Below are 57,671 nucleotides of genomic sequence, written 5' to 3' on the forward strand. Positions count from 1 at the left end.
GGTGACAACGTAGAAATGTCAGTAGAGTTAATCCACCCGATCGCAATGGACCCAGGTCTACGTTTTGCGATCCGTGAAGGTGGTCGTACTGTAGGTGCTGGTGTTGTTGCTAAAGTAACTGCATAAGCCCAATACTGTGTTACACTCAAATCGGAAGCTTCGGCTTTCGATTTGCATAATAGGCTAGTAGTTCAATTGGTAGAGCGTCGGTCTCCAAAACCGAATGTTGGGGGTTCGAGTCCCTCCTGGCCTGCCACTTTTTTTTTATAAAAAAGCTTAATTCTGGCTGAGTTGTCATATAATAAGTCGCGAATTCTACGACGAGTAAAAAAATGTCGAATGATAAATCGCGTGACGCATTAAGCGACGCGCCAATCCCTCAAAGAAATAATGCTGCAGAAGTTGTAAGCGCTGGTACTCCACTTGATGTTGTCTTGTGGTTGATTGCTATCGTTTTATTGATCGGTTCAGCATTGGTAAATCAACATTTACCTGCCTATTGGGCGCCAGCAAATGATGTTTGGGTGCGCGTTGGGGTAATTTTGGCTTGTATCGTCGTCGCTTTAGGTTTATTATACGCCACCCATCAAGGCAAAGGCTTTGTGCGTTTGTTGCAAGATGCGCGAATTGAACTGCGTCGAGTGACCTGGCCAACAAAACAAGAGACGATCACGACTTCGTGGCAGGTGCTTTTGGTTGTAGTGGTTGCATCATTGGTTTTATGGTGTTTCGATTACGGGTTAGGTTGGTTTATTAAGTTAATTATCGGGTAAGAGTGCGATGAAACGTTGGTATATTATTCATGCCTATTCAGGTTTTGAAAAACAAGTGATGCGTTCACTTAATGACCGAATCCAGCGCAGCACTGTTGCTGATAGCTTTGGTGAAGTCCTTGTCCCTACTGAAGAAGTGGTGGAAATGAAGGATGGTAAGAAGCGTAAGTCTGAACGTAAATTCTTTCCAGGCTATGTATTAGTCGAAATGGAAATGAATGATGATACTTGGCACATCGTTAAAGAGTGTCCAAAGGTCCTTGGTTTTATTGGTGGTACACCAGAAAAACCGGCACCTATTTCACAACGTGAAGCTGATGCGATTCTTGCGCGTGTACGTAATACTGGTGAAGCACCACGTCCTAAGACGATGTTTGAACCAGGTGAAGAATTGCTCGTTGTTGACGGTCCGTTCACTGACTTTAAAGGAGTCGTGGAGGAAGTTCAATACGATAAGTCACGTTTGACGTTGACGATTAATGTATTTAATCGACCAACTCAGGTTGAACTCGAGTTTCGCCAAGTCGAAAAAACGATTTAACCTGTCTAGGTTGATAAGCGCCCGATCTGATCGGGCATTGTTGTTCAAACACTTCGGTGTTGTTTAATTTTTTGGGGAGCCTAGCGGCGTCTGTACCCAGAGGTAATTTTCAATGGCTAAGAAGATTGACGGCTATATCAAGCTGCAAGTTCCAGCTGGTAAAGCGAATCCATCTCCACCAATTGGTCCTGCTTTAGGTCAACGTGGTGTAAACATCATGGCATTCTGTAAAGAATTCAATGCTGCTACACAAAAACTTGAAGTTGGTTTGCCAATTCCTGTCGTGATCACTGTGTACAACGATAAGTCGTTCACTTTCATCATGAAAACTCCACCTGCATCTATTCTTCTTAAGAAAGCTGCTGGTATTCAAAAGGGTTCTTCTGTACCGAACAAAACTAAAGTTGGTAAGTTGACTCGTGCTCAGTTAGAAGAAATCGCGACTACTAAAGAACCAGACTTAACTGGTGCTGATTTAGACGCTCGTGTTCGTACCATCGCTGGTTCTGCACGTTCTATGGGCTTGGAAGTGGAGCTATAAGACATGGCAAAGTTAACTAAACGTCAAAAAGCCATTGCTGCTGCTGTAGAAGCAAACAAAGTTTACACTTTGGAAGAAGCAGTACAAGTTCTTAACAGCCTTCCAGCTGCGAAGTTCAAAGAATCTTTAGATATCGCTGTAAACCTTGGCGTAGATCCACGTAAATCTGATCAGGTTGTTCGTGGCGCGACGACTTTACCTGCAGGTACTGGTAAAACTGTACGTGTAGCTGTATTTGCTCAAGGTGCTGCTGCAGAAGCTGCGAAAGCTGCTGGTGCTGATATCGTTGGTTTTGATGACCTTGCTGAAAGCATTCAAGGTGGAAACCTTGATTTCGACGTAGTGATTGCTGCTCCTGATGCAATGCGCGTTGTTGGTAAGTTGGGTACAATTCTTGGTCCACGTGGCTTAATGCCAAACCCGAAAGTGGGTACAGTAACTCCTGATGTTGCTGGTGCGGTTAAGAATGCTAAATCTGGTCAAGCACGTTACCGTGTAGACAAAGCGGGTATCATCCACGCTGCGATCGGCCAACTTGGCTTTAGCGAAGAAGCTGTACGTCAAAACGTTGAAACTTTAATTGCAGACTTGAAAAAGTTAAAACCTGCAACGTCTAAAGGTGTATACGTTAAAAAGATCACTTTGAGCTCAACTATGGGTCCTGGTTTGATCGTTGACGTAAGCAACGTATCTAAGTAATTAGAAAGAATTTTAAAGCCTTAGGTTTTCTCTTTGAGAAAATCTAAGCAAACTTTGAATTGATAAATGAATATTTATCAGCGTCAAAGACCTCAGGCGAGAAATATTTTCGAATGTTTTTCTTAATCTATCAGCCTGAGTAGACGCGGTGGTGTGATTTGTTCCTCCTCCGCGTGTGAGTCTGAATAAGGCTTGCGAATTGGGAGTGTGCTCGCAAGAGTACATAAATCACCGTTAGGAGGTTTTACGATGGCTCTTCTTATCGAAGACAAAAAACAGATCGTTGCTGAAGTAACTGAAGTTGCTTCTACTGCGTTCGCTGCCGTTGTTGCTGACTACCAAGGTTTAACAGTTGAGCAATTAACTGCTCTTCGTGTTGAAGCTCGTAAACTAGGTGTTGCTACACGTGTTGTACGTAATACTTTGGCTAAACGTGCACTTCAAGATACGCCATTCGCGATCTTGAATGATGACCTTGTTGGTCCAACAATCTTAGCATTCTCAACTTCTGAAGATGACATGGGTGCAGCTGCACGCTTGTTCGAAGAATTTGCTAAAACTAACAAAGCATTTGAATTAAAGGCTGCTGCATTTGAAGGCAAACTTTATCAAGGTGCAGAAGTTAGCGTTATCGCAAACCTTCCGAACCAAGAAAAAGCGCTTACTATGCTTGCCTCTGTTCTTCAAGCTCCGATTTCGAAATTGGGTCGCTTACTTACAGCGCTTCAAGAGAAAAACGGATCAGAAGCTGCTTAAGCTTAAATCTACATTCACACCATTCAATATCCATTTGGAGTTACTCTCATGGCTTTAACTAACGAAGAAATCTTAAATGCAGTTGCTGAAAAAACAGTTCTTGAACTTGTTGAATTAATCTCTGCTTTCGAAGAGAAATTTAACGTATCTGCTGCTGCTGTAGCTGTTGCTGCTGCTCCAGGCGCTGGCGCTGCTGCTGAAGAACAAACTGAATTCAACGTTGAGTTGACTTCTTTCGGTGCTAACAAAGTTGCTGTAATTAAAGCAGTTCGTGAAGCTACTGGTCTTGGTCTTAAAGAAGCTAAAGATATGGTTGAAGGCGCTCCAGCTGTTCTTAAGGAAGGCGTTTCTAAAGAAGAAGGCGAAGAACTTAAGAAGAAGCTTGAAGAAGCTGGTGCTACAGTTACACTTAAGTAATTCTGTAGGGAGTCGGTTTTTTGATAATCGGCTCCAAAAATTGGCTGATGGCTCTTGGGTCATCAGCCTTTTTGCGTTACAATAATCGGCTCGTTTTTTGTTAGTTTTGCGTATAATCCGCGTATTATTTGAGCAAAATCAATAAAATCAAACGCTTACCAATATTTTTTTGCTTATAAAAATATTGTTAAGCGTTTTAATACCACTAAAAATTGCAGCATTTGTAAACAGTGGTGGCCATATCGGCCTGCGTAATTCCTTCTAAGCCCGTTCTGCAGGCGGGTTTAGTTTACTTTCCGAGGACTCCAGATGGCATACTCATATACCGAAAAGAAACGGATCCGTAAGAATTTTGGTAAATTGCCCCACGTAATGGAAGCACCGTACTTACTTTCGATTCAGGTCGATTCGTACCGTACATTCTTACAAGGCGGTAAAACACCAAAAAATCGCGAAGATATCGGTCTCCAAGCCGCATTTCGTTCAGTTTTTCCTATTGAAAGTTATTCTGGCAATGCTGCTTTAGAATTTGTTGAGTATAGTCTTGGTAAGCCTGAGTTTGACGTACGTGAATGTATTTTACGTGGTTCAACTTATGCAGCACCAATGCGCGTAAAAATTCGTTTGATCATTAAAGATCGTGAAACGAAATCAATTAAAGACGTTCGTGAACAAGAAGTTTACATGGGTGAAATGCCACTCATGACCGATAACGGTACATTCGTTATTAACGGTACTGAGCGTGTAATCGTATCTCAATTACACCGTTCACCTGGCGTATTCTTTGACCATGACAAGGGTAAAACCCACTCAAGCGGTAAAGTGTTGTATTCAGCACGTATTATTCCTTACCGTGGTTCATGGTTAGACTTTGAATTTGATGCAAAAGATTTAGTATTCGTACGTATTGACCGTCGTCGTAAGTTGCTTGCAACGGTGATTCTACGTGCCTTGAATTATACCAATGAACAAATTCTGAATTTGTTCTACGAAAAAGTACCTGTCTATCTTGACATGGGTAGCTATCAAATTGACCTCGTTCCAGATCGTTTACGCGGTGAAATGGCGCAATTTGATATCTTGGACAATGATGGTAAAACCATTGTTGAACAGGGTAAACGTATTAATGCACGTCACGTACGTCAAATGGAAGCTGCGAACTTAGCCAAGCTTTCTGTACCTGATGAATATTTATATGAGCGTATTACTGCTGAAGATATCACCCTGAAAAGTGGTGATGTAATTCCTGCGAATACCGTGCTTAGCCATGAAGTAATGGTGAAGTTGGCTGAAGGTGGTGTTAAACAATTTAACATCCTGTTCACCAATGACATCGATCGTGGTCCTTTCGTTGCAGATACATTACGTGCAGATACCACAACTGGCCGTGAAGAAGCGCTGGTTGAAATCTATAAAGTCATGCGTCCAGGCGAGCCGCCAACGAAAGAAGCTGCTGAAAACTTATTCAACAACCTGTTCTTCTCTTCTGAGCGTTATGACCTTTCTCCAGTGGGTCGTATGAAGTTCAACCGTCGTTTGGGTCGTCCTTACGAAGTGGGTACTGATCAGAAGTCACGTGAAGTTGAAGGTATTTTATCGCACGAAGATATCATTGATGTACTGCGTACATTGGTAGAAATCCGTAACGGTAAAGGTGAAGTCGACGATATCGACCACTTGGGTAACCGTCGTGTACGTTCTGTTGGTGAAATGACTGAAAACCAATTCCGTGTTGGTCTAGTTCGTGTTGAACGTGCTGTTAAAGAGCGTTTAAGCCAGGCAGAAACAGATAACTTGTCTCCACAAGATTTAATCAACGCGAAACCAGTTGCTGCTGCAATCAAAGAATTCTTTGGTTCAAGCCAGTTATCTCAGTTCATGGACCAAAACAACCCATTGTCTGAGATTACACACAAACGTCGTGTATCTGCGCTTGGTCCTGGTGGTTTGACACGTGAACGCGCGGGCTTCGAAGTACGTGACGTACATCAAACTCACTATGGCCGTGTATGTCCAATTGAAACGCCTGAAGGTCCAAACATTGGTTTGATCAACTCGCTTTCTGTTTATGCAAAAGCGAATGACTTCGGTTTCTTGGAAACACCATACCGTAAAGTTGTAGATGGTCGTGTAACTGATGATGTTGAATATTTATCTGCAATTGAAGAAGTGGGTACTGTCATTGCACAGGCCGATTCTGCAGTAGATAAAGATGGCAACTTGACTGAAGAAATGGTTTCTGTACGTCATCAAGGTGAATTCGTACGTATGTCGCCTGAGCGCGTCACACATATGGACGTTTCTGCACAGCAGGTTGTTTCTGTTGCAGCATCATTGATTCCATTCCTTGAACACGATGATGCGAACCGTGCATTAATGGGTTCGAACATGCAACGTCAGGCTGTTCCTACATTGCGTGCTGACAAGCCGCTTGTTGGTACCGGTATGGAAGCAAACGTAGCACGTGACTCAGGTGTGTGTGTGATCGCAAACCGTGGTGGTGCGATTGAATATGTTGATGCATCTCGTATCGTTATTCGTGTCAACGAAGATGAAATGATCGCGGGTGAAGCAGGTGTAGATATCTATAACCTGATCAAATACACACGTTCAAACCAGAACACCTGTATTAACCAGAATGTCATCGTGAATCTGGGCGACAAAGTTGCTCGTGGTGATATCTTGGCTGATGGTCCATCGACTGACATGGGTGAACTTGCGCTGGGTCAAAACATGCGCGTCGCGTTCATGACGTGGAACGGTTATAACTATGAAGACTCGATCTTACTTTCTGAGCGTGTACTTCAAGAAGACCGTTTAACCTCGATTCACATTCAGGAATTGTCATGTGTAGCACGTGATACCAAGTTAGGTGCAGAAGAAATTACTGCCGATATTCCTAACGTCGGTGAAGCTGCACTGTCTAAACTGGATGAGTCAGGTATTGTTTATATCGGTGCTGAAGTCACTGCGGGTGACATCCTTGTTGGTAAGGTAACGCCTAAAGGTGAGACTCAGTTAACACCTGAAGAAAAATTACTTCGCGCAATCTTTGGTGAAAAAGCAGCTGACGTTAAAGACTCTTCTTTACGCGTTCCATCTGGCACTAAAGGTACGGTGATTGACGTTCAAGTCTTCACTCGTGATGGTTTGGAAAAAGATGAACGTGCTCAAGCAATTGAGAAAGCTCAGCTTGATGCATACCGTAAAGACTTGAAAGAAGAATACAAAATCTTCGAAGAAGCAGCACGTGAACGTATTGTTCGTTTGTTGAAAGGTCAAGAATCTAACGGTGGTGGTTCAACTAAACGTGGCGATAAACTGACTGAAGACATATTGTCTGGTTTAGAGCTAGTTGATTTACTTGAAATCCAGCCAAATGATGAAGCAATCGCTGAACGTTTAACTCAGATTCAAGTGTTCTTGAAAGAGAAGAGCTACGAGATTGACGAGAAGTTTGCCGAGAAGAAGCGTAAACTTTCTACAGGTGATGAATTAACAACGGGTGTATTGAAAGTTGTTAAGGTTTACCTTGCGGTTAAACGTCGTATCCAGCCTGGTGATAAGATGGCGGGTCGTCACGGTAACAAGGGTGTTGTATCAAACATCTTGCCGGTTGAAGACATGCCACATGATGCCAATGGTGTACCAGTCGACATCGTATTGAACCCACTGGGTGTACCGTCACGTATGAACGTGGGTCAGATTCTCGAGACTCACTTGGGTATGGCGGCGAAAGGTCTTGGCGATAAGATCGAAAAAATGTTGAAAGAACAACGTACAGTGATTGAACTGCGTGAATTCTTAGACAAGATTTATAACAAGGTTGGTGGTGAGCAGGAAGAGCTGGATAGCTTGACTGACGCAGAAATCTTGGCGCTTTCAGGCAACTTACGCGCTGGTGTTCCATTGGCAACTCCAGTATTCGATGGTGCTGAAGAAAGCCAGATCAAAGACTTACTTGAATTGGCAGACATTTCACGTACCGGTCAAACAGTATTGTTTGATGGTCGTACCGGTGAACAGTTTGACCGTCCTGTAACTGTAGGTTACATGTACATGCTCAAATTGAACCACTTGGTTGATGACAAGATGCATGCGCGTTCAACTGGTTCTTACTCACTTGTAACGCAACAGCCGCTTGGTGGTAAAGCACAATTCGGTGGTCAGCGTTTCGGTGAGATGGAAGTATGGGCACTTGAAGCATACGGTGCAGCATATACCCTCCAAGAAATGCTTACCGTGAAGTCGGATGACGTCGAAGGCCGTACACGCATCTATAAGAATATTGTAGATGGTAACCATTATATGGATCCGGGTATGCCTGAATCGTTCAACGTATTGACCAAAGAGATCCGTTCTTTAGGTATCAACATTGAACTGAAAAATGGTGACTAAATCCCCCTCGATTCCCCTTTATTAAAGGGGGAAGTTCCCCTCTTTCTTAAAGAGGGGATAGGGAAGATTCCAAATTTCAGTAAAAACAATATTTGTGACCCAGTCGGGAGAGCCTAGCTCCCCGACACACGGAGAAAAAAATTGAAAGACTTGCTCGATATCATGCGTAAGAAAACGGATTCAGAAGGTCATGCACCTATTGAATTTGACCGTATCCGTATTGGTCTTGCGTCACCAGAGATGATTAAGTCATGGTCTCACGGTGAAGTTAAAAAGCCTGAAACCATTAACTACCGTACGTTTAAACCGGAACGTGACGGTTTGTTCTGTGCCAAAATCTTTGGTCCAGTAAAAGATTACGAATGCTTGTGTGGTAAATACAAGCGTATGAAATACAAAGGCGTCATTTGTGAAAAATGTGGCGTTGAAGTAACAACTGCTAAAGTTCGTCGTGAACGTATGGGTCACATCGAGCTTGCTTCTCCAGTTGCACACATCTGGTTCTTGAAATCATTACCGAGCCGTATCGGTTTACTTCTTGATATGACATTACGTGATATCGAGCGCGTATTGTATTTCGAATCTTATGTGGTTACTGATCCTGGTATGACTCCGTTTGAAAAGTATCAACTTTTAACAGACGAAGAATACTACAATGCCCTTGAAGAACACGGTGATGAATTCACTGCGAAAATGGGTGCAGAAGCAGTTCAGGACTTATTAAAAGATATCGATCTTGAAGCCGAGATTGCACGTTTACGTGAAGAAATTCCACAAACAACCTCTGAGACGAAACTTAAAAAAGCGTCTAAGCGTTTGAAATTGATGGAAGCTTTCAAAGATTCGAACAACAAGCCTGAATGGATGGTGATGAATGTACTCCCTGTACTTCCACCAGACTTACGTCCGCTTGTACCACTTGAAGGTGGTCGTTTCGCGACTTCAGACTTGAACGATTTATATCGTCGTGTGATCAACCGTAACAACCGTTTGAAGCGTCTTCTTGACCTTGCTGCGCCAGACATCATCGTACGTAACGAAAAACGTATGTTACAAGAGTCTGTTGATGCGTTGCTTGATAACGGTCGTCGTGGTCGTGCAATTACAGGTTCGAACAAACGTCCATTGAAATCTTTGGCAGACATGATCAAAGGTAAACAAGGTCGTTTCCGTCAAAACTTGCTCGGTAAGCGTGTTGACTATTCTGGCCGTTCGGTAATTACCGTAGGTCCTACTTTACGTCTTCACCAATGTGGTCTTCCGAAGAAGATGGCACTTGAATTGTTCAAGCCATTCATTTTCGCGAAACTACAAGCCTCTGGCCAAGCAACAACCATTAAAGCTGCGAAGAAAATGGTTGAGCGCGAGACGCCGGAAGTTTGGGACGTTCTAGCTTCTGTAATTCGTCAACATCCAGTGATGTTGAACCGTGCGCCAACTCTTCACCGTCTAGGTCTTCAAGCATTTGAACCTATCCTGATCGAAGGTAAGGCAATCCGTCTTCACCCACTCGTCTGTGCTGCGTTTAACGCCGACTTCGATGGTGACCAAATGGCGGTACACGTTCCATTGACCTTGGAAGCACAGCTTGAAGCACGTGCGTTGATGATGTCTACCAACAACATCTTGTCACCTGCAAACGGTGAGCCAATCATCGTTCCTTCTCAGGACGTTGTCTTGGGTCTTTACTACATCACACGTGATGCGGTAAATGCCAAAGGTGAAGGCATGGTGTTTGCGGATACTCACGAAGTTAACCGTGCGTTAGCAACGGGTAAAGTTGCGATCCATGCGCGTGTAAAAGTACGTGTACACCAAACTGTGATTGATGAAAACGGTAACCGTGAAAAGCAAACCATCATTGTTGATACAACACCTGGTCGTTGCTTGTTATGGGAAGTTGTTCCACAAGGTTTAAGCTTCGAATCGATCAACCTTGAGATGACCAAGAAAAACATCTCGAAGTTAATCAACTCTTGCTACCGTAAACTTGGTTTGAAAGATACTGTTATCTTCGCTGACCAATTGATGTATTTGGGCTTCCGTCAAGCGACGCGTTCAGGTGTATCTGTTGGTATGGAAGACATGTTGATTCCACCAACCAAGCATACGATTATCGATAAAGCGGAAACTGAAGTTCGTGAAATCGAACAACAGTTTGAGCAAGGTTTCGTAACTGCAGGTGAGCGTTATAACAAGGTTGTCGATATCTGGGCACGTACAAACGATCAGGTTGCGAAAGCGATGATGGATAACTTGTCTTATACCCTTGTGAAAAACAAACAAGGTGAAGACGAGAAACAGAAATCATTCAACTCGATCTATATGATGTCTGACTCGGGTGCCCGTGGTAGTGCGGCGCAGATCCGTCAGCTTGCTGGTATGCGTGGTTTGATGGCGAAGCCGGATGGCTCGATCATTGAGACCCCGATTAAAGCAAACTTCCGTGAAGGTTTGACGGTACTTCAGTACTTCATCTCGACACACGGTGCGCGTAAAGGTTTGGCCGATACCGCATTGAAAACTGCGAACTCTGGTTACTTGACACGTCGTCTTGTAGACGTAGCACAAGATTTGGTAATTACTGAATCTGACTGTGGTACAGCTGGCGGCCTAGTGATGACACCATTCATTCAAGGTGGAGACGTTATTGAACCATTACGCGATCGCGTATTGGGTCGTGTAACTGCTGAAGATGTACGTCGTGCATCTGATGATGAAGTGGTTCTTCCACGTGGTACCTTGATTGACGAGAAAATTGCTGCTCAGCTTGAAGAAGCGGGTGTCGATGAAGTTAAGGTACGTTCAGTTATCGCTTGTGAATCTACCTTCGGTGTATGTGCGCGTTGTTATGGTCGTGACCTTGCACGCGGTCACTTGGTGAACCCAGGTGAATCAGTGGGTGTAATGGCTGCACAGTCAATTGGTGAGCCAGGTACACAGTTAACGATGCGTACCTTCCACGTGGGTGGTGCTGCGAGCCGAACTTCTGCTGCAAACAGTGTTCAAGTACGTAACAAAGGTACTGTACGTTTCCACAACGTGAAAACTGTACAACATGCCAAAGGTCACCAAGTATCTGTTTCACGTTCAGGTGAAATTGGTATTGCGGATGATTTAGGTCGTGAGCGCGAGCGTTATAAGCTTCCTTACGGTGCAAGCATCTTGTTGAAAGATGGCGAAGCTGTAGAAGCTGGCGGTATCGTCGCGACTTGGGATCCACATACACATCCATTGGTCACAGAAGTTGCTGGTAAAGCGCGTTTCAGCCAGATTGCTGATGGCGTAACTGCAACATCGAAAACTGATGATGCAACGGGTATGACTACTGTTGAAATCTTGCCTGTAACAGCTCGTCCTGCTTCTGGTAAAGATTTACGTCCTGCAATCGTGTTGGATACAACCGATGGCGGCGAACAGTTCTACTTCTTGCCACAAAACACAATTGTAACTGTCCGTGATGGCGAAACGATTGGTGTGGGTGATGTCATTGGTCGTGTACCACAAGAAACTTCACGTACTCGTGATATTACCGGTGGTCTGCCGCGTGTAGCTGACTTGTTCGAAGCACGTAAGCCGAAAGAACATGCGATCCTTGCAGAAGTATCAGGTGTTGTCAGCTTCGGTAAAGAGACTAAAGGTAAGAACCGTTTAGTGATTACTCCGGATGATGGTTCTGAGATTTACGAAGAATTGATTCCAAAATGGCGTACTATTAACGTGTTCGAAGGTGAGCATGTCAACCGTGGTGAAACCATTTCTGATGGTCCACAAAACCCACATGACATCTTACGTTTGAAAGGCGAAGTGGCATTAACCAACTACATCGTGAACGAAGTTCAAGACGTTTACCGTCTCCAAGGTGTAAAAATCAACGATAAGCACATTGAAGTAGTTGTACGTCAAATGTTGCGTAAAGTTGATATCACTGATGGCGGTGATACAAGCTTCATCAAAGGTGAACAAGTGGATTACATCCGCGTTGTTCAAGAGAACCAAGCTGTCTTGGCTCAGAACAAGTTCCCTGCGAAGTTTGAACGTCAATTGATGGGTATTACCAAAGCGTCGCTTTCTACTGACTCGTTCATCTCTGCTGCATCGTTCCAGGAAACCACACGTGTGTTAACTGAAGCGGCTGTAACAGGTAAAGAAGATGATTTACGTGGCTTGAAAGAAAACGTTGTTGTGGGTCGCTTGATCCCAGCGGGTACAGGTCTTGCGTATCACCTAGAGCGTCGTCGTCAAGAAGCAGAAGCTGCTGAATTTGAACTTCACAATGACTTTAGTGAAGTTGACCAAGCATTTAGTCAAGCGTTGAACTCAGACCAGTTCTAAGTCTTAACCAATCAAAAAGGCACCTTCGGGTGCCTTTTTTTGTGGAAAAATGAAGCAGTTGTTACAAAAACGCATTACAGCATCAGTATTTGATTACTTAATCAAAGTAAACAGTTCATTAAACAATACTATCCTATGCACATCTGAGAGAGGAGATGTTCGAATGAAAAAAATGATGATGATTGCTGGTGTAGGTTTGATGTCAACCACCTTGTTTGTCGGTTGCCAAAATGCCAGCCCAGAAAGCAAACGTATCGGTTCTGCTGCGATTGGTGGTGGTGCAGGTGGTGCGGTAGGTAAGCACGTTGGTGGTAACCTTGGTGCTGGTCTTGGTGCTGCAATTGGTGCAGGTGTTGCTGCCAATGCTAAAGGTTCAAATAGTAAAAATACACGTAATAGCGCAATCGGTGCTGGATTAGGTGCTGTGATTGGTGGCGCGGTATTGGGTGGTGACTCAGGCGCTGCAGTCGGTGGCGCATTAGGTGGTAGTGCCGGCTCTGCTTATGGCGAGAAAAAAGGCAAGTACTAAGCCCGCGCCTAAATTTGTAGATGACTTGGGAGATGATCTGAATAATTCAATCAGATCATCTCTCTAACTATTATTTTATAAATGTTTCTTTCAGTGATAAAGTTTGATTGCTGCGCGCGCTTCAAGAAAAATTATAATGTCTTTAGTCGGCTTCATAACAAATGAATTCTGTTGAATAAATACCAAGTTTTTGATCAGGTGTATCAAGATTATTTCTATCCTTAATTATTTCAAAATCCTTTAGCCACCCGAGCTACCTGCCCCAAACACTGTCTTTACAAAATACTAATCGATTGGGACAGAGTGATAACACAATGTGATCAAATTCCCCATAAAAGAGGATTATGCTTTTGGGTAGAGCATAAGAGAAGTGAGTATAGGCATGAAAAAAACAATCGGTTTAGTTTCAACTTTGGTGTTATCGGCGGTAATGTTCACAGGCTGTCAAAATATGAGTGCCTCTGACCAGCGTATTGGTACCGCAGCGCTTGGTGGTGCTGTCGGTGGTGGTTTAGGTAACCACGTGGGCGGTGGTCTTGGTGCGGGCGTTGGTGCAGCTGCGGGTGCAGGTGTTGGTGCCAATGCAAAAGGCGCGAATAGCAGTTCTACAACCAGTAGCGCGATTGGTGCGGGTATCGGTTCTGTGGTAGGTAAAGCCATCTTTGGCGGTGACTCAGGCGCTGCGATTGGTGGTGCAATCGGCGGTGGTGCTGGTGCAGCCATTCAAGAGAAGAAAAGATAATGTCTGCGCAACAGATTTAAAAAATGCCTGCACGTGTTGCAGGCATTTTTATTGCTATGGTTTTAATGAGGCTTTGGGTTTTTTACGCCGGATATAAAGCACCTTTTCGACTTCGGCAATACGCGTGCCAGCATCATCCACAATATTTAAGCTGTAATGCCGTAAAACCGGTTGGTGATTTTCTGCCAGCTGCTTAATTTCGGTGATTTCATTGGCATTCAGCTGGATCTCGGCATAAACGGTATTGCGGCCTGGCGCAATAAAATTAATTGTGGCACTTTTATCCCAGACAATATATTTATTGCCCAGATGATGGATCAGAATCAACATATAAAAAGGATCGACCATCGAATATAAACTACCGCCAAAATGCGTTCCGACCAGATTGCGATTGCGTCTGGTGAGTGGCATTTTGACCCGAATGTAGTAGTCATCCAGATCAATGGTTTCAATCTCGATTCCCGCCCCACGATAAGGGGAGTAGTGATTCAGCAGAAATCTGGAAATTGCCGGAATGGTTCGAATTTTTCTGAAAAAGTCTTTCATGGTCAATTTTTTTTCTTGCAACTCTATTCATACTCCATAAGTATCATTTTTAGTGTATCGCTGGCAATGGCTGTTTTATCACCAGGCCGATAGAAAACAAAATGGGAAAGAATTATGCAAACACAAGTAAAAACAGTAACCACATCGGATCAGCAAACACTCTGTGTCAAAACATGGGGCGATGAGAAAAACACGGCTTTGGTGCTGGTACATGGCTATCCAGATAATCAGGAAGTCTGGGAGCCGATCATTGAGCAACTGGTCAATGACTATTATGTGGTGACCTATGATGTACGTGGTGCCGGCTTATCGTCTATTCCGAAACGGATTAAGGACTACCGTTTGCCACGCTTGTCACTGGATTTACAGGAAGTTGTTGATCAGGTGTTACCAAATCGTAATTTTCATATGGCAGCGCACGATTGGGGATCTTTACAGTCTTGGGAATCTGCAACTGAACCAAAACTCAAAGGCCGCTTGTTGTCCTATACCACGATTTCAGGCCCTTGTCTGGATCATGCCTCATTTTATCTACGGGAAAAATTTAAAGCTGCACCAAGCAATGTATTAAAAATGCTGACGAAATCCTGGTATATCGGGGCTTTTCATTTACCCCTGATTGCACCGACGGTATGGACCTTTTTTAGTCCTGAAAAATGGGGCAAGATTTTAAGTGGTTTAGAGAGAAAGCAAGATTTGCCATTAAATGCCAACATCGCCTCCGATGGCAAATACGGGATTAACCTGTATCGCGCCAACTTTATTCCGTCTTTAACCCGGCCACGCCAGCGTTATGCCCAGTGTCCCGTTCAGGCCATCGTGTTAAAGCGCGATGCTTTCGTTAGTCCCGAGTACATTACCGAGTCGATGCCAAAATGGGTTGAAAAGTTTGAATATACCGAACTGGATGCCAATCACTGGGCAGTGTTGAGTCAGCCCGAAAAAATTGCTGAACTGATCCGTCAGTTTGTCCAGCGTCAGGCGGCTTAAGGCTTTAGTGGAATTATTAAGCTAAAAATCACTTAAGATTAGCGATAATCAGGCGATATTTTCAGCTAGGTTTTTATGAATCTGCTAGAATGTCGCCTTTTCTTTGCTCCTAAATTTGTTCATGAATGCTGTCGTAATTGCGATTGCCGTGATGTTTATCCTGTCACTGGCACGAGTTTCTGTTGTTCTCACATTAGTGATTTCAGCCATTATTGGCGGCTTGGTCGCTGGTCTAAGCCTTTCTCAAACCGTCGAAGCATTTAATGCCGGCTTAGGTGATGGAGCTGAAGTTGCATTGGCTTATGCGGTGTTGGGTGCATTTGCATTGGCACTGTCCAAATCAGGATTGCCCGATTTGCTGGCGCATAAACTGATTGGGTTATTGGGGATGGAAGCAGGTAAAAATCAGCAGACCAAAGTGAAATATCTTTTGCTGACGATTTTACTGATTGCTGCGATTTTTTCTCAAAACCTGATTCCTGTCCACATTGCCTTTATTCCAGTCTTGGTTCCGCCTTTATTGAAAGTGATGAATCACTTGAAGCTGGATCGACGTGCGGCAGCATGTGTCATGACACTGGGTCTGGTCGGTACCTATATTTTCCTGCCTGTGGGCTTTGGTGCGATCTTCCTTGAACAGATTCTGATGGGCAATATCAACAAGATTGGCGCCGCTTATGGCTTGCATGTCGAGCGAGGCATGATGCCAATCGGTATGGCGATTCCAGTATTAGGCATGGTGATTGGTACGCTGGTTGCGGTATTTATCAGCTATCGTAAGCCACGCATCTATGTTGACCGTTCAATTACGCCAGTTAAAACGATTGATCTGGATAAACCGTTAAAAGTTACCACCCAAGCAGAATATGATCTCAAAGCCGATGCTGAAGAGCTGAAACATGAAGCAGAGAATGTGCCTTATATTTCCAAGAAAACCATGTTTATGGCGCTGCTCGCGATTGGTTTAACCTTGGTTGCACAGCTCTATTCAGGCTCGATGATTCTGGGTGGTCTGGTCGGTTTTGCCGTGCTGTCTGCTTCGGGCATTTTTAAATGGCAAGATGCCGATGATGTGTTTGTGCAGGGCATGCGCATGATGGCGCTGGTCGGCTTTATCATGATTTCTGCGGCAGGTTTTGCTTCAGTGATGACGCATACAGGCGACATTACGCATCTGGTCAATGGTGTAGTGCATATCATTGGGGATAATCATGCGCTTGCGGCATTGCTGATGCTCTTTATCGGTCTGTTTGTCACCATCGGGATTGGTTCATCGTTTTCAAGCGTACCTGTACTGGCGGTGATCTACGTGCCATTGTGCGTACAGTTTGGTTTTTCTCCTTTGGCAACCATTGCCCTGATTGGCACAGCCGCTGCTTTAGGTGATGCTGGTTCACCAGCCTCTGATTCAACCTTGGGGCCAACAGCAGGTCTGGGGGTTGATGGTCAACATGATCACATTTGGGATACGGTTGTGCCTACATTTATACATTTTAATATCCCGCTCCTTATTTTTGGCTGGATTGCAGCAATGGTTTTATAATCAGAAATGGCTCAGAAATGAGCCATTTTTTTGCTTTATAAAGTATGGCTTAAAACTAGAAATAATCATTAAATGACATTTTTTGTCTCTTTTTAAATCTGGTTTTATAATGGGTTTTTAATATTAAGTTATATATGATTATATTTTTAAATTTGGCTTAATTTATTTTTAAATCTGATAAAAATACTAGGTTTTATAGTCATTTAAGTTGATTAAAATAGTCTGAATTACTAATTATTACATATTTTAACAATTATATTTTATTAAGATTCAATGCATTATAAAGTAAATTAAAATAGTTGGAATTAATCTCTATTGCATAATGTAAATATGCGTGTTTATTATGTTGAACAAGAACATAAATTGTTAAAGAGGTTGTTTAAATGTTAAAGAAAGTTTTAGTTGTTGCTTTATTGGGGTTATCTTCAACTGCATTTGCAGGGGGTTTTCAGGTTAAATTTGGTGGAAGTGTAATTTCACCAACAGACGATACTGTGGTTGCGGGTGTTGGCACATTAAAAGCAGATCATGAATTTGCATTTACGCCATCGGTTGAATATTTCTTCGGTGATACGCCTTTTTCTGCTGAATTATTATTGGCGACACCGATTTCACATGACGTGTTATTAAATGGTGAAAAAGTAGCGAAGCTTAAACAATTGCCACCTACTGTGACTTTTAAATATAACTTTAAAAACTCAACCCGTTTCACACCCTATATTGGTGTGGGTGGCACAGCTTTTGTAACTTGGGATGAAGAAACAACAGGTGCTTTAGAAGGCGCAAAATTAAAAGTGAAAGAAGACTTTGGTTTTGCCGGCCAGGTCGGTTTTAACTTCCAGCCTGCTGATGCAAAAAACTGGGGGGTATTCTTTGATGCGCGTTATGCACAAATCAATCCTGAAGTAAAATTAAATGGTCAGAAGCTGACTGATCTAGATATTAATCCGATGGTATACACATTGGGTTATAGCTATAAGTTCTAAGCCGAACTTGCTCTTGAAAAGCCTCACCTTGTGGGGCTTTTTTATTTTTGCAATTCCAATATAAAACCGATACAGGCCTTACACAGAGAGTTTTGTATGCTGAAAAAATAATCTTAATAAAAGTGAGACCATCATCATGAAAAAACTAATGACTTCGATTTTATTGTTGATCCCCATGTTATTTTTATCCCAAGCGCATGCGGCCAGTTACTCCTGTAAGGCAGCTAAGTTGAAAGTCGAGCAGCAAATCTGTAATGAACGCAGTTTGAATGATGCGGATGTGAGAATGGCAACGACCTATCAGATTATTTTACATGCCTTGCCAATGGGCGGACGTGATGCTGAAAAAGACAGACAATTTCAGTGGTTAAAACAACGTAACTCATGTGGTGCCATTACGCCGTGTATCAAACGTGCTTATGCGCAACGTCAACAGCAGCTTGATCAGCTGTTACAGGAGCGAGTATTGAGTCGAGGTCCGTTCTAATTACCGTTTTGTATATTTTTTGCCTGAAAAATACGCTTCAAGGATTGAAAAATTCAAGATATACACCATTCATAAATCATTCCAAATAGATAAGCCTCACAGAAAGGAGTGATTTATGAGTGAACAAGTCGCACAAAATTATAGTTTCCAAGCTGAAGTTGCTCAGTTATTACATTTAGTGACGCATTCTCTGTATTCCAACCCTGAAATTTTCTTGCGTGAATTGATTTCAAATGCGTCTGATGCGTGCGATAAGTTACGTTTCGAAGGGATTAATCATCCTGAATATTATGAAAATGATCCAGACCTGCATGTTCGTGTCACTTTAGATAAAGACAATAAAACCCTCACCATTTCGGATAACGGGATTGGCTTAAGCCAGCAAGAAGCGATTGATAATCTGGGAACCATTGCCAAGTCGGGCACCAAAGACTTTATGTCTAAACTGACCGGTGATCAAAAAGCCGATGCGCAGTTGATCGGTCAGTTTGGTGTTGGTTTCTATTCAGGCTTTATTGTTGCGGACAAGATTACGGTGGAATCACGCCGTGCCGGTCTAGATGCAGCAGAAGGTGTGCGCTGGATTAGCGGCGGCACAGGTGAATTTGAAGTTCAAAGCATTGATAAAGCCACACGTGGTACAGACATCATCTTGCATTTACGTGATGATGCGCTTGAGTATCTAGAGTCGTGGAAAGTTAAACAAATTATCAATAAATATTCTGACCACATCAGCTTGCCTATCGAAATGCAAAAAGAAGTTTGGCAAGAGGACGAAGTCGCTGAAGGTGAAGAGGCTAAGGCTACAAGCGGCGGTAAGATGGTCAAGACCGATGAATGGGAAGCGATTAACTCGGCAAGCGCGCTATGGACGCGGAATAAGAGCGAAATCACCGATGAACAATACATCGAATTTTATAAAAACCTGAGCCACGATTTTGCTGAACCGTTGGCATGGGCACATAACCGCGTGGAAGGTAGTACCGAATATACGCAATTATTATATATCCCAAGTCAGGCCAAACAGGATTTATTCACCCGTGAAGCCAAGGCGGGCATCAAGCTCTATGTAAAACGTGTATTTATTCTGGATGAAGCGGATAACCTGATTCCGAATTACTTACGTTTCGTTCAAGGCGTGGTCGATAGCGCTGACTTACCGCTCAATGTCAGCCGTGAACTGTTACAAGAAAGCCGTGATGTGAAAACCATTCGTGAAGGCAATGCACGTCGTGTACTGACTTTACTCGATGGTTTGGCAAAATCTGAAGATGAAAAAGACCAAGAGAAATTCAAGACTTTCTATACCGAGTTTGGTTCAGTATTGAAAGAAGGTTTGGGTGAGGATACCGGTAACCGCGAACGGATCTTAAAGCTATTACGTTATGCGACTTCGACCAATGATGACATTTCAACCTCTTTTGCTGACTATAAAGCACGGATGAAAGAAGGTCAGAAGGCGATTTACTACGTCACCGCAGAAAACCTGACTGCAGCTAAGAATTCGCCACAGCTTGAAGTGTTCAAGAAGAAAGGCATTGAAGTTTTACTCATGGCGGACCGTGTCGATGAGTGGGCCATGAACTTCGTATTTGAGTTTGATGGTACGCCGCTTCAAAACGTATCGAAAGGTGCAGTTGACTTGGGCGACCTGCAAGATGCTGAAGAGAAAAAAGCCTTAGAGCAGGCAGCAGAGCAGTTTAAGCCGGTGGTCGAGCGTTTAAGTACGTCATTAAAAGACAAGACCAAAGAAGTGCGTGTCACGACACGTCTGGTTGATTCACCAGCCTGTCTGGTGACCAGTGAAGGGGAGCTGTCTCCACAATTGATTCGTATGTTGAAACAGGCGGGTCAAGCGGTTCCTGAGATTAAACCAACATTGGAAATTAACCCTGAGCATCCATTGGTGAAAAAACTGGAAAGTTCAGCGCAATTTGATGATCTCGCCAATGTGATCTTTGATCAGGCGGTGATTGCAGAAGGTGGTTTACCAGAAGATCCGGCAGCCTATGTCAAACGCATCAATAGCTTGTTATTAAAATAAGGCATTTGATCAAGAAACCTCTGCTTCGGCAGAGGTTTTTTTATTGCTATGGATAACCTTAAAGTTATCCACAACTGTGGCGATGTTTTCATCAGAAATGTGCTTCAAAGCTCATCTGGTAACTAAAATGATCCGCCTGTCTGGTGGCAGGGACATTTAAATAATTCAGATCATTTTGCATAAAAATCCAGTTGCGCCAGATGGGACGGCGCCAGGAAAAGTAGGGCCCCCATTCGTTAACGCGCAGTTCTCTATTTTCATATTCTCCTGTGCTGAAAATGCCATAACTCAGCTTATCCTGCGACAAGAAATGTAGTTGCTGGAAGGTGCGATTACTCCAGCTATAGTCGGTATCCTGAGTTTTGGAAACATTGAACTGGCTTGACAGTTGGTTTTGATGCTGAAGTTTTTGGGTCAGATCAAGATTGGTTTCGGCATAGTTTTTACTGCTGGAGCCATAACGGAAAATTTGCGCCGTATTGAGCTGTAATCCTAAAGGCAAAGCCCAATTCTTTTTGGCGAGAAACTGGATATAGATATCGGTATCTGAATTTGCACCCAGATCAAGATCGTTACTAAAAGGTAATAGGCTTGAAATGGTTGACCAGCTTGCACTGAGCGGATTTGCTGTCGCAAGCTTTTGCTGGCTGTGATGTTTGTTGTTTTTACCTAATTTTTTGACTGGTTGAGGCTGTTGAGCCCGTTGCCACAGGGTATCGGTGCCGAAAACCGCCATTAAGTCGTGTGCAAGTTGTGAATCATCTGCAGCAAGCTTATTTTCTTCTGTACAACTGAAGCTGGTTGTTGGTGAGTGGTAGGCTTGAACAAATGCTGTATCTCCTGAAACAGAAGGACGATTAAACGATCTGCTGACAGGTAAAAGCAGTGGAAATAAAGGCATCAGCAGATCCCCCAGACACAGGTTTCCTACAATCAAAAAATACACAACCACAGCGTATTGATGACGCATGCCATAAACAAGAACAATAAAAAAAGATGACGGTAACAAGCAAAGCTTAAGGATTTATTGAAAGAAATATTATTTTTTCAATAAAAAAAGCCCAAACAACGGAGCATTTGGGCTTTTCGAGGCTGGCCTGAAATTTAGAATAAGGTTTCCAGACGCACAAAGGTACTCACGTAATGGTTACGATCTTCACGGTGATCATTGAAATAGTTGAGATCACCTTGTACGTAGAACCATTCGCGCCACAGCGGTTGACGCCATGATACGAACGGTCCCCAGTTATTTAAACGCAAGTCACTGTTGTTGTAGTAACCGCCCGTGTAAATGCCGTAATTGAAGGTATTGTGGGCAAAGAACTGGTGTTGACGGAAAATACGGTTATCCCACCATAGATCATCATCCTGCTTATCGGCATAAGTTAAGCTGAACTGATTGGATAAGAAAGGCTGGTTTGGCCGCGCATGGATCAGTTCAAGATTGGTGCGTAAATAGTTTTCACTTTTACTGCCATAACGATAGATCTGTTCGGCATTAAAACGGAAATCATTGCGTAAATCCCAGTGTTTTTCGGCTCTTAAACGCGCATAAATATCCGTGCCTGAGCGCACACCAAGATCGGCATCGGTCTCAAAAGGTAATTTTTTGGAGAAATTTGACCAACGCAAGGCCAGCGAGCCATTACTATCACGGGTCTGCTTGGAGTCAAATTTTTTATCTGGGTCCTGATTGGGCTGATTATTGGTATTGCCGACATTATTCTTGAATTCATCATCCAAGGTGTCATCACCGAACACCACGCTGACCTTTTTCTCTAAGGTCGGTAATTTAATCTTACCGCGAATACGGGGCTTGACCTCATAATTATCATATTCATTCCAGTAATTATCCAGCATGACACGGATGGTTGCTGAGGCGGGTTTATCAGGATCGACTTCGCCAAACCAGTCATCAATTTTCACTGAAGTATTATCGGCCCATTCCCGAATACGACGCTGTTTTTTATCAAACCAGGTTTTATCTTCTGTTTCCGCGGTGGGAGGAACATTCACTTGGTCGGACTGCTCGGGGAAAATCGTCGGAGTGGCATCGACCAAACGGGGAATATAGTCCAGCGCATTTTCCGAATTGCTTTGCGAAGTTGTATTCGGCTGCTGATTTTGCTGTGAGGGAGTGGTTTCTGCTTGCGCTACATTGAACGTACCCATCGTCAATGCGAGCAAAGCAAAAACGATACGCGATGGTACCATTTGCTGTAAATTATTCATAATAAAGGCTTATATGTTGTTCTTGGTTTAACTTTTGATGATTTAATGCATAAAATCAAGCGGCTGTCACAAAAAGCAGCAATTTAACTGTACAAAAATGCTAAAGATCATAAGGATTTAGCGTAATAAACAGCCACCCTTCCAAGCTTCAGTCGATTTTGAATAGCTTGAAATGATGGATGAAATGAATGAGCGATTGAAAGGCGTTTAAGAGGATTCGACCGGCATGCTGTTTTCCAGTGCCTGATATAAATCGTGCACCGAAATCGGTTGCGGTAATCGGCTAATCACCTGACGAATCAACTGCCAGGTATAACCATCGCTGCGGTCTAATAATAAATAGGGATAGGCCTGATCTTCACTGGAAAGTTTTACCCGTTCCAAGCCATGAATGACCCGGATTTTCTGACGTTCCCGTAATAAAATCACAGGAGTAAAAAAGGTCGCAGAGGTTTCTTCAAATGGAATGAATTTTTGTGTATTGATAAATGACGCCGGGATATACGGATAAACGCGCTGATCACGTTGCCACACCAAGGTACCATTCATAATGCATTCATTGAACAGGCTTTCGTGCTGATGATAATGCTGTTTGAAATGGGACCAGCTGGTTTGATGAATCGAGCTGGTGCGGGTATGGCGCTGATCAGTATAGGCTTGCAGAATAGTAATGGCATATTCCACGTTATGGGTTCCCACCAGCACCACATAATGGGAAAACTGCCCTTGCGCATAGAGCTGTTCCGCGACAAAAACCTGCGCAGATTCCCAGATGGGTTGTGCTTCGTTTTCGGCTTTTAAATAGAGCCAGTCAATCTTAATATTCTGGTCAATCTCATTATGCAAATCGGCCCGATACAACGAGGGAAAGGTCCGTGCATCAATACGTTCCAGACGGCAGATCAGGCCATCCAGATTAAAATCATTCAAGGCTAAAGGCTGTGCTTTATTCAGGTGCGGTGAAGGCTTGGCACTGTGTCTAAAACCCGGTTTGATCCGGTTCTCGATAGGTACTGGCGCAGCTACGCTTTCTGGCACTGTTCTGATTTTATCTTGAATGATCGCATCGAGCTGGGATTGAAAGTTGGCGCTTTCTTGTTTGAGTCTTGCCAGTGCATCGTTTGAAGCCTGCTGGTCTTGATCCGATAGATGTTGATCCAGCGGTTGCAGAACCGGAATTAGATGCTGGAGTTCATGATCGGTTTTGATATATTCATGAGCATGATTTTGCAGCCACTGCAGGGCATCTGTTGATGAGTTTAGCCAAGGGCTTTTGAGAAAGGATAAGGCCGGCCGGATCACCCAGACTTGCCAGAGTTGTGCCTGACGTAACGCTGCCCAGCCCATATCTGCCGAAGCAAATAAGGCATTTTCTACCCGTCCCATGAAGTTATAGGTCCCGCGATAGGTCATGCTAAAACCATAGCTGGCTAAATCGTCAGCCGAAAATTCTTCATTCAGAATAAATTGCTTGAATGGTGTTACTTGTTGCTGAAATGCAGGATCGTCGCAAGATGCGCAAATATCTTTAATCCGTTGTTTGGCTTTTGCAATTTCAAAAAGTGATGTTTTCTCATTTTTGAGCCCATCGATGAGATGTTTGAGCTCATCCACCAAAAGTGCTTTCTCTAATACGTCCATCTGCTGTTTCCTTAGAGATAGGCTTGAGCCTGTTTTTTTAAATACTGAATTAGTGCAAATTTGACCGCTGTTTTAGACCGGCTTTATCAATTATTGTTGCTCAAGTATATGTTTGCCCCTATGACAAGCTGTGAGCTATCTGTCTATTCGACTGGCATTAAAAGCTCGATTAACGCGCGTAACGCTTGAATATACATCACAAAAGATTGTCACTTTATGACGATTATAGAAGAAAACCAGACAAAATCTATAGCTTAAAAAAGAGTAGAAAATCACATTCAGAGATTTTAAATCGAGATATAGATCATGGTTTGTCTTTGAAAGTAAAAACATTTTAAAAGAATGAATCGGATATCCAGATGATAAAGTAAAAAGACATCTATAAATTTATGGACGAGTTGTGACCAGCCTCACAGAAGCAGTGGTGAAAAGCACATTAAATAAAAAGCAGAAAAGTCATTCACATGAATGGGACGAATGAAGTCGGTTATAAATAATGAAAGGGGGAGATATAAATACTGATTTTTATTATTTGAGTTATCAGAAAGCTGCCTTAATCTTTTGATTAAAGCAGCTGAGTCTTATGATTAAGGCTTGATTTCACATTGCTCATCATTACATTGAGCTGCATCGTCCTGCTCAATCTGTTCAGAGGATGTAGATTGCGCCTGTTGCAAGGCTTGCAAGAAAATCTCACGTGGCTGTGCGCCAGACAGCGCCAGTTTTTGATCAAACACAAAGAATGGTACGCCAGTAACATTCAACTGTTCACGCGCAATTTTCTCATCGTGGCGAACGAAATCTGCCAGCTCATCGGAATCCAGTACATATTCGACTTCGGCATTATCCAGACCGATACGTGATGCAATTTCTTCCACCACTTCACGTTCGCCAATGGCCAGACCTTCGGTCATATAGGCATGGAAGAATGCCTCTTCCGCTTCATTGCCCAAGCCTTTACTTTGGGCAAGATGAATAATTCGATGTGCGTTGAAGCTGTTGCCCGAGTTGGCTTTTTGCCATTGGAAGTCGATGCCTTCAGCTGCTGCCATCGCTGCAACATTGCGCTCCATGTCTTCCATTTCCGCATAACTACGACCATATTTTTTGGCTAAACGTTCGGTATTCGATGTGTCATGCTTGGCTGGTGCATCTGGGTCCAGCTCAAAGCTATGCCAGTGAATTTCAAGCTCAATGCCTGCTTCTTCTGCGACATGTTCAAGACGTTTTTTACCGATATAACAAAAAGGGCAGACCACATCTGACCAAATATCTACACGCATGGCGTATCTCTTCAATTCTCGTTAAACAGATAATAGGGGCGGAGCCGATGAATTTAAAGCGATGAATATGTAATGCTGCGTTACGAGAACTGAAATAAAAATCATATAAAGGTTTGTCTTTTATCGATTAAACTAAGATTCAGAACATAAAAAAATATAATGAATTTGGAGGCAATATGCGCCGTTTTTTATTATTTTTCCTTGTGGTGGTCCTTGGCATCGGTTCTTTTTTTCTCTATCAACATCAATTACAGCAACGTGCTGCCAACAATAAACAGATGTTTGAAGTGGTGATGGCTGAGAAAATGCGTACACTTTATGATCAGGCACAAGACTGGACTACACCTGTACAACTGGATATTCATGACGATCGCTTATCTGGCGATTACAAGTTGATGTCAGAATTCCTGCTCAACTACTGGATGCAGAATGTTGAAGCGCGCAATCGTTATCTACGTGAACTTAAAGCTGCGAACTGGGATACTTTTCTAGATGTAGAACGACTAGATCAGGATCGAAAACAGGATTATAAAGAAACTGAACAGATGCTGGCGGATGTGCGTAAAGCATCCACTGAATATGAACATGCACGACAACAGATTCAGTCCAGTTCTATGGAACAGGCAAAAAGTCTGGCCATTCATAATGAAATGCGACAGTCCTTACAGGCAAAATTGGAAAGTAACCTGAAAGCGGATAAAGCGCATGATATTTTCCCGATCGAACAGCAGATTATTGAAAAAGCACAAGCCATGTTTGACATGCTGAAAAAACACCAATGGCAAAGAAAGGACAAAATGATTCTTTTCCGTGAAACAGCGCAGGTGAAAAAATTTAATACGCTGTATCAGGATGTGCTGAAGTTGAATAGCAAAATGGAGAAGATCAAGAAAAATAATGCAGAGGTATTGGAAGAAGAACTGTAATTAATATCGCTGACTCATACACATTGCACGCATAAAAGGCAGACGTTGAATATATGAATTTATGGCAGCTATTTCATAAAGTAAAACCTTTTGTTCTTCCCTATAAGTGGCTGGTTGCCGTGACCTTGCTGCTGACTTTGATTGGTGCTCTAACCGCACAGGTCAATGCGTTGACCTTGCAATATGCGGTTGATCAGATCAATGCGGTGGTTGAATCAGGACAGGGCTTGAGTGCAGGCTGGCATATTCTGGTCACCATTAGTGTGATTTTGTTGAGTAAAGAGATCATCAATATCTTTATTCAGTTTGGACAAAAGTTCTTTGGTGAGAGACTCCGCATCTTGATCTCACAAGATGTGGCGCAGTCGATTATCGTGAAATTTTTGCAATATCGGCTGGCTTTCTTTACCCAGGATGATAATCAGGCCGGAAAATTACAGACCCGTATTGATCGGGGGATTGGTTCGATCACCCGACTGGTACAGATTTTCTTTATCGAGATTTTCCCGCTGTTTAGTAGTGCCTTGATCGCCTTGGGTTTGATGTTCTATGCCAATGTCTGGATCGGTCTGGTGGCACTGTGTATTGTCCCGATTTATTTTTGGGTCACCTTTAAACAGGCGCAGAAACTCAGTGGCACGCGCCGTAATTTACGTGATGGGCGCGAGCGTAAAAGTCAGGGTATTTTGAGTATTATCAACTCGATCACTGTAATCAAATCCTTTAACCGTGAACAGATCGAAGCAGAAAAACAGCTGACGCTACAAAAACAGTTAACCGATCACCAGATGCGGACACGGCAACTTAGTTTTCTGTTCGAGGGCTTAAAAACCTTTATTGAACAGATCGGTGTGGTGTTTATTATCATCCTCACCGCCTATTTTGTGCTGGTCGGTGATATGAGCATCGGCATGATCATGTTTCATATTCTGCTATTTAACAATGTCTCTGCGCCGATCCGGTCCTTGCACCGGATCTATGATGAAGTCAATGACGCGATGATTTATGCAGAAAGCTTTTTCAAGATACTGGAAGCGGATGATGAGGTGGAGACGTCGGGCCAGTTAAAACCCTCGCCACTCACCGGCAAATTTGAGCTGAAACAGGTGAATTTTTCCTATCCCAATGGTTTTCATGCTTTGAAGGATATTAACCTGACCATCCAGCCCAACAAGATTACCGCTTTGGTTGGCTTATCGGGAGCGGGGAAATCTACCCTGATCAGTCTACTTGATAAGTTTTATCTGCCGCAATCGGGTGAAATTCTACTGAATGGCACCTCGTTAAATGATATCGATACCCAATATTTACGGGATCATATTGGTCTGGTATTGCAAAAAAATCATATTTTTCAGGGAACCATTGAGGAAAATATCCGTTATGGCAAGATGAATGCAACACAGGATGAAATTATTGCTGCCGCGAAGAAAGCCTCGATTCATGAGCAGATTCTGAAATTACCGCAGGCCTATCAGTCCGACGCCTTATTGCTTTCAGGTGGACAGCAGCAACGGATTGCGATTGCCCGTATGTTCCTGAAAAATCCCCCGATTATTTTTCTGGATGAGCCGACCGCAAGTCTGGACGCAATCGCAACTGAACAGATCAAACATAGTCTGGATGAGATTAAGCAAGGACGGACGGTTATTATTATTTCCCATAGTCTGTCACAGATTATTGATGCGGATTATACCTATGTCATGCAGGATGGCATGATCGTGGAGCATGGTGAGCATCATCAGCTGTACCAGCAACAAGGCGTGTATAAAAACATCTTTGATGCGATGGCCAAGAGCCTGAATATTGAAAAAATTTCCAAGACTTTTGAGGGGGATGATGAAGAGGAAACCCATAGTTAGTGGATTTTCATTCAGTTCAACATATTCTCGGCTAAATATCCTTGCGACGATTTGCAACAGAGCTAAAGAAATCCTCACAGTTGATGAGGATTTCTTTTAAAATTTTATTTACTTGCGACTTCGAAGAGTGGATTCAAGATTGCTTTCGCTTCAACAGAGTGATTTTTCTTGGAGTAAGGTTTGCCCATCAGTAACCCCGCTTTTGTCCACATAATGGTTTTATTGTTTAAATCAACAATGTGTACCACATACTGTTGCCCTTCCTGTGGAATATAGGCTGTTACCAGACCGCTACCAGCACCGACGGTTGCAAGGGTAACGCCTACACTTAAAGCGCCGGCGGCAAATTTCTTACCAAAAGACGCATCCGTACCTGTCACTGATGCAATAAATGCGTAATTGGATTGGGTTAAATCTTTAATTACCGCAACGTCTTGATCGCTTAGTTCAAGCAGATTACTCACCGGTTTTTTTTCTTTGGCATTTTTAAGAGCCAATGCCACCTGTTTATTAAAGCTTTGATTAAGATTGAGCAAAGCTTGCTGCTGTTGCTCTGACAAGGTTTTGTTTTCTAAAGAAACAAGTGGATAATTTTTAATTTCAGCACGTTTAGTTTCACTATCTAGGCGATAGTCATATTTCTTCAGTTGCTCTTCAGGCATAAGACCACACACAAAAGGCATGAAAGTATGACTGACTGTTACACCTTGTTCATTGAGCTGGCTGGAGAGCAGGGCAGCAAATTTCTGGGCAGTTAAGCGAGACTGTTCACCTTCAATCAGACTGGTGCCTAACTCACTTCGAATTAAACATCCATCCGAGATAACGGCAACCTGATTTGTTTTGATCAGCGTTTGGGTTTGATTGAGTTTATTTCGCTCTTCTGGAGAGATTTTAGTGGTTGCGCAGCCTGTGACAGAAAGACCAATTGCCAAACAACAGAGTAATTTTTTCATGTGTACTTTAGGAGGTTGAGTAAATTTTTGTAAAATTATGGATAAATAATGTATTTAAGTAAATAGTTATCATTATTATTTTTTAATAATTTAAATAGGTTTTTATTTTGGATGAAGCAGGGCGGATTTAAATTGAAATTTACCGTTTATCTGACCCTTACTGAATCCATTCTGACTTTGCTGTAGCCTATTTATATCTGCTTTTATTTAACTCACTATTTTCTTATGGATGAGGGATATTTGGAGCAAACGATGAATTTTCAAAAACAAGCAGCTTTGATCTCCCTGTTGATTGTTACAGGTACGCCAATCGCTTACGCGCAAGAGGGTGAGGTGACGGCATTACCGACAATTCGGGTCATGGCTGAATCCGAGCTGCGTGAAGAAGTTGGTTTCGTGCCTTATCAAGAAGATAAGCAAACTCGCCAAGCACTGCAGCATCGTGTCTATAAAATTCACAATGACATACAGAATGCAGGTGTGACTGCAAGTCCGACTACTGTGAATTATCAGCCTACGACAGCACAGCCGGATCTGTCCCAATATTCTCCGATTTTGCAGCAGTACATATTGGCTGTGGCATCAGGTTTTCAGTCTTCAGATCCGACCAATGGTCTTTTTAAAATGCTGGAGCCTTTGAATATTAACCGCGGTAATATTGACGGCATCCGCAATGGCACGATTAAAATCGATCTAGGTGATATTTTGAAATTGCAGCAACAGATTCGAGATGGATTAAATCCGCCATCGAACCCTTTACTGCCACGTTAAAAATTTGATCTTAGCAATAAAAAATCCCCGCATAGTGCGGGTTTTTTTTATTGGCATTATTCTAATCATAATAATGGAATTTAATGTATGATAATAATTATTAATAGTTTTTAAAAACAATGATATGAGCACTAGATTAATTGCACACTTAAAGAAGAAATGTGAAGCTGATGATAATGTAAAAATTTTACTTTCGCAGTGGGAATTTGATCAAAAGTTAGTAGGTAAAGCTTTAGAAAATATTGGGGGCTTTTACCCACATTTTAGCAATCATAATGCATCACATTCACAGCAAATTTTAGTGAACATTGAGCGTATTTTAGGTGATGATATTGATTTACTTAGTGCTACTGATACATGGTTAATTCTTGAAGCTGCGTATTGGCATGATGTTGGAATGTTAGTTGATGCAAAAAATGCCAAGGAAGTACATTCAAATCCTGATTTCAACTTTATGATTCAAACCATCGCAAATGAAAAAGGGCATGATCTTCAAAAATTTTGCCAAGCTTATGTGGAGAAAAACTGGTTATCAGCAATAGGTACTGTCGATCATCCCTTTGATGGTATAGAACAATACCGTCAATTAGTTGCTGAGTGGTTTAGACGTGGGCATGACAAGCGTGTTGGTAAAATTGTAGAAGATCCTTTTAAAGATTTAGGAATTACCTCACCAAGAACTGAACTTTTACCTAATCGGATTTATCGTTATTTAGGGCAAATTTGTGTTTCTCATGGGATGAATTTCGATACCTTGATGGATACAATTCCTTATAAACAAACTGGATTGGGTACAGAAGATTGTCATCCAAGATTTATAGGGTGTTTACTTCGCTTAGGTGATCTATTTGACCTTGATGATAATCGTTTTTGTCCTGTCATGGCTAAGCACGTCAGTAATATGCCCTCTGTAAGTAAACATCATCATGATAAGCATTTATCATTACGTGAGTTTCAGCTCGATAAGCGAACGGTAAAACTTGTCGCTGAGTGTCCCGATGAAATGTCTTATGTCGAAACTCAAAACTGGTTTGGCTGGATACGTGAAGAATTTCAAAATCAGATGTCCCAGTGGAATTTAATTGTACCAAGTTTAAAATTTGGTTCGCTTCCTACAATTGAGCAACTTGAAGTTAAAATGGAAGTCAAATATGAAAAAGGAGTAAGAAAAGAAAAAATTTTGTTAAATAACAAGCCAATGAAATTTACTATAGATGAAAAAAATGGAATGGAACTATTACAAGGAGCAAATTTATATAATAGTGATCTAAGTATTTATCGTGAACTAATGCAAAATGCTATTGATGCAACTATGCTGAGAATTTGGTTAGAAGAAGATCAAGAACTTTTAACTACATTACACCCTTATCATGAAGAATTTTTTAAATTATTAAAAAAATATCCAATTTCAGTAAGATTAGAAAAAAAATATCAGATAGAGAATACTTTAAATAGTATTTGGGAATTGTCAATTAATGATAATGGAATAGGTATATCTTTACATGATTTGAATTACATGAAGAGTATGGCAGGTTCAAATAAAAATGAAATAAAGAAAAAAATAATTAAGGAAATGCCATATTGGATGAGACCATCAGGTGAATTTGGTATAGGATTACATAGTGCATTTCTATTATTGAAAAATTTGCCTGATAATGATAATAAAATATCGTTTTCTACCAATAGTTATATAAGTAATGAAACTTTAAATATAGATATGTATTCTCCATTAGGAGAAAAGAAAGGATATTGTTTTATAACAAAAATTTCCTATGATCTTATGAGAAAGGATACAGGCACATCTTTAAAAATAAATTATAAATATGATTTTTTTAAAAATATAAAAGTACATGGATTTAAGGATGTAACAGATTATTGGAATTTAAGTTATTTAGAGAATAAATGGAAAAATATTTTGTTAGGAGAAATAATAAAAAAAATATCTGATACCCCATTTGTAAATTCTGAAAAAATTTACGAAGAAAATAATTATTTGTGGGATAGAAAGAAAGATATTTCTTTTAGGTTTAAGTTTTCCTTAGATCAATCTAATTCAGTTAACGCAAAATTCAAAAGACAATTAGCTAAATTTGATTATAGGTATGGAATTCATAGATTATTAAGGAGCTTACTTGTTGGTATACAATATGATTTAGATTGTTATGGGTATCAAGCAAAAGAAGTTTTGCAAGTAAATAGAGACTATTGGAAAAATGATTTTCTAGCTGTGATTAGAGAAAATATATTTAACCATTTGAATTTATATCTTTGTGAATTTGATAGCCCCGAAATTTCTATTATAAAAGTTTTAGTAAAAAATAAAAAATACAATTGGAGTTTTAGTATTGGATGTAGAAAATGGTTAGACTATGTAATAGATTTTAAAAAAGATAGAATGAGTTTTAATCAAATGATTCAGTTGGGTGAGGTTTATTTTTATGATGATTATTTTTTAGAGAGTAAAACTGTTGAAGATTTAAGGTTAAATGAGAAAAGAGTTGTTGGTGTAGATAGCATATCTAGCATAGTAGAAGTTTTTAAGATGATGTCTAGAGATTTGAAGGATTGTGGGTTATCTGTTTACGAATATTCGAATAGTAGAGTACGTTTAATTGCTTTAACTAATAAAAAAAGTAGTAAGTTGTTTAATGATAATAAAAAATGGAAAGAAATTTGTGATTTAAATAAAGTTGAAAATAATATGGAGGTGAAAATTGAAATAAATAAAAATTTAAATAATTTTTTTGAAAATTTTATTAATGATAAGATTGAAGGATTTGCTTTTTCTCGAAAATTTGGTTATGGATTCCCATGTGAAATAATTCACGAAAAATATAAGAATTTGTTTGTTGAAGATATTCTTATTAGCCCTTATCAACCATTAGGTGAGGAATATAGACTTACTGATTTAGAAAGCTTATCAAAAATTATTTATTATTATAAAATAAATGAAACAGATAAAAATTTTGAATGGTACTTTAAGAAATATCATGAATTTTTAAATGAAATAGATATTTTAATAGATGCAAATAATTTGCGAAACAAATTTATGAGATAAAGAAATCCCCACAAAGTGTGGGGATTTTATTTTATCTTAGTGTCGATTAAACACGTTCGATAATGGTCGCGATACCTTGACCAAGACCGATACACATGGTCGCCAGACCGATTTGTGTATCTTGTTGTTCCATCACGTTCAACAAGGTTGTAGTGATACGCGCACCAGAACAGCCCAATGGGTGACCCAATGCAATCGCACCACCATTCAAGTTGATGATGTCTTGTTTGTCATAAACACCTAGGCCTTTCATGACTGATAAGCCTTGAGCAGCAAATGCTTCGTTTAACTCGATGGTTTGGATATCCGCCATGGTTAAACCAGCACGCTTAAGCGCTTTTTGCGTTGCTGGTACTGGACCATAACCCATGATCGCAGCGTCACAACCTGCAATTGCCATTGAACGAATCACGGCACGTGGTTTTAAACCCAATGCTTGAGCACGTTCAGCAGACATAAGCAACATTGCAGATGCGCCGTCAGAAAGAGCAGAAGAAGTTGCTGCTGTTACTGAACCACCTTTAGGATCAAACACTGGTTTCAATGCTTGGAATGCTTCAAGATTCGCATCAGGACGAATCACTTCATCGATGTCGCAAAGGATTTTGAAGCCATTTGCATCATGACCTTCAACACCGACGATTTCGTTTTTGAAGCGACCTTCTTGAGTTGCAGCCCATGCACGACGGTGAGATTCAACACCAAACGTATCTTGCTCTTCACGAGAGATACCGTTCATACGACCTAACATTTCAGCGGTTAAGCCCATCATGTTCGATGCTTTGGCATAGTGTTTAGATGCTTCTGGGTTAAGGTCGATGCCGTGCATCATACCGACGTGGCCCATGTGCTCTACACCACCGATGATGAACACATCACCTTGGTTGGTTGCAATTTGAGCTGCAGCCGTGTGGATTGCTTGCATAGAAGAACCACAAAGACGGTTTACTGTTTGACCGCCAGCAGTTTTTGGAATATCAGCCAACAAACCAATATTACGAGCAATGTTCATACCTTGCTCTAAAGTCTGGTTTACACAGCCCCAGATTACATCTTCAACTTCGTTGGTATCAAACTGGTTACGAGCAACAAGTGCACGTACTAATTCAGCAGATAAACTGTCGGCACGTACATTGCGGAACATACCGTTACGTGATTTGCCCATGGCAGAACGAACGCCATCAACAATCACAACGTCACGTGGATTTAAAGTAGCCATTCACGTCGCTCCTTAACCGTAGAATTTTGTGTTGTTAGCAGCCATGTCACGCAACATTTGTGGCGCTTCATAAGCTTTACCTAAGTGTGCATATTTGTCGCAAAGCGCAACGTATTCAGCAACACCTGTTTGGTCGATGTAACGACATGGACCACCGCGGAATGGAGGGAAACCAACACCCATAATCATTGCCATGTCTGCTTCAGAAGCAGTTGCAACGATCTTGTCTTCTAGGCAACGAACAGTTTCGTTACAGAAAGCAAGCATCATACGGTCAATGATTTCCTGGTTATCAAACTCACGTTTTTCACCAGTCACGAATGGTGCAATGATGTCGTATGCTGTTGGATCAACAGTTTTCGCTTTCTTGCCTTTCTTATCTAACACGTATTTGTAGAAACCAACGTCGTTCTTTTGACCAAGACGTTTTGCTTCGTACATTGCTTCGATTGAACCTTTGTAGTCTGGCTTCATACGGTCAGGGAAACCTTCTGCCATCACTTCTGCGCCATGAACACCTGTATCGATACCGACAACGTCGATCAGGTATGCAGGGCCCATCGGCCAGCCGAATTTCGCCATCACATTGTCCACTTGCTGGAAATCCGCACCGTCTTTTACAAGCAGGTCAAATGCACCAAAGTAAGGGAACAATACACGGTTAACCAAGAAACCTGGGCAGTCGTTAACAACGATTGGTGTTTTACCCATTTTCTGAGCAAGAACAACGGTGGTTGCAATCGCTTCATCAGATGTTTTCTCACCACGAATGACTTCTACCAGTGGCATCATGTGTACCGGGTTGAAGAAGTGCATACCCACAAAGTTTTCAGGACGTTGTAATGCTTTCGCCAAACGTGTGATTGAAATCGTTGAGGTGTTAGACGCGATAATCGTGTTTTCACGAACATGCTTTTCAGTATCAGCAAGCACGATTTCTTTAACTTTAGGATTTTCAGTCACCGCTTCGATCACGATATCCACTTCTTTAAACTCGTCATAGCTTAAAGTTGGACGGATGCGAGCCAGTGTTTCACCCATTTGCGCAGGTTTCATTTTCTTGCGCTCAACTTGCTTGGTCAGCAAGCCATTCGCTTCTTTCATACCCAATGCAAGTTGTGGGTTACCAATGTCTTTCATGATGATTGGTGTGCTTTTGCTTGCCGCTTGGTAAGCAATACCACCACCCATGATACCAGCGCCTAGAACAGCGGCTTGGTTCACTGGATGAGCACCTTTTTCATATTTTTTCGCAGTTTTCTTCACCACTTGGTCATTGATGAATAAACCGATCAATGCGCCTGCCTGTGGCGTAATTGCTGCTTTTGCAAAACCTTGTGCTTCTGCTTTTAATGCATCATCACGGGTTGAGCTTGCGCCTGCTTGTAAAGAATCAAGCAATAATTTTGGCGCAGGGTATTGAGCCGGGTTTGCTTTCGCAAGTACCGCACCTTTCGCCGTATTGAACGCCATCATTTGTTCAAGTGGGTTCAATTTGATTGCGTCTAATTTTTCTTGACGCTTTGCTTTCCAGTTTAAACGGCCCGCAATGGCTTGTTTAACTAAATCAACCGCAGCTTCTTGTAATTTGTCAGCAGCAACAACCGCGTCTACAGCACCGTCTTTCAATGCAGCAGCTGGTTTTTTCGGGTTCGCCATTGCCATCCATTCAACGGCATTGTCGATACCGATTAAACGGCTTAAACGTACGCTACCACCGAAACCAGGATAAATACCCAATTTGATTTCTGGTAAGCCGACTTGCGCTTGTTCTGACATCACACGGTAGTCACACACCAAGCACATTTCAAAACCGCCACCTAGCGCTGTACCATTGATTGCAGCAACTTTAGGTAGATCTAAGTCTTCAAAGCTATTGAAGATTTCATGTACAGGCATAAGCCAATCAACAATCGCTTGCTCACCAGCAGCGAAGTTATCGCCAAACTCAGTAATGTCAGCACCAACGATGAAGGTTGATTTGCCAGAAGTTACGACTAAGCCTTTAATATCGTTATTGGCTTTCACTGCAGCAATTGCTGCTTGGAAGTCTTCGATGGTTGCACGGTTAAACTTATTAACCGACTCACCTTGTAAGTCAAAGCGGAATTCTGCAATTCCGTCCGCAAGCATTTGGACGGTAATGGCATTGCCAGCGTGGATCATGCCTGATCTCCCTTGTTGTGGAGGATTCTAAGTGGATGTCATAAAGCATATGTGCAGTTTGAGCACATAAAAAAGCTTCGCTAATCTTACGATAACTATATCCAAAAAGGACATAACAAGTTGTATCAAGCCGTGACGCTAGGGTCACCATTTGTTTTTGTTGCTCTATGTTTGAATTTATCTATTTGAAAAAAAATAATTTTTAAGTATTCTTGTTGGTATCTACTATGGCTTTTATGAGGCTTTATTTATCGTGTCGAAATGCCTGCGTTCTTTAAATATTCAACTGTTTTTAATGCTATGAATCAGTCCTATGGATGGGGAACTAACTCTATAAATTTTGACTTTAATCTAAAGATTGGAAATATCAAACAAGCATTTTTATTAAACAAAATAGGACATTTTATAAACACTGGACAGAAAGACTTGTCTATTTTTTTATCTTTAGATAAGCTTCATGTGATAAAAATGTTTAAGAACGTAAAATTATGTTAAAAATTAAAATTGTTGTATTGGCAATGCTTCCATTGATGTTGAGCGCATGTGGAGGAGGTGGTAGTTCAGGAAATGATTCCGGTCCAAAGAGTGACAATAATACAACTGTACCCATTCAGGAAAAAGTTACAGTAGATTTGTATCATGTAGATCCTGAAACTTTATCTGCGCAAAAATATGCGTATGTTGATAATGTGATTAAAGGAACAACCTACTATACACCGTTAAGTGAAGATGAGTTTTTGTTGACGGCAGATCAACTTTTTACAAACACTTGGGTTGACTCAGATACGAAAGCAATTACACCCTTAAAATTTTATTTTAGTGATGCTCCTAAAACAGGCTATTACCATACGTTTAAGAAGATAAATATCTCTGGTGAAAATGTTTTTGATCGCTTTTACCCTGGTTATAAAGTTATTTTTGATCAATGGGGGGCTAGTGGGTTTGAGGCGCAAACAGTCGGTCAAGCTTATCAAAGAACAGTACCCTTATATTTTCCTCAGGGATCTTATTGTTATCAAGTCCAAGATGAGATTGTTGATAAGCCATATATTACTTTTTCTAAAGAAGGTATGACTGGTGATAATTATGATGAGGTCTTGTCCTTGGTCGAAGCAGATTTCAAAGCAGCTGTGAAAGAAGCAGGGCATACTTATAAGATTTCGACAGGAAAATGGAATGACTATACCTGGCGTTATTATCGTGAATATGATGCTTATGGAGTCGTTTTTGGGGCAGTCCTCATTAATTTTAAAGGTGAACTTGTTATAGGTAAAATGAATCATTTTGAAGATACTCATCTGAGTAATATGATTACTGAGCAGCAAAAACGTTTGGCCACCCTCAATAAAGAAACAGACTCATATAACTATTATAATCAAAAAGCTTATGTTTCTGAGTTGGAAAAAGGTTGTTCGTGGTATAACGATATTGCAGCACAAACAATAGCGAAACTATAATTTTCAAATGTTTTAATAAAAAGCAAGGCACCTCCCTTGCTTTTTATATTTCTCTATTTCAGTAGCTTTTGTTAATATTGCTAAAATTTTTCCAGACACTCCCAAGCTTTGAAGCTAGCTTAGTTAAACCGAGAAGGGGTAACTATATGATTAAGTGGATCATATTAGCGATTTTTATCATTTCTGCATTGTATATCCAGCGTCGTGGGAAAGTGAAACATTCGTTTTATCGTCAGTTTTTTGACCATTCGACGATTCTTGCGCCGATTAACTTTTTAATGTACATGTTTTCCAAAGTGCCGAATCAGCCGTATATCGACACCCAGCATTTTAAGGATCTAAAAATCCTTGATGAAAACTGGGAAATGATTCGTGATGAAGCCAAAGCCTTGTATGACAAAGGCGGGATTAAAGCATCAAGTACTTACGATGACTTGGGCTTTAACTCGTTCTTTAAAACCGGCTGGAAACGTTTTTATTTGAAATGGTATGACTCTGCACATCCATCAGCAGCCGAGCTTTGCCCAAAAACAACCGCTTTATTAAAAACATTACCAACCATTAAAGCGGCGATGTTTACTGAACTTGCGCCAGATAGCCGTCTGGTACGTCACCGTGATCCATATGCAGGTTCATTGCGTTACCATTTGGGTTTGATCACACCAAATGATGACCGTTGCTTTATTGATGTAGATGGTGAACGTTATTCTTGGCGTGATGGTGAAAGTGTGGTGTTTGATGAAACCTATATCCACTATGCTGAAAATACCACGGATCAAAACCGTATCATTTTCTTTGCTGATGTTGAACGTCCATTAAAAACACGTTTTATGGAAAAGTTTAATCACTGGTTTGGGAAAAAGGTGATGACGGCGGCGAGTTCACCCAATGAAGCAGGTGACCAGACAGGTGGTTTAAATAAGGCATTTGGTTATATTTACCAGATCCGTATTAAAGCCAAAGCCTTGAAGAAGTCGAATCGTTCACTGTACTACTTCTTGAAATGGTTCATTATGCTAGGTTTGTTCTTCCTGATTTTTATTCGTCCTTATGTCTTTTAAGTTCGAATTAAATCAACGCCCGTAAGGGCGTTTTTTTATGGGGGATTGCGATAAGATATTTTGAATCCATCAATATTATTTGGAAGCTCATATGCAAGTATTCCGTTCCAAAATCGACTGGTGATTTTGGGGTATCGTGATCGCAACCTCAGGCTTATTGCTGCAATTTTTGTGGACCATGTATATCAAGAGAACGATGCAGGAATATCCTGAACATGCAGTAATTTATTTTTTTACTATTGCATTGTTGTGGTGGCCGATTCTAAATACGCGCTATATCGTGACAGAACAGCACTTAGTGATTCATTCAATGTTATTTAAGTGGCAGATCAACAGGTCAGACATTACCAAAATCTCAGAAAGTCATAACATCATTTCATCTGCTGCCTTATCTTTGGATCGTTTACGCATTGATTATCAGAAAATGGTGTGATAAGTCATATTCTGATTTCACCTAAAGATAAAGATGTTTTCTGCAAGCTATTACAGCAAGGACATGATAATGCATAGTTTAATAATTTTTTGCTTCAGATGAGCTAGATAAACTTGTTTTTTGAATGGAAATAATTTTTTAGTTGTACGGAATAGTATGACTTGGATAAAATTCAATATTTAAAACCATGAGAAAATATAATGAAAAAACAATTGTTGATTGGGTTAAGTTTTTTAAGCCTAGTGGCTTGTAGTGAAGAAAATGATGATCATTATGGAACTGTTGATCCAAAGAATAACGCTTTTTACAGTTATGATCTTGCAGCCGCAAATCAATCAAACAAACTGATAAAAAAAAGCTATCAGATCGATAAAAATAATGATCTTTTAATTGCTTACAATGAAAAACCTGTATTACAAACGGAAGCTCTTCGAAACTTTATAACAAGCAATGGTATCTCAACAATATTTCCGCCACAAAATACAGCGGGAGCTTATATGGTGGGTCGTAAAGCAATATTTAATGATCGTGTTTTAGAATATGAACCTTATAATTTAGAACAGAGAACAACATTTAAGCTCACTTATCAGCTTAAGAAGATTGACTTATCTGGCTTACAAGTTTCGGACGCCGTGCGATACTTTTTAAGCCAAGCGACAGCATCAACTCTGATAAATGATGCAACACTGGAAATTCTTCAAGCTTTATTATTTGCTAGTCAAGATAAATTCCCCTCAGGTGCAACATGTTGGCAGAAACAAGTTCAGTTGAGTACGCAAGATTATATTGAATCTTATCCGACACAAAATCTTGCGCACGTCAGCACGAGTAGTAATGTCCAAAATCAGGGAATCTGGCAAAATGCAGCATGGACAGCATTTCAACCCAGCACAGAGTTTAATTTAGCGAATACACGGATCCGTCATCAGGCTCGTGAATATTGGGGTTTTTACCATACTACAAGAGAAGTTCAAGTAGTTCCTTCCACAAATGAACTGGCCTGTGATTTATTTAACGAGTCTGCATTTAAGAGCGTGGACAAAGTATTAGGCAAGGTTCTTTAATCATCAATGTAATTTGAGTTATTCAATTGATAGATTTCAGCTCAATTGACTTGAAATTGATTTAGGCAGGCTACATCATCAAGATAATACTGATGATTAAAGCTGACTAGTGAATTCAAACGCTCGAGAACACATTGAAAAAATATTGGCGCATATGACCCAATTACCCGGTGTTTATAAAATGCTGGGTAAGGACGGCGAACTGCTATATGTGGGCAAAGCCAAAAACCTGAAAAACCGTGTCTCGAGCTATTTTGTAAAAACTATTGATCATCCGAAAACACAGGCTTTGGTGGCCCGTATTTATGATATTGAGTCGCTGGTGGTGCGCTCGGAAACGGAAGCATTATTACTCGAACAAAACCTGATTAAACTGCATCGTCCGCCCTACAATATTATGCTGCGGGATGATAAGTCTTATGTCTATATCTTTGTGTCTGCGGATAAACCTTATCCTCGGATTGCCAGTGGGCGAGGCAAGGGCAAGCACCAGATTGGCAAGTTCTTTGGGCCTTATCCCAGTGCCTATAGTGCCAGAGATACCTTACTGGTTTTACAAAAATTATTTAATGTACGTCAGTGTGAAAACAGCTATTTTTCACAACGCAAACGCCCGTGTCTGCAATACCAGATTAAACGATGTACTGCGCCGTGTGTGGGTCTGATTAGCCCCGAAGATTATAAAGAAGATGTCGATAACTCGATCCGCTTCTTGCAAGGCGATACCAAAGAACTGAATCAGGAACTGATCAGCAAAATGGAGCAGGCGGCAGAAGCGCTGGAATTTGAGAAAGCCGTGTTCTATCGCGATCGTTTGGGCTTATTGCGTGAAGTTCAGGCCCAGCAAGCAGTATTTAAAATTAAGGGCGAGGCCGATATTCTGGCGATTGCCTATCAGGCAGGGGTGACTTGTGTCCAGATCATGCATGTACGTAATGGACGGATGCTGGGCGGTAAAAGTTATTTCCCGGATATGCTGAGTGATGATCTGGGGCAGATGCTCAGTGATTTTATAGCGAATTTTTATTTTCAGGTGGCTGATGAAGTGCCGTCTGAACTGATTGTGAATATCGACATTCCTGACAAGGTTCAACTGGAAGAGGCGTTACAGCAAAGCTTTCATAAAAAGGTCCAGATCAAGCATAAAGTACGTGAAACCCGGGCGGAATGGCTTGAGCTGGCGCAAATGAATGTCCAGCATGCGATTAAAGGTAAGTTGAGTAGTCATCTGGAACTGAATGAGCGTTTTCATCAGCTAGAACAGGTGGTTGGCCGCCCGATTGACCGGATTGAATGTTTTGATATCAGTCATACCATGGGCGAAGCACCGATTGCTTCTTGTGTGGTGTTCGATCAGGGCGGTGCCAGAAAACGTGATTATCGCCAGTTTGCCATTCAGGATATTACCGGTGGTGATGATTATGCCGCCATGCGTCAAGCGCTGATCCGTCGTTATAAAAAGAATATGCTGCCAGACTTGCTATTGATTGACGGCGGTAAAGGGCAGTTGCATATGGCGATGGAGGTGATGCAGGAGCTGCAGCTGGATGCCTTTATGATTGGGGTGTCTAAAGGGGAAGGACGTAAACCTGGACTGGAAACGCTACATTTTACTGATGGCACCAAGATTCAATTGCCCGAAGATCATAAAGCCTTGCATCTGATTCAGCAGGTCCGCGATGAAGCCCATCGTTTTGCCATTACTAAACATCGTGCCAAGCGCGATAAACGTCGCAGCAGTTCAGTTCTGGAAGCAATTCCTGGCTTGGGGCCAAAACGTAGACGCGATCTGCTCACCCATTTTGGTGGTATTCAAGGGGTATTAAAAGCTTCCGAAAAAGACTTGATGCTTGTTCCTGGTTTGGGTGAAGTGCTGGCGCGAACAATTTATAAAATCTTGCATGAATAAAAGGGCCAATTGACTTAATCGTCCTGTTCAGACTGTGTCAATGATCATTCACAAATCACGAAAAACGTTCAAAGATAGGACGTTTTGAACATGAAGGAAAAATGATGTCATTGCTTCCGCTCTATCAGCAGGTTGAACAACAACAGTGGATTGATATCCCGTCAGGCTGGCTGCAAGGCCGTACCGTGTTTGGAGGACTGGTCGCAGGCATTCTGATCCAGAAAGCTTTAAGTATTGTACAAGATGCAGCAAAACAACTGCTGAGCTGTAATATCACGTTTGTGGGCCCGGTACAGCAAGGACAAGCCAATATTACCGCGGAAGTCTTACGTGAAGGCAAGTCGGTGACTACGCTGGAAGTGAGGTTATGGCAGAACGAGGCTGTACAAACGATCTTGATCGCCAGCTTTGGTTCAGCGCGCGAGTCCCGGATTCATGTTGAAAACTTGCCACAGGTGCCTGATTATCCAACGCCAGAGCAACTCGATAAAACCTTTTATATTGAAGGCTTAATGCCTGAATGTTTACAGCATTTTGAACTGTGCTGGGCTGAAGGCAGTTATCCAATGGCTGGCAGTAAAGTGCCTGATTTTGGTGGATGGAGCCGTTTTTCACCCGATTTGCACCAGAACCGTGCCATGCAGCTCCCTGATCTGTTTACCTTGATGGACGTGTGGCCGCCGGGGGTGTTGCCGATGTTTAAAATACCTGCACCGGCAAGTTCTTTATCTTGGCAGATTACCTATTTACATCCGGTGGCGGAGCAGGTGCAAGACTGGTTTAAGTATAAAGTTGTGACCGAGTATGCAGAACATGGTTATTCCACCGAATATGCTTATCTGTGGAACCGTGAAAACCGTTTAATTGCGGTGCTTAGACAAACAGTTGCGGTTTTTGCCTAGTCGACACTGCGGTGCATTTCGTATAAAGTTGCCTACACATGAATACAATCTCAGCACATCCTTTGTGCAAACTGCATTTGATGCGAACAACATGGCGGTGTTTATGAGCACAGGGCAAATCCTGAACATTCCTAATATCTTAACCTTGGCACGTATTGCCCTGATTCCCGTGTTTCTGGTGATTGCTTACTGGCCACCAGCAATTGGAATTGCTGAGCATCATGGGGGCATGGTGCGTCATATGGTACTGACGGCGATCTTTGTTCTGGCAGCTATAACCGACTGGTTTGATGGCTATCTGGCACGAACCCTGAATCAGACCTCGGCCTTTGGACGCTTTCTGGATCCGGTTGCTGACAAGTTAATGGTTGCAGCGGCTCTGATCGTTCTGGTGCAATGGCAACCGACCATTTCCATGGCCTTTGCTGCGATCGTGATTATTTCTCGGGAGATTACCGTATCTGCCTTACGTGAATGGATGGCGGAACTTGGTGCGCGTACCAGTGTTGCGGTTTCAACGGTCGGAAAATACAAAACCGCCTTTCAAATGATTGCGATCAGCGTATTCCTGTTGAACTGGAAACCTTTGGAGATCTGGGCCTATGCCTTGCTCTATGCTGCTGTCATCTTAACCTTATGGTCGATGTTTATTTACATGAAAGCTGCGTGGCCGTATTTAAAACAGCCTTAGAAGCTAAGTCCACCTAGCCGGCGCAAATTTAAAAAAAAATTAGAGAATAACTGCACTCACGATGCTTGATTGGACAAGCGTGAGTGCTTAAAACGATAAGTTGGGAATACATCAATGTCATCAGTATTATATTTATCTGACCAATTCTTACATCAATTGCAAGGCCAAAAATCCCACACGATTGATTGTCATGCGGTCAGTCAGTACAAGAAAAATTTGCAAGAAATCAGGCAGCGCAAGCAATGGAAAACCTCGGGAACGGGGGCACAATTCATGGGTGTCGCGAATTATAGCGAGCAAGAAGAGTTGGCGCATGTTTATCCTGTTGATGCGGTTTTAATAGATGAGCAGCATTTAATTTATGCAGCACAATTGCAGGATGGCTGTGCGATTTACATCAAATCACTCTTGGATCTACAGCAACCCGAAGCATTAATATTAAGGAATAATGAATTTATTATTCATCACATGGATTACGATGCGCAGAATAAAAGGCTAGTTTTATCAGCTAGTCCAGAGCATGCCTATGAACGTCATCTTTGTATTTTAGGTTTAGATTCTAATCGGATTCAATATGTTACAGAAGGTGATTGTCAGGATCAGCACCCATGTTTTGATCCACAAAATCCAGACATTATTTATTACGATAGTTGTGGTTTTGCCTATGATCAGCAAGGAAGTGTCAGTATCGGGCCTCGGGAAGTGTGTCGTTTGAATCTGCAAACAGGTGATCTGGAAACAATTATTGCCGACCCTCGTTATGATTGCTACAAACCAAAAATAGATGCGAAGGGACAGCTACATTTTTTAAAGCGACCTTATAAGAATCAACACTATCGTGGCAATTCTTTAAAAGATATTGTATCTGCGCCATTTAAAATTATTCGGGCAGTATTTGGCTGGTTGGATTTCTTTACCCAGCGCTATACAGGTGAATCCTTGAAATCAACCTCAGGTAGTAACCCTGCGAAATCGAGACAGAAATCAGAAGAAGAACTGTTTGTGGAAGGAAATTTGATTAAGGCACAAAAGGCAGTGCAGCAAAATCAAAATGCTGGAGAGAAATTTGCTGGCGTTATTCCACGTAGTTGGGAGCTGGTCCTGTATTCAAGCACAGGAGAGCAAAAAGTACTTAAACGAGGTGTATTGAGTTATAACTTGAATACTGAGGATACAGTTCTTTATTCAAATGGAAAGCACCTGATATCTATTGCAGCTGATCAGACTGAGACGATGTTGGTAGAAGCCAAGCTGATTCAAAAAATCATATGTTAATATACTTTTAACTGTAAAAGCCTTCAAACAAGAAGGCTTTTTTTATGGCATAAACATACATCAGGCAAGAAAAAAGCCCATAACAACGATGAGCTTAGTTCTCTGAGGAAAGTCATGCTCTTTTGGGAGAGTATGCTGAAGAACATAATCATCATATGAGAATTTATTGCTATTTACAACCGTGTAAAATGTAAAAGTTTTTTAATATTCTCAAACTGGCTGGCCGTGGCTCTCAGACAAGCTTACAAATTTATGTTCAATCTGATGGGCATTATTTTGCAAAATCTCAATCAACTTTTGGATGTTGATGAAGTCAAAACGGTTCTTCGAGGCCACCAGGGTCAGTGCAATCGGTGCTTCTTTACTGGAGAAACGGATAGGTACCGACAAACTACACAGTTGAGGATCAATTTCACCTTGAGATAAATAGAAGCCTTGTTTCTTGATTTTGCGCATATGTTGAATGAACTCTTCCTGGGTTTGCGCAAATCCGACTTGTGCCAATTCTTTTGAAAACTGCTGATAATAGGCCTGAATCCGTTGCTTGGATAAATGAGCGATCACGATTTTAGGTGAAGCGCCAATATACACCGGACGTGGACATCCCCGGCCAAAAGACAGTAATTCTGCATCCTTAAAGGTCTCATGATGCAGATCGATACAGTAATCATGATTTAAATAGGTGAGTAAACAACACAATTCGGTGCGTTCCACAATATCGCGCATAAACGGAATACTGATCTGAACCAGAGGATCAGTACTATGCGAAATATAGTCAAGTACTGCAATTTTAGAGCCAAGGGTATAGTCACCCGAGGTACCACTAATGCGCTTGAGTATATCGGCCGAGACCAGTTCTTTTAAATAACGATAGGCAGTGGGTTTAGAAAGACCAAGCTCATCACAAATGATATCGACATTGATAATCGGACGTGAAACTGAAAATAAATCCAGTACGGTGAGAATTTTACCAAAACTCGAAATTGCCATGATGCGTTGTCTACTCCTTGCCAAATAACGTGAAAACCGAACTTTTATTGCTTTATAACAGAAAAGGCTTAAGTGGGGTATGGGATTTTAAATTTGCTCAGCTTCGATCAGGAAATAGAGGCCGTTGTTGAGAAAATTCTGAAATATCAGCGTCATTATTTTAGATTAAAATTAAAAATTATCAAATAGTGATAATTTGTGTTGACTAATTCGCTTTGTTTTGAAAAAATTAGCAGCACAATGTCTTATTTGGATAATTATTTTTAGGGAAATCTCTCTAAACATACCAAGCACAAGCATTGTATATCACTCCCAATACCCAGTTTTATTCCTATCAATTGCCCTGATTTGAATTCTTCAGATCAGTCTGGACAAGTCGTCACCTATTTATTGATGTGATGAGGATCAAACTGACCCTGAATTGAGACATGTTCATGCTATTTAAACAGTTGTTGGCTTTTAGACCGAGTCGACTCGACATCATCTTTGCGTGCAAAACATTTGTAGCAGGTATGCTGGCATTGTTTATTTCGTTTGAACTGGACCTGATCAATCCGATGTGGTCGATTGGTACCGTGCTGATTATTGCCAATCCTTATTCAGGGATGGTGTCTTCCAAATGTGTGTACCGTTTAGTGGGAACCGTTGCGGGGGCAATCATTGCCTTATTGCTGACACCGCATTTTATTAATACGCCGTGGCTATTCACCATTATCCTGTCTTTATGGGTCGGTTTTGCCTTGTATGTGTCATTACTTGACCGCACGCCACGCAGTTATGTGTTCATGCTGGCGGGGTATTCCACGGCAATGATTGTATATAACGCGATTACGTATATCGATACCTATAATATTTTTGATATTGCCATGGCTCGGGTGCTGGAAATTTCTATTGGGGTGGTGGCCACCGCCGTGGTCTCAGCCACCTTTTTTCCGGTCCATGTCGGGGCCATGATCAAGCAGCGTGTCAATAAAACCCTGAATGATCTGGAAAATACCTTTGAGCGTTTGATTACCGCGCAGAAAGAACCAGAAAACTATACCCAGGTTTTATCGGTCATTACCCGCGATGCTTCCGATATTCATGCCTTGGCCGTGCATCTGGCTTATGAAAAAGGTGAGCTCAATGGCATGACCAAACCCTTGCAGGAAATGCTGCATCAGGTGTCTTTGGTGGTAGCGAATCTGGTGGCTTTGTCGCAACGGGTGAAACAGCTCGGGCAAATGCAATTGACCAGTCTGACCCCACATTTAGATCGGCTTCGTCAGGATACCTTGACCTTTTTAAAACAGGAACGGGGTTTAACACCAGCAGATTTACAAACATTGCCTGATAGTTTTGAACAGGACTTTGCTGAGTTGATGTCGATTGCAACGCCTGAACAGCAAATTGTACTGGCAGCCTTGAAAATGGATGTGCGTCATTTTATTGCCAATATGCTGGCGGTAAAACTGATCTGGCAACAGATCCAGCAGGGCAAAAAAGACATACCCGCTGAAATTACCTCGATCACTACCAAATATCCGAGTTTGCACCGCGATCATGGTATTGCGATTCGCGGTGGCATTAGTGCCGTGCTGATCACGTTTATTGTTACCGGTGCCTGGATTTTATCAGGCTGGAAAGCCGGCTTCATGATGGCGCAAATGGGTGCCATCACGGCCTGTATCCTGACCGCTCTGGATAATCCGGTGCCAGTGTTACGCATCTTTATCTGGGGCAGTATCGTTTCGGCAGGTCTGGTGTTTCTATATGCCTTTGGTATCTTCCCGCACGTCACTCACTTCTGGCAGTTGGCGCTGGTATTGTTCCCGGTGTTTCTGGTCGCCGTGACCATGATGGCAAACCAGATGCTGATGCCAATCGGTATGGTACTGGGCATTAACACCATGATGGGTTTGAACTTGCATAATCAATACACCATGGATGCCGTGTCTTATCTGGACAGTTCCTTTGCTATGGTCCTAGGGGTGATGGTGTCGCTGATTGTGATTGATCTGGTACGTGCGGTTTCTCCGGATACCAGTGCGACACGGATTCTGGCTTTGCATTATCAGGCCATGCGACAGGCATTACATCTGTCTTATGGCAGTGACTTCAAGATTCATTTACGTAGCATGCTGGATCGTGTCGGTGTATTGAATACCAAGATGGTACAAAATCCAGAAATTAAAACAGCGATTCAAAATGCTTTGGTGGAAAGTAGCTCGATTGTGGATCTGGTACGTTTACAGGAAATTAGCCAGAAATTGCCGCAACTGGCAGAACTGCAACAAGAATTGAATATGTTACAGCAACAACTGACCGCGTATTTTCAGGCACAAGAGAAGCAACTGTCGATTCATCATTTTCCAGCAGAGATCGTACAGCAAATCGCGCGTTTGCAGCATATCGCTCCACAGATTGAAGATGCTCAATTACGTCAACGACTACTGATTTCGCTGAATAATATCTGCGAAAGCATTGGTCATATTTCCACAGAACAGCGCTATTCAGACATGTATGGCTTAGGTGTATCTCATGGGTGAACTTAATCTTTATGGCATTTATATTCCGATTCTTTTGGTACAGGCCATTATTGCCTATGTATTGTTTAAGCTTGCAGGTCCATGGCTTGATCGGTTGATCAGTAAAGGCTGGATTGCACTGCCGAGTATTTTTAATTTGTGCTTTTACTTGGGACTCTTGCTGCTGGTGCACGGGTTATTTGTATGGTTCTGGGCTTAAGTGTTTTGAATAACGCATCTATGAAATTTAATGATTTAAAGATAAATGGTAAAGGTAATGAACATGAATGCATTTGATGTGAGAAAAGTCATACGTCCAATTGTATTACTTGTGGCGGTCCTGATCGCAGTATATACGGTGGTGCATTTATGGAATTACTACAATGCTGCACCGTGGACACGGGATGGCCGTATTCGTGGTGATGTGATTCAGGTGGCCTCCGATGTCAATGGGTTGGTCACCGAAGTGCTGGTACAGGACAACCAGAGCGTGAAAAAAGGTCAGGTGCTATTTAAAATTGATGTGGCACGTCAGGCGCTGGATGTGGAACAGGCCAAATCGGATTTAGCCAAAGCCAAAGCCGGTTTGGCGCAGGCACATGCCAATCTGGCAGGAGCAAAAGCCAGTCTGGTCAAAACTGAAGCCAATATGAAACTGGCGGAGAAAAATGCTGCGCGTTATGCCAGCTTGATGGATGGTGCCATTTCCAAGCAAGAACAGGATCAAGTCTTTGCGACACGTGATCAAGCGATTGCAGAGAAAGAGCAACTGACTGCCAATATCGAACAAGCCAATGCTGCGATCCAGCAACAACAGGCCTTGATTGAGGTGGCCAATAGCACGCTGCATTTGGCTCAGTTGAATTTGCATCGTTCTGAAGTGGTTGCACCTGCGGATGGTACCTTATCGAACTTTGATTTACGTGTCGGTAACTATGTTAAAGTCGGGCAAGCCGTGGCAGCATTGTTAGACCGTCAACAACTTTATGTGGTCGGTTATTTTGAAGAAACCAAACTCAACCGTATTCATGTCGGTGATGCTGCAACGGTACAACTGATGGGTGATCGTCAACAGATTCGTGGTCATGTGCAGGGGATCGCCTCAGGGATTGAAGACCGTGAGCGCTCTGGCAGCTCAAATTTATTGGCGAATGTGAATCCAACCTTTAGCTGGGTGCGTCTGGCGCAGCGTGTACCGGTAAAAATTGTACTGGATGAGCAGCCGCATAATCCATTGGCCTTTGTGTCGGGGCGTACTGCGACTGTGAGAATTATTGAAAAATAATCCATACGGTTCCCAAGTGGTGTAATTCATTTAAGAATGAGACAACAAAAAGCGGCATGGAACGCCGCTTAATGATAAAAATGATGGTTTTCGCTAAGGGGTAATCCCGGCAGGATCGCGATACCAGCTTTGAATTAATAATGCAGCGGCAAAGCTATCCGCAGATAAACGTTTGGCCTGACCTTTACTTTGATAAGATTCGAGTTCTTCTCTGGCTTCACGTGTGGTCAGACGTTCATCTACCATCCAGGTTTGAATATTGGTTTGATGACGTAAACGACGGGCGAATTTCCGTGCACGTGCCGACAGTTCAGATTCAGAGTCATCCATATTCAGCGGTAAGCCCACCAAAAATAAGGTCGGTTGCCATTCCTTGACGATCTTTAACAGTTTATCCCAGTCTGGAATACCATCTTTCATGGCAAATAAGGGCAGGGGATTGCTACTTTCAATCGTGGATTGTCCAATCGCCATCCCCATTTTCTGCGTACCAAAATCAAAGGCCATAATTGATTGAGCTGTTTGCATATCAGGCATGACCAATCTCGGATGCAAACCAGGTGCGGTCTACCCCAATTTTCTTGTAGGCGGCATCCCAACGGTCACCATAAGGCAGATTGAAAATCAGATCCATATCCGACTCACAGATCAACCAGTCACCGCGGGTAATTTCTTCTTCAAGCTGGTTTTTGCTCCAGCTGGCATAACCCAGGGCAATCTGATAGCGACCCACCCCTTCATTATGCGCGATCGCATCCAGAATATCCTTACTGGTGGTAATGCAGACGTTTTCGCCCACCGCAATCGACGAATGCCATGTCGGTTGACCGGTATGTAACACAAAACCTGCTTCCGGGCGTAATGGACCGCCCTGCAATACCGCATGCGGATGCACATTATCGGCATCAATTTCTAAATCATTGAGTAATTCTTTGATCTGTAATTCAGAAGGGCGATTGATGATAATACCTTGAGCGCCATCTTCGTCATGGCGAGCCACGTAAATGACCGTATTGGCAAAGAAGTCATCGGCCATGTCAGGTGGGGCGATGAGACAACGGTGAGTTAGATATTGTTTCGTCACCTAGGCGGTTCTCCCTCAATGTATGGTGCTGATCTATCTATATAGGTTCTTTTTATCAACATACAAGAGTTAATCGGATTTCGCCAATTATTTTCTCATATTTTATGCCTTGGCTCAGGCCGACTGAAATTTTAGCTGTCGTAACTGTCTGGCATGTTGCAAAGTGGTCTCACTAATTTCAACGCCGCCCGACATGCGCGCCAGCTCTAAAATACGTTGCTCTTCGCCCAGTTCGATAATGGTACTGCTGGCCGGATCGGTTTGTTGTTTCTTCACCAGCAGATGTTGGTCAGACTGTGCTGCAACCTGAGCCTGATGAGTGATACATAATAATTGGACGTGCTGGGCGAGATCCGCCAGTAAGCGTCCCACCACTTCAGCTGTGCCTCCACTGATCCCGACATCAATTTCATCAAATACCAGCACTTCAGCATCTGTTTTTTCTGCATTCATGACCTGCATGACCAGGGCAATACGTGACAACTCACCTCCGGATGCTACGCGCGCCAGTGGTTGTGGCGGAATGCCTTTATTGGCAGTAAATAAGAGCTGAATAAAGCTTAAGCCTTCTGCATTGGCAGGTTCTAAGGGTTCAAACTTAAACTCGAAGTGTGCTTCAGGCAGTGCCAATGGTTTGACCTGTTCGGTGAGCTGTTTCGCTAATGGAATCGCTGCTGCACGACGAATCTCATCTAAATGCTGGGCTTTTTGCATAAAGTCCTGATAGGAGACTTCAACCTGTTCCGCCAGTGTTTCTGGATCTTCCAACTGATGTAGCTGTTCTAATTCCTGTTGCCAGCTTTCATATTCCTGCTTGAGTAATTCGGGTTGGGTGCGATGCTTGCGGGCCAGACGATGGAATACCTCCAACGTCGCATTCAGTTGTTCCATCCGCTCCGGATCAAAGCTTTGACGATCAATAAACTGACGCAGGCTTGCCGTAGCATCATCGATTTCACTTTGGGCATTGAGCAAAGCATTATAGATATTGGCGAGCTGTTCACTACGACCCGCATGAGACTCCAGACGACGAATGATCGAGGCTACTTCCTGGGTAATATTCTGTTCCGCTTCATCTAACACATTCAGGCTATAGCTACAGTCCTGCATGATATGTTCATGGTGACTGAGACGATCAAACTCCTGTTCAATGTCCCGATAATCGGTTTGAACCACGTCTTCGAGTTCTTCAATCTGGGATTCGAGATTTTGTATTTTCTGAATGCGTGTTGCCTGTGCATCCAACGCTGCTTGATGCTGGCGGATATTCTTTTGCCAGGTACTATAGGCTTCACGAACAGCATTCGAGGGTTCAGCAAAATTGTGATAACGGTCCAGCCAGCGTTTCGGATAAGGTGGCTCTAATAACTGTTGCTGACTGTGCTGGCTATAGAGTTGTACCAGTAAACGGCCGATTTCCTTGAGTTCGGCTAAACTACTCGGACGGCCATTGATCCAGGCCTTGCTACGACCGGTGGCAAAAATCACACGTCTTAAATGGATTTCACCTGAATCATCATCCAGTTCATGTTCGGCGAGCCATTGTGCTTCGGCACTGTCCGCCTGATAGCTAAATACGGCAGTCACATCGGCTTTGTCAGCGCCATAGCGGACATAGTTGGTATCGGTACGTTCACCCAGACATGCAGATAGCGCATCTAACAATAATGATTTGCCCGCGCCAGTTTCACCGGTCAATACATTGAAGCCTTGTTCAATATCTAAAGCCAAATGGTCGGCGAGTGCAAAATTAATTAAAGTTAAATGGGTGAGCATAAACGCATCCAATGCACAGAATCTTTTGCTTAAAGATAGAGAAGTTTTAAAGTTGCTACAAGAGTTGAATGGTGGAATTTCCTGATTTACTGTGCGGATAGAGGGTTATTTTGTGATGTGTTTGACCTCTTGGCTTTTTCTTCAACATTTATAGCGGGGGAGCTCAGGTTTTGCGTTGAGCAGATCCAATTTGTTTGTCCGACGCTATGTACAGTATATGAGTTATATATGATGCAAGGACTTATGCTCAGGTAAATATTATTAATGTTTGCTGTTCCTCGCCACTCGTAGCATATGAGCCATATATGGCGCAAGGTCTTGCGCTCAGGCAAAGTTTCACTTTGCTTATCTTCGCCACTCACAGCATAGCTGCTCGACTTGCGCCCAGACAAAGCGTTGCTTTACCTTCCTTCACTCACAGCACAGCTGTTCGTCTTGCGCTCAGGCAAAGTTTCACTTTGCTTATCTTCGCTCAGGTATGAAAATTGCTATGTTTAGCCCAGAAAATGGATTGATTAGTTGTCACGGCACAATTAAACTACGTCCAGCATAACCTAATATAAATGCGGCATTATTTGGAGAGTACGCATGAGTTCAGTGCAGTTTGATCATGTAACGGTCATTAAGAAATCGAATGTGTATTTTGGCGGGGCATGTATTAGTCACACCGTACAATTTGAAGATGGTACAAAAAAGACTTTAGGTGTAATTTTACCCACTGAACAGCCTTTAACTTTTGAAACACACGTGCCAGAGCGTATGGAAATTATTTCTGGCGAATGTCGTGTAAAAATCGCAGATAGTACAGAAAGTGAATTATTCCGTGCAGGGCAATCATTCTATGTCCCTGGCAATAGTACCTTCCTGATTGAAGCAGACGATGTCCTCGACTATGTCTGTCATTTAGAAGGCTAACCTATTCCTTTCTAAATCGAGTACACTAGAGCCAATAGAAATCCTGTAAAGTCATTTTGCAGGATTTTTTTATTAGGTAATCTTGCGGAGCTATAATCGCTCCTCACCTGTAAAGTCACTTTGCAGGATTCTTATTTTTCAATATTCCTAACACTCTTTTTTATACAAAAGAGAACGTGCTAAACGAGGTCGTTCATGGCAAAACCTGAATATTATTATGGCGTTCATTCGGTAGAGTCATTGTTGGAGTTAGAGCCTGAACGCGTTTTGACTTTATTTACATTAAAAGGTCGAGATGACCAGCGTTTGCAAAAGATCTTGCAACTGGCCGAACCTTTCGGGATCAGTATTCAAAAAGCCAGTCGCGACAGTCTGGAAAAACTGGCAGGTTTACCCTTCCATCAAGGGGTGGTTGCTGCGGTGCGCCCACATCCGACCTTGAATGAAAAAGATCTGGATGAACTCATGCAGCAGTCTCCAGATGCGTTGTTACTGGCGCTTGATCAGGTGACTGACCCGCACAATCTTGGCGCGTGTATCCGTACCGCGGCAGCGATGGGGGTGCAGGCAGTGATAGTGCCACGTGACCGTTCAGCTAGTCTGACACCGACAGCACGTAAGGTTGCCGCGGGTGGGGCCGAGAAAGTTAAGTTTATTCAAGTGACCAATCTGGCAAGAACTTTGGCACATCTGAAAGACAGCACGCATACCCGTGTAATTGGGACCATGCTGGATGAAAAAGCATTACCGATTCATCAGTGTGATTTTAAAGGTCCTGTGGTGATTGTGATGGGTGCTGAAGATACCGGTTTAAGACCGATTACCCAGTCACAATGTGATCATACCGTGTATATCCCGATGGCGGGTGACTTGCAAAGTTTAAATGTCAGCGTGGCAACAGGTATGGCATTATATGAAGCCTGCCGTCAACGTGGTGTATAATTTAAGCTCATATTGTTCTATGTAAGCCCAGATGACTGCTCGTACGCAAGGCTATTTCTTTATCCTGATCACCATGTGTATCTGGGGCGGATTTACCATTTTTTCCCGCCTCAACGCACATTGGCATGTCAGTGTCTGGGATCTGGTGGCCATGCGTTTTGCCATTGCTTCCCTGATTTTATTGCCAGTTTTGATCTATAAAAAAGATCTCGCTTTTTTATGGAATCCGCGACCCGTGATTTTGGCGCTGATTGGCGGACTCGTATATTGCCTTACGGTGTATAGCGCCTTTTTACATGCACCCGCTGCCCATGCAGCCATTTTCCTGAATGGCTGTATTCCGCTGTGTACCGCCGTCGCTGCCTATATCTTGTTTAGACAGCCTTTTGATAAGCATACTTGGGCCAGTCTGATCATCATGATGAGTGCATTGCTGCTGATGAGCTATTTGATGCTGCATGATCAAGCCTCAGGATTAGGTGTCGGGGATCTACTTCTATTTGTCAGTGCAATCTGGTGGGGGATTTTCACGGTTTTGCTGAAACAGTGGAAGCTCTCAGCCTGGCACGCAACCGCAGGTGTGGTGATCTGGTCTGCAATTATCTATCTCCCTATTTATCTTCTATTTATTCCCAAGCATTTCCATGAAGCAACGCCTGCACATTTATTGATTCAGGGGCTTTTTCATGGTGTGCTGGTGGTTATTGTGGCAACCCTGACTTATGTGGCAGCCATTGAGCGATTAGGGGCATTTAAAACAGGCAGTATTGTCACCTTGGCCCCCTTCATTGCTGCGCTTATTGCCGTGCCTTTACTCAATGAGCCGTTGAATGCTGCGATTGTGTGTGGCCTGATCGGGATGGGAATCGGTGCATTGCAGCCATGGCGCTGGTTGCGTAAAGATAGTCTGGCTGCACAATTAGCCCGGCAGAAACAAGGTTAGAAGGCGTGTTCTGCACGTTGTAAATAACTCAAGTGCAATGGTTTCAGTTGTTGATGCAGATGTTCCAATAAACCATCATTGACGACAATATCATTGGCAAGCTGTTGTTTTTGCGCACGGGGCATTTGTGCCGCAATGATTTTACGGATCTGTTCTTCGCTTTGTCCATCACGTTGACTGGCCCGTTGTAGCTGGGTTTGTTCATCAGCATCCACCAGTAAGGTATGGTGTGTGAGTTGATGCTGATTGGTTTCAAAAAGTAAGGGTGAAACCAAAATTACATAAGGACTTTCAGCCTGTTGTAATTGCTGGATGATGGACTGGCGAATGGCGGGGTGGGTGATTTTTTCCAGCGTTTGACGGGCTTCCGGAAACTGGAAAATATGCTCACGTAGTGCTCTGCGATCTAAATTGCCGTCTTCCAATAAGACCCAGTCACCAAAGGCTTGCTGTATTGCCTGTAATGCAGGCTGGCCTGGCTCAACCACTTCTCTGGCCACAACGTCGGCATCGACTACGCTAATACCTTGAGATTCAAACCATTGGGTCGCAGCTGATTTCCCACTACCAATACCGCCTGTAATCCCCAAGATAAAACCCATATTAACCACCTAAATAAACTTTCATGATTTGATCACCCCATAAAAAGGCGATCCAGCCTGCAATTGCAATATAAGGGCCAAATGCAAATGGCTGATTTTCACCACGCATTTTCAGCAGAATAATACCAATAATCGCACCGACCATTGAAGAGAGTAGCACGATTAAAGGCAGCAGCATTGGTCCCATCCATGCACCTAAGGCGGCTAACAGTTTAAAGTCGCCATGGCCCATGCCTTCTTTATCTTTGAGTAATTTGTAAATATAGTACACGATCCAGAGACACAGGAAGCCAATGATATAACCCCAGATCGCCAGACTGGCCGAGGTATAAATGGCATAACTATTAATTCCTAAACCTAAGGCAGCGAGGGGAAGGGTAAAGCGATCGGGTAGCAATTGGGTATCAAAATCAATAAAAGTCAGAGTGATCAAAACCCAGGTCAACACTAAACCGAAGAGCATTTGTAGGGTTGGGCCATAGACCGCAACGACCACCAGCGAGCACAGCATGGTCAATAGTTCAATCAGCGGATAACGGATACTGATCGGATTGTGGCAGCTGCCACATTTACCCCGCAGCGCTAACCAGCTAATCACAGGAATATTCTGGTACCAGCGAATAGGAGCGTCACACTTGGGACAAGTCGAAGCGGGTTGACTCAGTGTCAGTTTGCTTTGGTCAATTATCGGCTGTTCAGGATGCAGGAGCATCTGGCATTCCTGCTGCCACTCTTGTTCCATCATCTTGGGTGTGCGGAAGATGACAACATTTAAGAAACTGCCGATACATAAACTCAAAAGCCCAACTGCAAGATACAGTGCAGTCGGGTTTTCGATAAAATAAGAAAGTAACGATTGCATTTAAACCCCAGATTACCCAACCACAGAACCCATTTGGAAGATCGGTAGATACATGGCAACAACCAAGCCACCGACTAAAATACCCAGTATAGCCATGATTAGCGGTTCCATCATAGAGGTTAAACCATCTACGGCATTGTCGACTTCATTTTCATAATGGGTGGCAACCTTATCCAGCATGCTGTCTAAGGCACCTGATTCTTCACCAATCGCGACCATTTGAATGGCCATTGAAGGGAAGCGGTTCGAAACTCGCATGGCGAACTGCAGTTGCTGACCTGTGGCAACATCTTCGCGAATTTTCATGACCGCTTCTTCATAAATCACGTTATTGGTTGCTCCCGCCGTTGATTCTAATGCATCAATCAGTGGGACACCTGCAGCAAACGTCGTGGCTAAGGTACGGCTATAGCGCGCAATAATGGCTTTATAAACCAGATCGCCAAAAATAGGCGCTTTCAAAGCCATTTTATCGAGCAGATCGCGGAATTTCTTGCTGCGCTTTTTCGCTTCCAGAAAGGCAGCAATAATGGCA

At 42.4% G+C, this 57,671-nt stretch carries 48 protein-coding genes, 1 tRNA gene and 1 pseudogene (1 of these 50 running past the window's edge); 35 read left to right on the forward strand and 15 right to left on the reverse strand.

The genetic code is table 11. The annotated features are described in order from the left end of the window. The 12 genes from IEV39_RS15095 to IEV39_RS15150 all read left to right on the forward strand — a co-directional run. Positions 1–126 (forward strand): EF-Tu C-terminal domain-related protein (locus tag IEV39_RS15095; protein WP_075192013.1); only part of this gene is annotated, 126 nt, incomplete at its 5' end. A gap of 54 nt (positions 127–180) precedes the next feature. After that, a tRNA-Trp gene (locus IEV39_RS15100) sits at positions 181–256 on the forward strand. Positions 257–332: 76 nt separating this feature from the next. After that, entirely contained in the window at positions 333–773 is a 441-nt protein-coding gene (gene secE, locus IEV39_RS15105; protein WP_005226391.1) for a preprotein translocase subunit SecE, read from the forward strand. A gap of 7 nt (positions 774–780) precedes the next feature. Continuing rightward, positions 781–1,314 (forward strand): transcription termination/antitermination protein NusG, encoded by a 534-nt coding sequence (nusG, locus tag IEV39_RS15110; RefSeq protein WP_004774016.1) that lies wholly within the window; start codon positions 781–783, stop codon positions 1,312–1,314. Between the two features lie 112 nt (positions 1,315–1,426). After that, on the forward strand, positions 1,427–1,855 hold the full coding sequence (rplK, locus tag IEV39_RS15115; RefSeq protein ID WP_004637639.1) for a 50S ribosomal protein L11: 429 nt from the start codon (positions 1,427–1,429) through the stop codon (positions 1,853–1,855). A gap of 3 nt (positions 1,856–1,858) precedes the next feature. Beyond that, on the forward strand, positions 1,859–2,554 hold the full coding sequence (rplA, locus tag IEV39_RS15120; protein ID WP_005226393.1) for a 50S ribosomal protein L1: 696 nt from the start codon (positions 1,859–1,861) through the stop codon (positions 2,552–2,554). Positions 2,555–2,803: 249 nt separating this feature from the next. After that, on the forward strand, positions 2,804–3,310 hold the full coding sequence (rplJ, locus tag IEV39_RS15125; RefSeq protein ID WP_005278447.1) for a 50S ribosomal protein L10: 507 nt from the start codon (positions 2,804–2,806) through the stop codon (positions 3,308–3,310). Between the two features lie 48 nt (positions 3,311–3,358). Continuing rightward, entirely contained in the window at positions 3,359–3,727 is a 369-nt protein-coding gene (gene rplL / locus IEV39_RS15130; RefSeq protein WP_005280970.1) for a 50S ribosomal protein L7/L12, read from the forward strand. Between the two features lie 309 nt (positions 3,728–4,036). After that, positions 4,037–8,125 (forward strand): DNA-directed RNA polymerase subunit beta, encoded by a 4,089-nt coding sequence (gene rpoB, locus IEV39_RS15135; RefSeq protein WP_005280968.1) that lies wholly within the window; start codon positions 4,037–4,039, stop codon positions 8,123–8,125. Between the two features lie 141 nt (positions 8,126–8,266). Then, a complete protein-coding gene (gene rpoC / locus IEV39_RS15140) occupies positions 8,267–12,460 on the forward strand; it encodes a DNA-directed RNA polymerase subunit beta' (protein WP_004774020.1) in 4,194 nt (1,397 codons plus the stop codon). A 163-nt stretch (positions 12,461–12,623) separates the two neighbouring features. Beyond that, positions 12,624–12,989: a hypothetical protein gene (locus tag IEV39_RS15145; RefSeq protein ID WP_004774021.1), complete on the forward strand. Its 366-nt coding sequence runs from the start codon at positions 12,624–12,626 to the stop codon at positions 12,987–12,989. 382 nt (positions 12,990–13,371) lie between these two features. Next, positions 13,372–13,731 carry a YMGG-like glycine zipper-containing protein gene (locus IEV39_RS15150; RefSeq protein ID WP_004774022.1) on the forward strand — a complete coding sequence of 120 codons (360 nt, stop codon included), beginning with the start codon at positions 13,372–13,374 and terminating at the stop codon, positions 13,729–13,731. A 54-nt stretch (positions 13,732–13,785) separates the two neighbouring features. Here the strand turns inward: IEV39_RS15150 and IEV39_RS15155 are convergent, their stop codons facing one another. Further along, positions 13,786–14,277 (reverse strand): DUF4442 domain-containing protein, encoded by a 492-nt coding sequence (locus IEV39_RS15155; protein WP_005280965.1) that lies wholly within the window; start codon positions 14,275–14,277, stop codon positions 13,786–13,788. Positions 14,278–14,391: 114 nt separating this feature from the next. Between IEV39_RS15155 and IEV39_RS15160 the strand changes: the two genes are divergently transcribed. The 5 genes from IEV39_RS15160 to htpG all read left to right on the forward strand — a co-directional run bounded on the left by IEV39_RS15160 (position 14,392) and on the right by htpG (position 20,327). Next, entirely contained in the window at positions 14,392–15,267 is an 876-nt protein-coding gene (locus tag IEV39_RS15160) for an alpha/beta fold hydrolase (RefSeq protein WP_005280963.1), read from the forward strand. A gap of 121 nt (positions 15,268–15,388) precedes the next feature. Further along, on the forward strand, positions 15,389–16,810 hold the full coding sequence (locus tag IEV39_RS15165) for a Na+/H+ antiporter family protein (protein ID WP_005280960.1): 1,422 nt from the start codon (positions 15,389–15,391) through the stop codon (positions 16,808–16,810). Positions 16,811–17,193: 383 nt separating this feature from the next. Next, a complete protein-coding gene (locus IEV39_RS15170; RefSeq protein WP_005280958.1) occupies positions 17,194–17,796 on the forward strand; it encodes an OmpW/AlkL family protein in 603 nt (200 codons plus the stop codon). Positions 17,797–17,932: 136 nt separating this feature from the next. After that, positions 17,933–18,283, forward strand: a complete 351-nt coding sequence (locus IEV39_RS15175) for a lysozyme inhibitor LprI family protein (protein ID WP_005280955.1) — start codon at positions 17,933–17,935, stop codon at positions 18,281–18,283. A gap of 115 nt (positions 18,284–18,398) precedes the next feature. Continuing rightward, complete coding sequence (htpG, locus tag IEV39_RS15180) at positions 18,399–20,327, forward strand: molecular chaperone HtpG (protein ID WP_005280953.1); 1,929 nt, start codon at positions 18,399–18,401, stop codon at positions 20,325–20,327. A gap of 91 nt (positions 20,328–20,418) precedes the next feature. Here htpG and IEV39_RS15185 read toward each other — a convergent pair whose 3' ends face one another. The 4 genes from IEV39_RS15185 to IEV39_RS15200 form a co-directional block, all read right to left on the reverse strand. Further along, positions 20,419–21,297, reverse strand: coding sequence for a hypothetical protein (locus IEV39_RS15185; protein WP_005280950.1), 879 nt, complete (start codon positions 21,295–21,297; stop codon positions 20,419–20,421). A gap of 134 nt (positions 21,298–21,431) precedes the next feature. Beyond that, entirely contained in the window at positions 21,432–22,559 is a 1,128-nt protein-coding gene (locus IEV39_RS15190; RefSeq protein WP_005280948.1) for a hypothetical protein, read from the reverse strand. Between the two features lie 207 nt (positions 22,560–22,766). After that, a complete protein-coding gene (locus IEV39_RS15195) occupies positions 22,767–24,200 on the reverse strand; it encodes a hypothetical protein (RefSeq protein WP_005280943.1) in 1,434 nt (477 codons plus the stop codon). A 587-nt stretch (positions 24,201–24,787) separates the two neighbouring features. Further along, on the reverse strand, positions 24,788–25,483 hold the full coding sequence (locus IEV39_RS15200; RefSeq protein ID WP_005255509.1) for a DsbA family oxidoreductase: 696 nt from the start codon (positions 25,481–25,483) through the stop codon (positions 24,788–24,790). 176 nt (positions 25,484–25,659) lie between these two features. Between IEV39_RS15200 and IEV39_RS15205 the strand changes: the two genes are divergently transcribed. Both IEV39_RS15205 and IEV39_RS15210 read left to right on the forward strand, forming a co-directional pair. Continuing rightward, positions 25,660–26,409, forward strand: coding sequence for a hypothetical protein (locus tag IEV39_RS15205; RefSeq protein WP_005280940.1), 750 nt, complete (start codon positions 25,660–25,662; stop codon positions 26,407–26,409). A 53-nt stretch (positions 26,410–26,462) separates the two neighbouring features. After that, positions 26,463–28,268, forward strand: a complete 1,806-nt coding sequence (locus tag IEV39_RS15210) for an ABC transporter ATP-binding protein (protein ID WP_005280938.1) — start codon at positions 26,463–26,465, stop codon at positions 28,266–28,268. Positions 28,269–28,372: 104 nt separating this feature from the next. Here IEV39_RS15210 and IEV39_RS15215 read toward each other — a convergent pair whose 3' ends face one another. Beyond that, positions 28,373–29,224: a hypothetical protein gene (locus IEV39_RS15215; RefSeq protein ID WP_005280935.1), complete on the reverse strand. Its 852-nt coding sequence runs from the start codon at positions 29,222–29,224 to the stop codon at positions 28,373–28,375. Between the two features lie 252 nt (positions 29,225–29,476). Between IEV39_RS15215 and IEV39_RS15220 the strand changes: the two genes are divergently transcribed. Next, positions 29,477–29,995: a hypothetical protein gene (locus IEV39_RS15220; protein ID WP_005280933.1), complete on the forward strand. Its 519-nt coding sequence runs from the start codon at positions 29,477–29,479 to the stop codon at positions 29,993–29,995. A gap of 124 nt (positions 29,996–30,119) precedes the next feature. Beyond that, complete coding sequence (locus IEV39_RS15225; protein ID WP_005280930.1) at positions 30,120–33,053, forward strand: HD domain-containing protein; 2,934 nt, start codon at positions 30,120–30,122, stop codon at positions 33,051–33,053. A 46-nt stretch (positions 33,054–33,099) separates the two neighbouring features. On the opposite strand, the gene fadA is transcribed toward IEV39_RS15225, so the two are convergent. Both fadA and fadB read right to left on the reverse strand, forming a co-directional pair. After that, on the reverse strand, positions 33,100–34,272 hold the full coding sequence (gene fadA, locus IEV39_RS15230) for an acetyl-CoA C-acyltransferase FadA (protein ID WP_005280927.1): 1,173 nt from the start codon (positions 34,270–34,272) through the stop codon (positions 33,100–33,102). 12 nt (positions 34,273–34,284) lie between these two features. After that, positions 34,285–36,438, reverse strand: coding sequence for a fatty acid oxidation complex subunit alpha FadB (gene fadB, locus IEV39_RS15235; protein ID WP_005280925.1), 2,154 nt, complete (start codon positions 36,436–36,438; stop codon positions 34,285–34,287). Positions 36,439–36,926: 488 nt separating this feature from the next. Here fadB and IEV39_RS15240 point away from each other — a divergent pair, with 488 nt between their 5' ends. The 8 genes and pseudogenes from IEV39_RS15240 (at position 36,927) to IEV39_RS15275 (ending at position 45,230) form a co-directional block, all read left to right on the forward strand. Further along, positions 36,927–37,895, forward strand: a complete 969-nt coding sequence (locus IEV39_RS15240; RefSeq protein WP_005280923.1) for a hypothetical protein — start codon at positions 36,927–36,929, stop codon at positions 37,893–37,895. Between the two features lie 146 nt (positions 37,896–38,041). After that, entirely contained in the window at positions 38,042–38,956 is a 915-nt protein-coding gene (lpxO, locus tag IEV39_RS15245; protein WP_005280919.1) for a lipid A hydroxylase LpxO, read from the forward strand. A gap of 133 nt (positions 38,957–39,089) precedes the next feature. Then, positions 39,090–39,466 (forward strand): annotated as a pseudogene (locus IEV39_RS15250) (PH domain-containing protein). A 123-nt stretch (positions 39,467–39,589) separates the two neighbouring features. Next, entirely contained in the window at positions 39,590–40,453 is an 864-nt protein-coding gene (locus IEV39_RS15255; protein ID WP_005280915.1) for a hypothetical protein, read from the forward strand. A 109-nt stretch (positions 40,454–40,562) separates the two neighbouring features. Beyond that, a complete protein-coding gene (uvrC, locus tag IEV39_RS15260) occupies positions 40,563–42,362 on the forward strand; it encodes an excinuclease ABC subunit UvrC (protein ID WP_032883116.1) in 1,800 nt (599 codons plus the stop codon). 104 nt (positions 42,363–42,466) lie between these two features. Then, positions 42,467–43,264: a thioesterase family protein gene (locus IEV39_RS15265; protein ID WP_005280910.1), complete on the forward strand. Its 798-nt coding sequence runs from the start codon at positions 42,467–42,469 to the stop codon at positions 43,262–43,264. Positions 43,265–43,367: 103 nt separating this feature from the next. Continuing rightward, on the forward strand, positions 43,368–43,955 hold the full coding sequence (gene pgsA, locus IEV39_RS15270; RefSeq protein WP_104021904.1) for a CDP-diacylglycerol--glycerol-3-phosphate 3-phosphatidyltransferase: 588 nt from the start codon (positions 43,368–43,370) through the stop codon (positions 43,953–43,955). Positions 43,956–44,069: 114 nt separating this feature from the next. Beyond that, positions 44,070–45,230, forward strand: coding sequence for a hypothetical protein (locus IEV39_RS15275; protein WP_005280907.1), 1,161 nt, complete (start codon positions 44,070–44,072; stop codon positions 45,228–45,230). A gap of 210 nt (positions 45,231–45,440) precedes the next feature. Here the strand turns inward: IEV39_RS15275 and IEV39_RS15280 are convergent, their stop codons facing one another. Beyond that, entirely contained in the window at positions 45,441–46,220 is a 780-nt protein-coding gene (locus tag IEV39_RS15280) for an IclR family transcriptional regulator (RefSeq protein WP_005280904.1), read from the reverse strand. A 434-nt stretch (positions 46,221–46,654) separates the two neighbouring features. On the opposite strand from IEV39_RS15280, the gene IEV39_RS15285 reads away from it, so the two are divergent. The 3 genes from IEV39_RS15285 to IEV39_RS15295 all read left to right on the forward strand — a co-directional run bounded on the left by IEV39_RS15285 (position 46,655) and on the right by IEV39_RS15295 (position 50,012). Then, entirely contained in the window at positions 46,655–48,748 is a 2,094-nt protein-coding gene (locus IEV39_RS15285) for an FUSC family protein (RefSeq protein ID WP_005280903.1), read from the forward strand. Beyond that, on the forward strand, positions 48,741–48,947 hold the full coding sequence (locus IEV39_RS15290; RefSeq protein WP_005226435.1) for a DUF1656 domain-containing protein: 207 nt from the start codon (positions 48,741–48,743) through the stop codon (positions 48,945–48,947). The genes IEV39_RS15285 and IEV39_RS15290 overlap by 8 nt, the downstream gene beginning before the upstream one ends. 63 nt (positions 48,948–49,010) lie before the next feature. Further along, a complete protein-coding gene (locus IEV39_RS15295) occupies positions 49,011–50,012 on the forward strand; it encodes an HlyD family secretion protein (protein ID WP_005280899.1) in 1,002 nt (333 codons plus the stop codon). A 93-nt stretch (positions 50,013–50,105) separates the two neighbouring features. On the opposite strand, the gene ruvX is transcribed toward IEV39_RS15295, so the two are convergent. From ruvX to recN, 3 genes are all read right to left on the reverse strand, one after another. Continuing rightward, entirely contained in the window at positions 50,106–50,549 is a 444-nt protein-coding gene (ruvX, locus tag IEV39_RS15300) for a Holliday junction resolvase RuvX (protein ID WP_005226437.1), read from the reverse strand. Beyond that, on the reverse strand, positions 50,542–51,096 hold the full coding sequence (locus tag IEV39_RS15305) for a YqgE/AlgH family protein (protein ID WP_004774079.1): 555 nt from the start codon (positions 51,094–51,096) through the stop codon (positions 50,542–50,544). The genes ruvX and IEV39_RS15305 overlap by 8 nt, the downstream gene beginning before the upstream one ends. 114 nt (positions 51,097–51,210) lie before the next feature. After that, positions 51,211–52,872 (reverse strand): DNA repair protein RecN, encoded by a 1,662-nt coding sequence (gene recN / locus IEV39_RS15310; RefSeq protein ID WP_005280896.1) that lies wholly within the window; start codon positions 52,870–52,872, stop codon positions 51,211–51,213. 588 nt (positions 52,873–53,460) lie between these two features. Here recN and ppnP point away from each other — a divergent pair. The 3 genes from ppnP to IEV39_RS15325 all read left to right on the forward strand — a co-directional run bounded on the left by ppnP (position 53,461) and on the right by IEV39_RS15325 (position 55,672). Next, entirely contained in the window at positions 53,461–53,787 is a 327-nt protein-coding gene (gene ppnP / locus IEV39_RS15315; RefSeq protein WP_004774082.1) for a pyrimidine/purine nucleoside phosphorylase, read from the forward strand. 195 nt (positions 53,788–53,982) lie between these two features. Continuing rightward, complete coding sequence (gene rlmB, locus IEV39_RS15320) at positions 53,983–54,729, forward strand: 23S rRNA (guanosine(2251)-2'-O)-methyltransferase RlmB (RefSeq protein WP_005280893.1); 747 nt, start codon at positions 53,983–53,985, stop codon at positions 54,727–54,729. Positions 54,730–54,760: 31 nt separating this feature from the next. Next, a complete protein-coding gene (locus IEV39_RS15325; protein ID WP_005280891.1) occupies positions 54,761–55,672 on the forward strand; it encodes a DMT family transporter in 912 nt (303 codons plus the stop codon). Here IEV39_RS15325 and coaE read toward each other — a convergent pair. The 3 genes in view from coaE to IEV39_RS15340 are tightly spaced (at most 12 nt apart) and all read right to left on the reverse strand, a layout consistent with a single transcriptional unit that may run on beyond the window. Further along, positions 55,669–56,274, reverse strand: coding sequence for a dephospho-CoA kinase (coaE, locus tag IEV39_RS15330; RefSeq protein WP_005280888.1), 606 nt, complete (start codon positions 56,272–56,274; stop codon positions 55,669–55,671). The genes IEV39_RS15325 and coaE overlap by 4 nt on opposite strands. A gap of 1 nt (position 56,275) precedes the next feature. After that, on the reverse strand, positions 56,276–57,136 hold the full coding sequence (locus IEV39_RS18620; protein ID WP_005280885.1) for a prepilin peptidase: 861 nt from the start codon (positions 57,134–57,136) through the stop codon (positions 56,276–56,278). A gap of 12 nt (positions 57,137–57,148) precedes the next feature. Next, positions 57,149–57,671, reverse strand: the 3' portion of a protein-coding gene (locus IEV39_RS15340; protein ID WP_005280883.1) for a type II secretion system F family protein. Its footprint extends 707 nt past the window's final position; only the last 523 of its 1,230 coding nucleotides appear in the window; the start codon falls outside the window, past its right edge; it ends in the stop codon at positions 57,149–57,151.

The sequence above is a fragment of the Acinetobacter courvalinii genome, assembly GCF_014635545.1.
GTDB classification, from domain to species: domain Bacteria; phylum Pseudomonadota; class Gammaproteobacteria; order Pseudomonadales; family Moraxellaceae; genus Acinetobacter; species Acinetobacter courvalinii.

Coding starts and splice junctions, on each gene's coding strand:
- secE (WP_005226391.1), top strand. CDS start 333: ATGTCGAATGATAAATCGCGTGACGCATTAAGCGACGCGCCAATCCCT.
- nusG (WP_004774016.1), top strand. CDS start 781: ATGAAACGTTGGTATATTATTCATGCCTATTCAGGTTTTGAAAAACAA.
- rplK (WP_004637639.1), top strand. CDS start 1,427: ATGGCTAAGAAGATTGACGGCTATATCAAGCTGCAAGTTCCAGCTGGT.
- rplA (WP_005226393.1), top strand. CDS start 1,859: ATGGCAAAGTTAACTAAACGTCAAAAAGCCATTGCTGCTGCTGTAGAA.
- rplJ (WP_005278447.1), top strand. CDS start 2,804: ATGGCTCTTCTTATCGAAGACAAAAAACAGATCGTTGCTGAAGTAACT.
- rplL (WP_005280970.1), top strand. CDS start 3,359: ATGGCTTTAACTAACGAAGAAATCTTAAATGCAGTTGCTGAAAAAACA.
- rpoB (WP_005280968.1), top strand. CDS start 4,037: ATGGCATACTCATATACCGAAAAGAAACGGATCCGTAAGAATTTTGGT.
- IEV39_RS15145 (WP_004774021.1), top strand. CDS start 12,624: ATGAAAAAAATGATGATGATTGCTGGTGTAGGTTTGATGTCAACCACC.
- IEV39_RS15150 (WP_004774022.1), top strand. CDS start 13,372: ATGAAAAAAACAATCGGTTTAGTTTCAACTTTGGTGTTATCGGCGGTA.
- IEV39_RS15155 (WP_005280965.1), bottom strand. CDS start 14,277: ATGAAAGACTTTTTCAGAAAAATTCGAACCATTCCGGCAATTTCCAGA.
- IEV39_RS15160 (WP_005280963.1), top strand. CDS start 14,392: ATGCAAACACAAGTAAAAACAGTAACCACATCGGATCAGCAAACACTC.
- IEV39_RS15165 (WP_005280960.1), top strand. CDS start 15,389: ATGAATGCTGTCGTAATTGCGATTGCCGTGATGTTTATCCTGTCACTG.
- IEV39_RS15170 (WP_005280958.1), top strand. CDS start 17,194: ATGTTAAAGAAAGTTTTAGTTGTTGCTTTATTGGGGTTATCTTCAACT.
- IEV39_RS15175 (WP_005280955.1), top strand. CDS start 17,933: ATGAAAAAACTAATGACTTCGATTTTATTGTTGATCCCCATGTTATTT.
- htpG (WP_005280953.1), top strand. CDS start 18,399: ATGAGTGAACAAGTCGCACAAAATTATAGTTTCCAAGCTGAAGTTGCT.
- IEV39_RS15185 (WP_005280950.1), bottom strand. CDS start 21,297: ATGCGTCATCAATACGCTGTGGTTGTGTATTTTTTGATTGTAGGAAAC.
- IEV39_RS15190 (WP_005280948.1), bottom strand. CDS start 22,559: ATGAATAATTTACAGCAAATGGTACCATCGCGTATCGTTTTTGCTTTG.
- IEV39_RS15195 (WP_005280943.1), bottom strand. CDS start 24,200: ATGGACGTATTAGAGAAAGCACTTTTGGTGGATGAGCTCAAACATCTC.
- IEV39_RS15200 (WP_005255509.1), bottom strand. CDS start 25,483: ATGCGTGTAGATATTTGGTCAGATGTGGTCTGCCCTTTTTGTTATATC.
- IEV39_RS15205 (WP_005280940.1), top strand. CDS start 25,660: ATGCGCCGTTTTTTATTATTTTTCCTTGTGGTGGTCCTTGGCATCGGT.
- IEV39_RS15210 (WP_005280938.1), top strand. CDS start 26,463: ATGAATTTATGGCAGCTATTTCATAAAGTAAAACCTTTTGTTCTTCCC.
- IEV39_RS15215 (WP_005280935.1), bottom strand. CDS start 29,224: ATGAAAAAATTACTCTGTTGTTTGGCAATTGGTCTTTCTGTCACAGGC.
- IEV39_RS15220 (WP_005280933.1), top strand. CDS start 29,477: ATGAATTTTCAAAAACAAGCAGCTTTGATCTCCCTGTTGATTGTTACA.
- IEV39_RS15225 (WP_005280930.1), top strand. CDS start 30,120: ATGAGCACTAGATTAATTGCACACTTAAAGAAGAAATGTGAAGCTGAT.
- fadA (WP_005280927.1), bottom strand. CDS start 34,272: ATGGCTACTTTAAATCCACGTGACGTTGTGATTGTTGATGGCGTTCGT.
- fadB (WP_005280925.1), bottom strand. CDS start 36,438: ATGATCCACGCTGGCAATGCCATTACCGTCCAAATGCTTGCGGACGGA.
- IEV39_RS15240 (WP_005280923.1), top strand. CDS start 36,927: ATGTTAAAAATTAAAATTGTTGTATTGGCAATGCTTCCATTGATGTTG.
- lpxO (WP_005280919.1), top strand. CDS start 38,042: ATGATTAAGTGGATCATATTAGCGATTTTTATCATTTCTGCATTGTAT.
- IEV39_RS15255 (WP_005280915.1), top strand. CDS start 39,590: ATGAAAAAACAATTGTTGATTGGGTTAAGTTTTTTAAGCCTAGTGGCT.
- IEV39_RS15265 (WP_005280910.1), top strand. CDS start 42,467: ATGTCATTGCTTCCGCTCTATCAGCAGGTTGAACAACAACAGTGGATT.
- pgsA (WP_104021904.1), top strand. CDS start 43,368: ATGAGCACAGGGCAAATCCTGAACATTCCTAATATCTTAACCTTGGCA.
- IEV39_RS15275 (WP_005280907.1), top strand. CDS start 44,070: ATGTCATCAGTATTATATTTATCTGACCAATTCTTACATCAATTGCAA.
- IEV39_RS15280 (WP_005280904.1), bottom strand. CDS start 46,220: ATGGCAATTTCGAGTTTTGGTAAAATTCTCACCGTACTGGATTTATTT.
- IEV39_RS15285 (WP_005280903.1), top strand. CDS start 46,655: ATGCTATTTAAACAGTTGTTGGCTTTTAGACCGAGTCGACTCGACATC.
- IEV39_RS15290 (WP_005226435.1), top strand. CDS start 48,741: ATGGGTGAACTTAATCTTTATGGCATTTATATTCCGATTCTTTTGGTA.
- IEV39_RS15295 (WP_005280899.1), top strand. CDS start 49,011: ATGAATGCATTTGATGTGAGAAAAGTCATACGTCCAATTGTATTACTT.
- ruvX (WP_005226437.1), bottom strand. CDS start 50,549: ATGCCTGATATGCAAACAGCTCAATCAATTATGGCCTTTGATTTTGGT.
- recN (WP_005280896.1), bottom strand. CDS start 52,872: ATGCTCACCCATTTAACTTTAATTAATTTTGCACTCGCCGACCATTTG.
- ppnP (WP_004774082.1), top strand. CDS start 53,461: ATGAGTTCAGTGCAGTTTGATCATGTAACGGTCATTAAGAAATCGAAT.
- rlmB (WP_005280893.1), top strand. CDS start 53,983: ATGGCAAAACCTGAATATTATTATGGCGTTCATTCGGTAGAGTCATTG.
- IEV39_RS15325 (WP_005280891.1), top strand. CDS start 54,761: ATGACTGCTCGTACGCAAGGCTATTTCTTTATCCTGATCACCATGTGT.
- coaE (WP_005280888.1), bottom strand. CDS start 56,274: ATGGGTTTTATCTTGGGGATTACAGGCGGTATTGGTAGTGGGAAATCA.
- IEV39_RS18620 (WP_005280885.1), bottom strand. CDS start 57,136: ATGCAATCGTTACTTTCTTATTTTATCGAAAACCCGACTGCACTGTAT.